General features: G+C 64.6%; 47 protein-coding genes and 5 pseudogenes (1 of these 52 cut by a window edge). 26 read left to right on the top strand and 26 right to left on the bottom strand.

Annotated elements, in window-relative coordinates; translation table 11 throughout:
• Nucleotides 1-38: 38 nt before the first annotated feature.
• Nucleotides 39-899, top strand: a pseudogene (locus J7024_RS13950) (2-dehydropantoate 2-reductase); the annotation flags it as partial.
• A 114-nt stretch (nucleotides 900-1,013) separates the two neighbouring features.
• On the top strand, nucleotides 1,014-1,637 hold the full coding sequence (locus tag J7024_RS13945; protein ID WP_124827389.1) for a class I SAM-dependent methyltransferase: 624 nt from the start codon (nucleotides 1,014-1,016) through the stop codon (nucleotides 1,635-1,637).
• Between the two features lie 15 nt (nucleotides 1,638-1,652).
• Here J7024_RS13945 and J7024_RS13940 read toward each other — a convergent pair whose 3' ends face one another.
• Nucleotides 1,653-2,927, bottom strand: a complete 1,275-nt coding sequence (locus J7024_RS13940; protein WP_124827388.1) for an EAL domain-containing protein — start codon at nucleotides 2,925-2,927, stop codon at nucleotides 1,653-1,655.
• A gap of 180 nt (nucleotides 2,928-3,107) precedes the next feature.
• A complete protein-coding gene (gene mdtD, locus J7024_RS13935) occupies nucleotides 3,108-4,544 on the bottom strand; it encodes a multidrug transporter subunit MdtD (RefSeq protein WP_124827386.1) in 1,437 nt (478 codons plus the stop codon).
• Between the two features lie 233 nt (nucleotides 4,545-4,777).
• Here mdtD and J7024_RS13930 point away from each other — a divergent pair, with 233 nt between their 5' ends.
• Complete coding sequence (locus tag J7024_RS13930; RefSeq protein WP_175751013.1) at nucleotides 4,778-5,101, top strand: DUF2917 domain-containing protein; 324 nt, start codon at nucleotides 4,778-4,780, stop codon at nucleotides 5,099-5,101.
• Here J7024_RS13930 and J7024_RS13925 read toward each other — a convergent pair.
• Nucleotides 5,074-6,306, bottom strand: coding sequence for a citrate/2-methylcitrate synthase (locus J7024_RS13925; protein WP_234745128.1), 1,233 nt, complete (start codon nucleotides 6,304-6,306; stop codon nucleotides 5,074-5,076). The two genes, J7024_RS13930 and J7024_RS13925, sit on opposite strands and share 28 nt — an antisense overlap.
• 139 nt (nucleotides 6,307-6,445) lie before the next feature.
• Between J7024_RS13925 and J7024_RS13920 the strand changes: the two genes are divergently transcribed.
• Nucleotides 6,446-7,837 carry a CoA transferase gene (locus J7024_RS13920; RefSeq protein WP_124827381.1) on the top strand — a complete coding sequence of 464 codons (1,392 nt, stop codon included), beginning with the start codon at nucleotides 6,446-6,448 and terminating at the stop codon, nucleotides 7,835-7,837.
• A gap of 30 nt (nucleotides 7,838-7,867) precedes the next feature.
• On the opposite strand, the gene J7024_RS13915 is transcribed toward J7024_RS13920, so the two are convergent.
• Nucleotides 7,868-8,614, bottom strand: coding sequence for a GntR family transcriptional regulator (locus J7024_RS13915; protein WP_124827380.1), 747 nt, complete (start codon nucleotides 8,612-8,614; stop codon nucleotides 7,868-7,870).
• A gap of 387 nt (nucleotides 8,615-9,001) precedes the next feature.
• Between J7024_RS13915 and J7024_RS13910 the strand changes: the two genes are divergently transcribed.
• Entirely contained in the window at nucleotides 9,002-9,847 is an 846-nt protein-coding gene (locus J7024_RS13910; RefSeq protein ID WP_124827378.1) for an aldo/keto reductase, read from the top strand.
• Nucleotides 9,848-9,864: 17 nt separating this feature from the next.
• Here J7024_RS13910 and J7024_RS13905 read toward each other — a convergent pair whose 3' ends face one another.
• The 5 genes from J7024_RS13905 to J7024_RS13885 all read right to left on the bottom strand — a co-directional run bounded on the left by J7024_RS13905 (nucleotide 9,865) and on the right by J7024_RS13885 (nucleotide 15,114).
• A complete protein-coding gene (locus J7024_RS13905) occupies nucleotides 9,865-10,875 on the bottom strand; it encodes a HoxN/HupN/NixA family nickel/cobalt transporter (RefSeq protein ID WP_175751015.1) in 1,011 nt (336 codons plus the stop codon).
• Between the two features lie 163 nt (nucleotides 10,876-11,038).
• Complete coding sequence (gene fusA, locus J7024_RS13900; protein ID WP_175796213.1) at nucleotides 11,039-13,150, bottom strand: elongation factor G; 2,112 nt, start codon at nucleotides 13,148-13,150, stop codon at nucleotides 11,039-11,041.
• A 218-nt stretch (nucleotides 13,151-13,368) separates the two neighbouring features.
• Entirely contained in the window at nucleotides 13,369-13,869 is a 501-nt protein-coding gene (locus tag J7024_RS13895; RefSeq protein WP_124827374.1) for a DUF192 domain-containing protein, read from the bottom strand.
• A 159-nt stretch (nucleotides 13,870-14,028) separates the two neighbouring features.
• Complete coding sequence (locus J7024_RS13890) at nucleotides 14,029-14,244, bottom strand: hypothetical protein (protein ID WP_096502357.1); 216 nt, start codon at nucleotides 14,242-14,244, stop codon at nucleotides 14,029-14,031.
• A gap of 291 nt (nucleotides 14,245-14,535) precedes the next feature.
• Complete coding sequence (locus J7024_RS13885) at nucleotides 14,536-15,114, bottom strand: pseudouridine synthase (RefSeq protein ID WP_124827371.1); 579 nt, start codon at nucleotides 15,112-15,114, stop codon at nucleotides 14,536-14,538.
• Nucleotides 15,115-15,392: 278 nt separating this feature from the next.
• Here J7024_RS13885 and icd point away from each other — a divergent pair, with 278 nt between their 5' ends.
• Together icd and J7024_RS13875 are read left to right on the top strand one after the other, a co-directional pair.
• Entirely contained in the window at nucleotides 15,393-16,649 is a 1,257-nt protein-coding gene (gene icd, locus J7024_RS13880) for an NADP-dependent isocitrate dehydrogenase (RefSeq protein ID WP_096502353.1), read from the top strand.
• Between the two features lie 281 nt (nucleotides 16,650-16,930).
• Entirely contained in the window at nucleotides 16,931-19,159 is a 2,229-nt protein-coding gene (locus J7024_RS13875) for an NADP-dependent isocitrate dehydrogenase (protein ID WP_124827369.1), read from the top strand.
• 129 nt (nucleotides 19,160-19,288) lie between these two features.
• Here the strand turns inward: J7024_RS13875 and J7024_RS13870 are convergent, their stop codons facing one another.
• Nucleotides 19,289-19,513, bottom strand: a complete 225-nt coding sequence (locus J7024_RS13870; RefSeq protein WP_043190017.1) for a hypothetical protein — start codon at nucleotides 19,511-19,513, stop codon at nucleotides 19,289-19,291.
• Nucleotides 19,514-20,180: 667 nt separating this feature from the next.
• Here J7024_RS13870 and J7024_RS13865 point away from each other — a divergent pair.
• A pseudogene (locus J7024_RS13865) lies at nucleotides 20,181-21,781 on the top strand (multicopper oxidase family protein).
• Nucleotides 21,782-21,961: 180 nt separating this feature from the next.
• Here J7024_RS13865 and J7024_RS13860 read toward each other — a convergent pair.
• Together J7024_RS13860 and J7024_RS13855 are read right to left on the bottom strand one after the other, a co-directional pair.
• Nucleotides 21,962-22,165, bottom strand: coding sequence for a cold-shock protein (locus tag J7024_RS13860; RefSeq protein WP_004196460.1), 204 nt, complete (start codon nucleotides 22,163-22,165; stop codon nucleotides 21,962-21,964).
• A gap of 56 nt (nucleotides 22,166-22,221) precedes the next feature.
• On the bottom strand, nucleotides 22,222-22,422 hold the full coding sequence (locus tag J7024_RS13855; RefSeq protein WP_175751016.1) for a hypothetical protein: 201 nt from the start codon (nucleotides 22,420-22,422) through the stop codon (nucleotides 22,222-22,224).
• 290 nt (nucleotides 22,423-22,712) lie between these two features.
• Here J7024_RS13855 and clpS point away from each other — a divergent pair, with 290 nt between their 5' ends.
• The 4 genes from clpS to J7024_RS13835 all read left to right on the top strand — a co-directional run bounded on the left by clpS (nucleotide 22,713) and on the right by J7024_RS13835 (nucleotide 27,714).
• Nucleotides 22,713-23,027: an ATP-dependent Clp protease adapter ClpS gene (gene clpS, locus J7024_RS13850; protein WP_006398529.1), complete on the top strand. Its 315-nt coding sequence runs from the start codon at nucleotides 22,713-22,715 to the stop codon at nucleotides 23,025-23,027.
• Nucleotides 23,024-25,324 carry an ATP-dependent Clp protease ATP-binding subunit ClpA gene (gene clpA / locus J7024_RS13845; RefSeq protein ID WP_124827365.1) on the top strand — a complete coding sequence of 767 codons (2,301 nt, stop codon included), beginning with the start codon at nucleotides 23,024-23,026 and terminating at the stop codon, nucleotides 25,322-25,324. The genes clpS and clpA overlap by 4 nt, the downstream gene beginning before the upstream one ends.
• Nucleotides 25,325-25,427: 103 nt before the next feature.
• Complete coding sequence (locus tag J7024_RS13840; RefSeq protein WP_175751017.1) at nucleotides 25,428-26,807, top strand: amino acid permease; 1,380 nt, start codon at nucleotides 25,428-25,430, stop codon at nucleotides 26,805-26,807.
• Nucleotides 26,808-26,943: 136 nt separating this feature from the next.
• Nucleotides 26,944-27,714: a COG4705 family protein gene (locus J7024_RS13835; RefSeq protein WP_175760861.1), complete on the top strand. Its 771-nt coding sequence runs from the start codon at nucleotides 26,944-26,946 to the stop codon at nucleotides 27,712-27,714.
• A gap of 48 nt (nucleotides 27,715-27,762) precedes the next feature.
• On the opposite strand, the pseudogene J7024_RS13830 reads toward J7024_RS13835, so the two are convergent.
• The 3 genes and pseudogenes from J7024_RS13830 to J7024_RS13820 form a co-directional block, all read right to left on the bottom strand.
• Nucleotides 27,763-28,041: pseudogene (locus J7024_RS13830) on the bottom strand (dUTP diphosphatase); the annotation flags it as partial.
• A 46-nt stretch (nucleotides 28,042-28,087) separates the two neighbouring features.
• Nucleotides 28,088-28,549 carry a dUTP diphosphatase gene (dut, locus tag J7024_RS13825; RefSeq protein ID WP_124512697.1) on the bottom strand — a complete coding sequence of 154 codons (462 nt, stop codon included), beginning with the start codon at nucleotides 28,547-28,549 and terminating at the stop codon, nucleotides 28,088-28,090.
• 175 nt (nucleotides 28,550-28,724) lie between these two features.
• Nucleotides 28,725-29,195, bottom strand: a complete 471-nt coding sequence (locus tag J7024_RS13820; RefSeq protein ID WP_234745127.1) for a hypothetical protein — start codon at nucleotides 29,193-29,195, stop codon at nucleotides 28,725-28,727.
• Nucleotides 29,196-29,361: 166 nt separating this feature from the next.
• Between J7024_RS13820 and J7024_RS13815 the strand changes: the two genes are divergently transcribed.
• Nucleotides 29,362-30,513 (top strand): hypothetical protein, encoded by a 1,152-nt coding sequence (locus J7024_RS13815; RefSeq protein WP_234745126.1) that lies wholly within the window; start codon nucleotides 29,362-29,364, stop codon nucleotides 30,511-30,513.
• 78 nt (nucleotides 30,514-30,591) lie between these two features.
• On the opposite strand, the pseudogene J7024_RS13810 reads toward J7024_RS13815, so the two are convergent.
• Both J7024_RS13810 and J7024_RS13805 read right to left on the bottom strand, forming a co-directional pair.
• Nucleotides 30,592-30,756 (bottom strand): annotated as a pseudogene (locus J7024_RS13810) (integrase core domain-containing protein); the annotation flags it as partial.
• Between the two features lie 226 nt (nucleotides 30,757-30,982).
• A complete protein-coding gene (locus J7024_RS13805) occupies nucleotides 30,983-32,041 on the bottom strand; it encodes a hypothetical protein (protein ID WP_234745125.1) in 1,059 nt (352 codons plus the stop codon).
• A gap of 44 nt (nucleotides 32,042-32,085) precedes the next feature.
• Between J7024_RS13805 and J7024_RS13800 the strand changes: the two genes are divergently transcribed.
• Together J7024_RS13800 and J7024_RS13795 are read left to right on the top strand one after the other, a co-directional pair.
• Nucleotides 32,086-32,775: a hypothetical protein gene (locus tag J7024_RS13800; protein ID WP_234745124.1), complete on the top strand. Its 690-nt coding sequence runs from the start codon at nucleotides 32,086-32,088 to the stop codon at nucleotides 32,773-32,775.
• A gap of 559 nt (nucleotides 32,776-33,334) precedes the next feature.
• Nucleotides 33,335-33,721: a helix-turn-helix domain-containing protein gene (locus tag J7024_RS13795; protein WP_327796260.1), complete on the top strand. Its 387-nt coding sequence runs from the start codon at nucleotides 33,335-33,337 to the stop codon at nucleotides 33,719-33,721.
• 610 nt (nucleotides 33,722-34,331) lie between these two features.
• Here J7024_RS13795 and J7024_RS13790 read toward each other — a convergent pair.
• The 5 genes and pseudogenes from J7024_RS13790 to J7024_RS13770 form a co-directional block, all read right to left on the bottom strand.
• Nucleotides 34,332-34,577: pseudogene (locus J7024_RS13790) on the bottom strand (dUTP diphosphatase); the annotation flags it as partial.
• A 55-nt stretch (nucleotides 34,578-34,632) separates the two neighbouring features.
• The gene (coaBC, locus tag J7024_RS13785) at nucleotides 34,633-35,844 is read right to left on the bottom strand and encodes a bifunctional phosphopantothenoylcysteine decarboxylase/phosphopantothenate--cysteine ligase CoaBC (protein WP_234745123.1); all 1,212 of its coding nucleotides are present in this window, start codon (nucleotides 35,842-35,844) and stop codon (nucleotides 34,633-34,635) included.
• 67 nt (nucleotides 35,845-35,911) lie between these two features.
• Nucleotides 35,912-36,412, bottom strand: a complete 501-nt coding sequence (gene lspA / locus J7024_RS13780; protein WP_124827358.1) for a signal peptidase II — start codon at nucleotides 36,410-36,412, stop codon at nucleotides 35,912-35,914.
• Nucleotides 36,413-36,415: 3 nt separating this feature from the next.
• Nucleotides 36,416-39,253: an isoleucine--tRNA ligase gene (gene ileS / locus J7024_RS13775; RefSeq protein ID WP_124827356.1), complete on the bottom strand. Its 2,838-nt coding sequence runs from the start codon at nucleotides 39,251-39,253 to the stop codon at nucleotides 36,416-36,418.
• Nucleotides 39,254-39,355: 102 nt separating this feature from the next.
• Nucleotides 39,356-40,348: a bifunctional riboflavin kinase/FAD synthetase gene (locus tag J7024_RS13770; RefSeq protein ID WP_124827354.1), complete on the bottom strand. Its 993-nt coding sequence runs from the start codon at nucleotides 40,346-40,348 to the stop codon at nucleotides 39,356-39,358.
• A gap of 122 nt (nucleotides 40,349-40,470) precedes the next feature.
• On the opposite strand from J7024_RS13770, the gene purN reads away from it, so the two are divergent.
• The 6 genes from purN (at nucleotide 40,471) to nadC (ending at nucleotide 47,533) form a co-directional block, all read left to right on the top strand.
• On the top strand, nucleotides 40,471-41,133 hold the full coding sequence (gene purN, locus J7024_RS13765) for a phosphoribosylglycinamide formyltransferase (RefSeq protein WP_175751018.1): 663 nt from the start codon (nucleotides 40,471-40,473) through the stop codon (nucleotides 41,131-41,133).
• Nucleotides 41,130-42,392: an RsmB/NOP family class I SAM-dependent RNA methyltransferase gene (locus J7024_RS13760; RefSeq protein ID WP_124827352.1), complete on the top strand. Its 1,263-nt coding sequence runs from the start codon at nucleotides 41,130-41,132 to the stop codon at nucleotides 42,390-42,392. The genes purN and J7024_RS13760 overlap by 4 nt, the downstream gene beginning before the upstream one ends.
• 18 nt (nucleotides 42,393-42,410) lie before the next feature.
• On the top strand, nucleotides 42,411-43,784 hold the full coding sequence (locus J7024_RS13755; protein ID WP_124827543.1) for a mechanosensitive ion channel family protein: 1,374 nt from the start codon (nucleotides 42,411-42,413) through the stop codon (nucleotides 43,782-43,784).
• Nucleotides 43,785-44,016: 232 nt separating this feature from the next.
• Entirely contained in the window at nucleotides 44,017-45,213 is a 1,197-nt protein-coding gene (locus tag J7024_RS13750) for a DesA family fatty acid desaturase (RefSeq protein WP_124827350.1), read from the top strand.
• Between the two features lie 305 nt (nucleotides 45,214-45,518).
• Nucleotides 45,519-46,655, top strand: a complete 1,137-nt coding sequence (gene nadA, locus J7024_RS13745) for a quinolinate synthase NadA (protein ID WP_096502508.1) — start codon at nucleotides 45,519-45,521, stop codon at nucleotides 46,653-46,655.
• Nucleotides 46,652-47,533, top strand: coding sequence for a carboxylating nicotinate-nucleotide diphosphorylase (gene nadC, locus J7024_RS13740; RefSeq protein ID WP_124827349.1), 882 nt, complete (start codon nucleotides 46,652-46,654; stop codon nucleotides 47,531-47,533). Before nadA ends, nadC begins: the two co-directional genes overlap by 4 nt.
• Before the next feature lie 94 nt (nucleotides 47,534-47,627).
• On the opposite strand, the gene nadB is transcribed toward nadC, so the two are convergent.
• The 4 genes from nadB to radC all read right to left on the bottom strand — a co-directional run bounded on the left by nadB (nucleotide 47,628) and on the right by radC (nucleotide 50,808).
• On the bottom strand, nucleotides 47,628-49,214 hold the full coding sequence (nadB, locus tag J7024_RS13735) for an L-aspartate oxidase (RefSeq protein ID WP_234745122.1): 1,587 nt from the start codon (nucleotides 49,212-49,214) through the stop codon (nucleotides 47,628-47,630).
• 160 nt (nucleotides 49,215-49,374) lie between these two features.
• Entirely contained in the window at nucleotides 49,375-49,542 is a 168-nt protein-coding gene (rpmG, locus tag J7024_RS13730; protein WP_006478046.1) for a 50S ribosomal protein L33, read from the bottom strand.
• 17 nt (nucleotides 49,543-49,559) lie between these two features.
• A complete protein-coding gene (gene rpmB / locus J7024_RS13725; protein WP_004186391.1) occupies nucleotides 49,560-49,793 on the bottom strand; it encodes a 50S ribosomal protein L28 in 234 nt (77 codons plus the stop codon).
• Nucleotides 49,794-50,031: 238 nt separating this feature from the next.
• Nucleotides 50,032-50,808, bottom strand: coding sequence for a RadC family protein (gene radC, locus J7024_RS13720; RefSeq protein WP_124827345.1), 777 nt, complete (start codon nucleotides 50,806-50,808; stop codon nucleotides 50,032-50,034).
• A gap of 136 nt (nucleotides 50,809-50,944) precedes the next feature.
• Here radC and J7024_RS13715 point away from each other — a divergent pair, with 136 nt between their 5' ends.
• From J7024_RS13715 to J7024_RS13695, 5 genes are all read left to right on the top strand, one after another.
• Nucleotides 50,945-51,400: an FKBP-type peptidyl-prolyl cis-trans isomerase gene (locus tag J7024_RS13715; protein WP_014896285.1), complete on the top strand. Its 456-nt coding sequence runs from the start codon at nucleotides 50,945-50,947 to the stop codon at nucleotides 51,398-51,400.
• A gap of 2 nt (nucleotides 51,401-51,402) precedes the next feature.
• Nucleotides 51,403-52,383, top strand: coding sequence for a 4-hydroxy-3-methylbut-2-enyl diphosphate reductase (gene ispH, locus J7024_RS13710; protein ID WP_124827542.1), 981 nt, complete (start codon nucleotides 51,403-51,405; stop codon nucleotides 52,381-52,383).
• A gap of 271 nt (nucleotides 52,384-52,654) precedes the next feature.
• Nucleotides 52,655-53,488: a branched-chain amino acid ABC transporter gene (locus tag J7024_RS13705; RefSeq protein ID WP_124827541.1), complete on the top strand. Its 834-nt coding sequence runs from the start codon at nucleotides 52,655-52,657 to the stop codon at nucleotides 53,486-53,488.
• A 211-nt stretch (nucleotides 53,489-53,699) separates the two neighbouring features.
• On the top strand, nucleotides 53,700-54,650 hold the full coding sequence (locus J7024_RS13700) for a branched-chain amino acid ABC transporter permease (RefSeq protein WP_124827344.1): 951 nt from the start codon (nucleotides 53,700-53,702) through the stop codon (nucleotides 54,648-54,650).
• A 19-nt stretch (nucleotides 54,651-54,669) separates the two neighbouring features.
• Nucleotides 54,670-54,707: the beginning of an ABC transporter permease subunit gene (locus J7024_RS13695; RefSeq protein ID WP_124827343.1), read on the top strand. 1,132 nt of this gene lie beyond the right edge of the window; only the first 38 of its 1,170 coding nucleotides appear in the window; the start codon lies at nucleotides 54,670-54,672; its stop codon lies beyond the right edge, outside the window.

Here is a 54,707-nt window from a genome sequence, read left to right as displayed (position 1 = left end):
ACCGGCGCGGCTAGCGCGGGCGGCTTGTGGCGGGGGACATCGCGTTTTCGACGGATCCGGCCGTGGCGGCGGCGGCGCGGCTCGTGCTGGTCGCGGTGAAGTCGGCCGTGACGCAGGAGGCGGCGGCGCAACTGGCCGGCGTGCTGCGGCCCGGCACGGTCGTGATCAGTTTCCAGAATGGCCTGCACAACGCCGACGTGCTGCGCGACGCGCTGCCGCAAGCGACCGTGCTGACCGGCATGGTGCCGTTCAACGTGATCGAGCGCGGGCCGGGCGCGTTCCACCAGGGCTCGGCCGGCGTGCTCGCGGCCGATGCGTCGCCCGCGCTGCAGCCGTTCGCCGACGCATTTGCCCGAGCCGGACTGCCGCTCGCGCTGCACCGCGACATGCGCGCGGTGCAATGGGCTAAGCTGCTGCTGAACCTGAACAATGCCGTCAATGCGCTGGCGAACCTGCCACTGCACGACGAACTCTCGCAGCGCGCGTACCGGCGCTGCCTGGCGCTTGCGCAGCGCGAAGCCCTGCACTGGCTCGCGCACGCCGCGATCCGGCCGGCACGGCTGACGCCGTTGCCGAGCGCATGGCTTCCCGCGGTGCTGGGGCTGCCCGATCCCGTGTTTCGTGCGCTCTGTGGCCGGATGCTCGCGATCGATCCGCTCGCGCGCTCGTCGATGTCCGACGATCTCGCCGCGCGCCGCGCCACCGAAGTCGAGTGGATCAACGGCGAGATCGTACGGCTGGCCGCGCGCTTCGGCGCGCAGGCGCCCGTCAATGCGCGGCTGTGCGCGCTCGTTCACGCCGCCGAAGCGGCGGCAGCGCGCCCGGCCTGGCATGGCGAAGCGCTGTGGGCGGAGCTGTCCGCGCATGCGCCGCACATGAGCACGAGGCGGGCGGCGTAACGGCGAGGGCGCGTTCCCGGAAGGCCTGCGCCCGCGCGCCACGCCACGCACGATGCACAACGGCTAAGATGCGGAGTGCGTCACCAGACCGGACGCGTACGCGGAGCAATCACCATGGTGGATCGCCCGACTCTCGATGCCTACGAAGCCCATGCCGCGCAATATGCGCAGGACTGGCTCGACCAGGCCGCGCCCGACGACATGTACGCGCTGCTCGAGCAGCATTTCTCGCCGGGGCTGACCGCGGACGTCGGCTGCGGCGCCGGGCGCGACACGGCGTGGCTCGCTTCGTGCGGATTCGACGTGCGTGGCTACGATGCGAGCGCCGCGCTGCTCGACGAGGCGCGCCGGCGCCATCCCGACCTGACATTCGAGCTGGCCGCGCTGCCGGCGCTGGCCGGCGTGCCGTCCGGCGTGTTTCGCAACGTGCTGTGCGAAACGGTCGTGATGCACCTCGAACAGGCGGATGCGGCCGCTGCCGCTGCACGGCTGGCCGCGCTGCTGGTGCCCGGCGGCACGCTGTATCTCAGCTGGCGGGTGGCCGGAAACGGCGCGTTGCGCGACGAGCGCGGCCGTCTGTACACGCCGCTCGATTCGGCACGGATGCATGCGGCGCTCGGCGCCGGCATGCAGGTGATCGACGAGCACGAGGTGGTCAATGCGTCGTCCGGCAAGCGCGTGCACCGGCTGATCGCGCGCAAGGCCGACGCAGGCCCCGCTGCCGGTGGCGCCGCATGAGCGCGGCGCCCACCCTCATTCGCGGTTGAGCGCCGCTTCCCAGTTGATGTCGACACAGAGCACCTGCATGCCGGTCGCGGCCGGTGCGGTGACCGAGCCGGTCACGCACAGGTGCGCCTCGTTGATCGACAGATACGGCGGCGTCACGTGCACGCGGCCCGGCGCGCGCATCGCGTGGATGAAGTACGGCCGGCGCTCCCAGCTCGCGCCTTCGGAATGCAACAGCGGCCGGAACCGTTTGGCCCGCTGCGAGACGCTGCCGCGCGCGAGCACGTTGTCGCCGATCTGGCGGCCGGACGCGTCGAGCAGGAAGCAGCGCGCGGTTTCCGGCAGCCCGAGCACCGCCGCGGCCGCATCGAGCAGCGGCTCGCCTGCGGCGAGCTTGCGGCTCGCTTCCTCCAGCGCGGCGATGTACGGCGCCAGGCGTGCCGCCTGCGTGCGCTCGCGCTGCGCGACGCGCAGCCGCAACGCGGCCGACAGCGTATCCATGCAGCCGGCCGCGGCCTGCGGCTGTACCGGGTCGACGCTCGGCCCGGCGAAGTACTGCCCTTGCACGAAATCCACGTCGCATTCGAGCGCGATCAACGCGTCGCGCTCGGTCGCGAGGCCGCCCATCAGCACGAGCTGGCCGGATTCGTGCAGCAGCGACACGAGCCCGGGCAGTACGCGCTCGAGGTGCGAGTGCTCGCTCGCCTGTGCGAGGATCCCGCGGTCGAGCGAGACGATGTCGGGATGCAGATGCCACACGCGGTCGATGTTCGAATGCTTCGCGCCGAAGCCGCCGAGCGCGATCAGGAAGCCGGCCTTGCGCAGCCCGTCGACGATCGCCGCATAGCGCGGCGTCTCGCCGCCCGCCTGTTCGGGCACTTCGAGCACCACGCGGTGCGGCGGCAGGCCGAGCGCCTTCAGGTTCGCGAGCAGCGCGTCGCCGTAGATCGTGTCCATCAGCGCGGCCGGATGCAGGCTCAGGAAGAGCCATTCGTCATGGCTGTCGAACGCGTGGAAATTGCCCAGATGCAGCGATTCGGCGAGCCGGCCGAGCTCCAGCAGGTCGCCGCGCCGCGCCGCCTGCGTGAAGACCTCGTGCGATGCGACCTGGCGGCTTTCCTCGTCGTGCGCGCGCAGCGATGCGTGATAGCCGATCGCGCGGCGGTGCGACACCGAGAAAACGGGCTGAAACACGCTGAACACGGTGTACGCGCCGTACAGCACGGTGCGCCGCTTGCCGTCGTCGCCGGCGACGGGGCGGGGCGGCTGGAAGCCGGGGGGATCGATGTCGATCATGCTCATGATGTCGGCCGAAAGAAGACTGCCAGTTTACCTACAGAATAGGGCAGCAAGAAGCATGCGCGGCATCGGGCTCCGTGCGGCGGCCCGTCGCGGCGGCTGGCTGCGGTGCGCGGCGGGCGCGCCGCACCGTCGTGGTGCGTGGCGCGCCGGCGTGGCGTCTGCCGTGGTGCGCGCCGCGCGTCATGCGCGTTCGGACGGGTCGGTCTTGTACGCGCGGCCGCGGATTTCCGGCGCGAGCTGCGCGAAGATCCACGCGGACGCGGCCGTGATGATCCCGACGCAGATGAACGTCGCATGGAACGCGGGCAGCGTGTTGCTCGGCGTCACCGTGCGCAGCATGCCGGTGAAGGTCGCGAGCAGCGCGCCCGCGACCGTGACGCCGAGGCTCATCGACAGCATCTGCACGAGCGAGAACAGGCTGTTGCCGCTGCTTGCGCCGCCGGTGCCGAGATCCTTCAGCGTCAGCGTGTTCATCGCGGTGAACTGCATCGAGTTGAAACCGCCGAACAGCGCGAGATGGACGACCTTCACCCATACCGGCACCGTGTCGCGCATCAGCGCGAAGCTCGCCATCATCGCGCCGACCATGATCGTGTTCGCGAGCAGCACCTTGCGGTAGCCGTGCTTCGTGATCAGCCGCGTGATGAGCCGCTTCGAGAACATCCCGGCGGCCGCGACCGGCAGCATCATCAGCCCGGCCTCGAATGCCGAATAGCCGAGGCTCACCTGCAGCAGCAGCGGAATCAGGTACGGCATCGCGCCGCTGCCGATCCGCGCGAACAGGTTGCCGAGCAGCCCGACGCTGAACGTATGGATCTTGAACAACTCGAGCGAGAAGATCGGCTGCGGCGCGCGCACCGCGTACAGCCCGTATGCGACGAAGCACGCGAGGCTCAGGATCAGCAGCACCAGCACGGCCGCGTGCTGCATCCCGAGGTCGGCGAGGCCGTCGAGCGACAGCGAGATCGCGACCATCCCGATCGTCAGCAGCAGATAGCCCTTCAGGTCGAAGCGGCCGACGGCCGGGTTGCGAGAATCGGGCATCGAGTAGAAGGTCGCGATGCAGCCGGCGACCCCGACCGGCACGTTGATCAGGAAGATCCAGTGCCACGACGCGATCTTCACGAGCCAGCCGCCGAGCGTCGGCCCGATCAGCGGGCCGATCAGCCCGGGAATCGCGACGAACGACAGCGCGGGCAGGTAGCGTTCGGCCGGGAAGGTGCGCAGCACCGCGAGCCGTCCGACCGGCAGCAGCATCGCACCGCCGACACCCTGCACGACGCGGAACACGACGAGCTGCTGCAGCGTATGCGCGTTCGCGCACAGCAGCGAACCGAGCGAGAACACCAGGATCGCGCTGAAGAACACGCGCCGCGTGCCGAACGTGTCCGCGAGCCAGCCCGAGACTGGGATCATCACCGCCATCGTCAGCGAGTACGCGATCACGACCGACTGCATCCGCAGCGGCGATTCACCGAGACTCACTGCCATCGACGGCAGCGCCGTGTTGACGATCGTCGCATCGAGCGTCTGCATGAAGAAGCCCGTCGCAACGAGCCAGAGCATCACGGTGAGGTTCTTTTCGCCGGGAGCGGCGGCGGGCGGGCGTTGGAACATGGGGACGGACCGGTGGCGCGGGACAGCAGACATTGTAGGCAAAGCCGCCGTGGCACGCAGGATCGGCCCCCATCGAGGGGCGCGCCCAATCGCCTGGCTGCGGCTTCGGCCGGATACCGATTCACCGACAGACCAGTACAGTTCAGTCGAAACTGTTTGCAGGCGTACCTGTCCGTGTGCTGCCGCCGTCCGAAATACTGGCGTCATCGAACCCACGCGATCCGGAGGCGGCCATGCGCGAACTGCGACTCTACGAGATGGACGGCAACGAGCCGGCCGGGCGGTGGCGCATCGTCGATCGCACCGCGCTGGTGGTCGCGGACGGCGACCTGTGGGTGACGGTCGAAGGTCGCCTCGACGATCACTGGCTGCACGCCGGTGAATCGCTGGCACTGCTGCCCGGCATGCGCGTGTGGATCAGTGCGGCGGCGGGCGGCGCGGTGTTCTCGTTCGGCCCGCAGCCGGCGCCGGCCGTGCAGGTCGCGCCTGGATGGCGGCGCACGTTCGCCGCCTGGCGCGGCGGCCGCGCTCAGGCGGGCGCGTCGCTGCCGACGTAGCGCGCACGGGGCCGGATCAGCTTGCCGTCCGCATACTGTTCGAGCGCGTGCGCGATCCAGCCCGCGGTGCGGCCGGCCGCGAACAGCGTGAAGGCGGCGCCGCCCGGCAGTGCGAGCGTGCGCTCCAGGACCGCGAGCGCGAAATCGATCGCCGGCCGCCAGCCGGTCGCCGCTTCGACACGCGCGGCGAGCGCACGGGCCGCGCGCAACGCCGGCCGCTCGGGCAACACGGCATGCAGTGCGTCGAGCAACGCGCGCGCACGCGGATCGCCGTCGGGATAGAGCGGATGTGCGAAACCGGACAGCATCGTGCGCAAGCCGTCCGCGCGCTCGTCGTGTGCGAGACGCAGCGCAAGGTAGCGGTCGAGATCGGCGGCGCGCGCTGCTTCGTCGAGCAGTGCGCCCGCACGGAACGTCTCGCCGCCGTGGCGCGGGCCGGACAGCGCGGCGAGCCCGCCCGCGATCGCGCCGAACAGGTGCGTGCCGGTGGACGCGATGCACCGTACCGCGAAGGTCGATGGGTTCAGCTCGTGATCGGCGCACAGCACGAGCGCGCGGCGCAGCAGGTCGGCTTCGTCGCGCCGCCGGATGCGCCATGCGTTCGCGAGTTGTCGATGCACGGGTGTGTCGTCCGGCGCGATGCCGGCCAGCGCGGCCGTCGCGATGCGCAGCAGCAGCGAGGCCGCTTCGATCTGCGCGTCGCGCCCCTGCGCCCACAGGCGCGGCAGCGATGCGGCCGCGGCCGGAAGCAGCACGAGCGTGCGCTCGAGCGGTGCGAGATGCGCCCAGCGGCGTGCCCATCCGTCCCATTGCACGGTATCGAAACCGGCCGCCGCCAGCGATGCGGCTGCGAGGCGCGCCGGCGGGCAATCCCATAATCTCGCGGCCGTTTCCTCGAGCGTCGCGTCGCGGGCGAGCGCGATCGCATCGGCGCCGCGATAGCGCAGGCAGCCGTCGGCGATCTGCGTGATCCGCGATTCGAGCACCGGTACACCCCAGTCGAGCGAGCGTTCGGCCACGCCGCCCGCGCGCTTCGCATCGGCGCGGCGGCGCGCGAGCAGGCGCACTTCGTCGGCGTCGTAGAGGCGGCGCTTGCTCGCGCCGTCGGGCAGCGAGCGCAGCAGGCCGCGGCTCACATACGCATAGAGGGTGCTCACGCTGACACCGAGGATGCCGGCCGCTTCGGGCGCGCTGAGGGACGTCATGCCGATCGCTCCTGTCGGGGCGCATGAAGCGCGGCCCGGTTACAACTATTCGTTATGCATTGATTTGCGCTATCAAGATTGATCGCACCTGCTGCGAATTCTAGACTCGATTCCGTCTCCTCAATCGCCCGCTTACACCATGACACCCGAACTCGCATTGATCCATCTGTGGCAACTCGCGCACGGCGAGCCTGGCGCCCTTGCCCGCGCGACCGTGACAGGGCAGGACCCGACGTTGCCGTCGACGTTCCAGGTCGGCACGCTGGCCGCATCGACGATCGCGGCAGTCGGGCTCGCGGCGGCCGAATGCCACCGGCTGCGCACGGGTGTCGCACAGCGCGTCGACGTGTCGGTGCGCGATGCGCTCGTCGCGTTTCGCAGCGAACGCTATCTGCGCGTGGACGATGGCCCGGCGCCGGATCCGCGTCATCCGGTGACGGGTTTCTACGACACGCGCGACGGTCGCTGGATCCAGCTGCACGCGAACTTTCCGCATCATCTGCACGGGATTCTCGACGTGCTCGGCTGTGGCCCGCAGCGCGACGATGTCGCCGCGGCGATCCGCACGTGGGACGGCGCGACGCTCGATACCGCGCTGGCCGAGGCCGGCCTCTGCGCGGCATTGATCAGAACACCTGGGGAATGGGCGGCGCACGACCAGGCGCGCGCGATCGCATCGCTGCCGCTGTTCGAGATCGAACGGATCGGCGATGCGCCCGTCGAGGCGATCGGTCGCGGCGAGCCCGATCAACCGCTTGCGGGCGTACGCGTGCTCGATCTCACGCGCATCATCGCGGGGCCGGTCGCGGGCCGCACGCTCGCGTCGCACGGCGCACAGACGTTGCTCGTCAACGGCCCGCACCTGCCGAACATCGCATCGCTCGTGATCGACAACGGGCGCGGCAAGCGCTCGACGTGGATCGATCTGCGCGAGACGGCGGGCGTCGCCGCGCTGCGCGATCTCGCACGCGACGCCGATGTATTCCTGCAAGCCTATCGCCCGGGAGCGCTCGCGGCGCGCGGGTTCTCGCCGCAGGCGCTGGCCGAGTTGAGGCCCGGCATCGTCTGCGTATCGGTGTCGGCGTACGGCCATGCGGGGCCGTGGTCGAAGCGGCGCGGCTTCGACAGCCTCGTGCAGTCGGCGAGCGGCATCGCATGGCAGGAGCAGCACGCCGCGCACGAGAACGGGCCGCGCCACCTGCCGTGCCAGGCGCTCGATCATGCGACGGGTTATCTCGCGGCGTTCGGCGCGATGATCGCGCTCGCGCGCCGTGCGACGGAAGGAGGAAGCTGGCACGTGCGGCTGTCGCTCGCGCAGACGGGGCGCTGGCTGCAATCGCTCGGCATGGTGCCGGACGGCCTGCGCGCGCCGGACCTGACGCTCGACGACGTACGCGACCGGCTCGACCGGACGGCGTCGCCGTTCGGCACGCTCGATGCCGTGCGTCCTGCCGAGCACCTGTCGGCGACGCCGCCGCGATTTGCGCGGCCGCCGGTGCCGCTCGGCACGGACGAAGCACGCTGGCTGTGAGCGCCGGCGATACAGCCGGCGCGACGGTCGTTACTTGCGCAGTTCGACGACGAAGTCGTAGTAGTCGTTGCGGCAGTAGGTATCGGTCAGCTCGATCGCGCGCTGATCGGCCGTATAGCCGATCCGCGTGATCAGCAGTAGCGCGTCGTGCGGCGCGATGCCCATCTGCCGTGCGATATCGTCGGTCGCGTTGACGGCGCGAAAGTGCTGCAGCGCGCGCACGATCGGCGTGCCGCGTGCTTCGAGATAGCTGTACAGCGAACCGCCGATCGCCTGCGGATCGGGAATCAGCGTGGCGGGGAACGTGGAGTTCTCGACGGCCATCACGATGCCGTCGGCCAGGCGCAGACGCTTGAGCCGCGTGACCGACGCGGCCGGCGACAAGCCGAGCTGGATGACTTCGTCGCGGTTGGCCGGCTGGATTTCGCGCTCGAGCCATTGCGAGCTCGGCTTGAAGCCGCGGCGCTCGAGCATTTCGCTGAAGCTCGACAGCCGCGACAGCGGATCCTCGTAGCGAGGCTGGATGAAGTTGCCCGCGCCCTGCGTGCGGCGGATCAGCCCCTGCTCGACGAGCAGCGCGATCGCCTTGCGCGCGGTGATGCGCGATACGCCGAGCGCTTCGGACAGTACGCGTTCGGACGGCAGCGCTTCGCCGGCTGCCCAGCGATTGTCGTGGATCGCGTCGCCGAGCTTGCGGGTGAGCTGCAGGTAGAGCGGCGTGTCGTTGTCGGGGTCGGGGCGCAGGTCCTGCCAGCGGTCGTCCGTGGGTGCCTTCATGGGATGCGTATCGATCAGGTTGCCGGCCATTCTAAGTCATCATGCTGCGCCGTTAATAGCCGGTTTTTGCCGTGTAACAGGTGGGTCGCGCGCCGATTGACTACACTAGGGTTCTGTTTATCCACGTAACGCGCATGCATTGTCACGAGAACGGCCGGTCGCCGCGTTGCGCGCGTAGCAGGTTGTCGTGGCAACGCCGGATTCAACAGCCATCCACGGCAATGCCCGAAATCGCCGCGCACGGCGGCGCGGTGCGTCGCCGGTCCCGTTCGACGGCGAGCGATTTCGCGCATTCGTCCGCGCGTTACATCAGATCAGTAGAGAGAACCTGGCGTCGTATTGGATGCTTCGGCCGCGATGCGGCCACGAACCCGCAACGAGGAGCGCATGACAGACACGACCGCCACGGTCGTCTTGCCGGACGGCGAGACGATCCCGAAGCTTGGCCTGGGCACCTGGGAAATGGGCGAGCGGCCGGGCCGCCGCGCGGACGAGATCGCCGCATTGCGCGCAGGTATCGATCTCGGGATGACGCTGGTCGACACCGCCGAGATGTATGGCGAAGGCGCGACCGAGGAACTCGTCGGCGAAGCGTTGAGCGGCCTGCGCGACGACGTATTTCTCGTCAGCAAGGTGTACCCGCATCATGCGAGCCGGCGCGGTGTCGTCGCCGCGTGCGACGCGAGCCTGAAGCGCCTGCGTACCGATCGCCTCGACCTGTATCTGTTGCACTGGCGCGGCTCGGTGCCGCTCGAGGAGACGGTCGAAGGTTTCGAGGCGCTGCGGCGCGCGGGCAAGATCCGCCACTGGGGCGTGAGCAACTTCGATACGTCCGACATGGCCGAACTCGTCGACGAGGCAGGCGGCGGCGCATGCGCGGCCAACCAGATCCTCTACAACATCGCGCGGCGCGGCCCGGAATTCGACCTGCTGCCATGGCTCGCCGAGCATCGGGTGCCGGCGATGGCCTACAGCCCGGTCGATCACGGGCGGCTGCCGAAGCACTCGCCGCTCGACGAGATCGCGCGGCAGCGCGGCGTGTCGGTGATGCGCGTCGCACTCGCGTGGGTGCTCGCGCGGCCGGGCGTGTTCGCGATCCCGAAGGCGTCGCGGATCGAACACGTGCGCGATAACCGTGCGGCGCTCGATCTCGTGCTGAGCGACGACGAACGTGCACAGCTCGACGCGTATTTCCGTCCGCCGCGCAGCAAGCGCGCGCTCGAAATGCTCTGAACGATGCGACGCGCCGGTCAGCGTGCCGGCGCGTCGGCCGCGCGCTGCCAGCGATGGAACAGGATCGACGCGATCCAGCAGACGAGAAACAGCGCGACGATGCCGTAGCCGATCGTGCCGAAGCGCTCGGCGAGCGCGTCGAGCGCATCGCGCACGGGGCCGGTCAGCGACAGCTTGTCGGCGAGCAGGCCGGCGGCCTCGATCCCGCCGATCGCCAGCGCGACGATGGCCGACACCAGCGTGATGCTCGCGTTGTAGAGCAGCTTGCGATGAGGGTCGTCCATCGCCCATCCGTATGCATGAATCATCAGCACGTTGTCGGTCGAATCGATCAGCGTCATGCCGGCCGTAAACAACGCGGGAAACAGCATGACCGCGTAGATCGGCAGCCCCTGGCTCGCTTGCGCGGCAGCGATCGCGAGCAGGCCGATTTCGGTGGCGGTATCGAAGCCGAGCCCGAACAGCACGCCGACCGGGTACATGTGCCAGCTCTGCGACACGAAGCGAAACAGCGGCCGCAGCAGCCGCGACACGAGGCCGGCCGGGCGATGTACGTGCGCGGCATCGTGCGCATGCTTCGGCGTGCCGCGATAGCGCCGCCACACGTCGCGCAGAATCAGCAGGTTCAGGCACGCGAGCAGCAGCAGGAACGTTGCCGACACCGCCGTGCCGATCGTGCCGCCGATGTCGCGGAACGCGTCGAACCGGTCGCGCAGCGCGAACGCGGTCGCCGCGACGCCGAGCGTTGCGGCGATCACGATCGTCGAATGGCCGAGCGAGAAGAACAGGCCGACGGTCACCGGCCGCTGGCCGTCTTGCATCAGCTTGCGCGTCGCGACGTCGATCGCCGCGATGTGATCGGCGTCCACCGCGTGACGCAGCCCGAGGCCGTATGCGATCGCCGCGGTGCCGAGCAGCAGCGGATGGTCGTGCAGCACCGCGAGCGCCCATAGCCACACGGCGACGTTCGCGGCGATCAGGCCGGCATACAGCATCAGCAGGCGGCGCAGGGCAGGGGTCGGGGGCATCGGGACGGTTCCATCGGACGAGTCGCGATGCATTGTGGCATGCGAAAAAAATGCATGGCGTGCCGACTGAGCCCGATGTCGGCGGCGTGCGTCGATTCGTTCGGCAGACGAAAAAAAGCCCGTCCGGTTCCGGACGGGCTTCGATGTGCCGCGGTAGCGGCGCTTACTTCACTTTCGCGTTGATCACGCCTTCCGACACGTTCGCCGGTGTTTCCGCGTAGTGCTTGAACTCCATCGTGTACGTCGCGCGACCCTGCGTGGCCGAGCGCAGCGACGTCGAATAGCCGAACATCTCGGCGAGCGGCACTTCGGCGCGCACGAGCTTGCCGCCGCCGCCCGCGATGTCCTCCATCCCCTGCACGATGCCGCGCCGGCTCGACAGGTCGCCCATCACGTTGCCCATGAAATCCTCCGGCGTTTCGACTTCGACCGCCATCATCGGCTCGAGCAGCACCGGTTTCGCGCGGCGCATCGCTTCCTTGAACGCCATCGAGCCGGCCATCCGGAACGCGTTTTCGTTCGAGTCGACGTCGTGGTACGAACCGAACGTCAGGTGCACCTTCACGTCGACGACCGGGTAGCCCGCGAGCACGCCGCTCTTCAGCGTTTCGGTGATGCCCTTGTCGACGGCCGGGATGAATTCGCGCGGAATCACGCCGCCCTTGATCTCGTCGAGGAACTCGTAGCCTTTGCCGGGGTTCGGCTCCAGCGTGATCACGGCATGCCCGTACTGGCCGCGCCCGCCCGACTGCTTGACGAACTTGCCTTCGACGTCGGACGCCGTCGTGCGCACCGTTTCGCGATACGCGACCTGCGGCTTGCCGACCGTCGCCTCGACGCCGAACTCGCGCTTCATCCGGTCGACCAGGATTTCGAGGTGCAGCTCGCCCATCCCCGAAATGATCGTCTGGCCGGATTCCTCGTCGGTCTGCACGCGGAACGACGGATCTTCCTGCGCGAGGCGGTTCAGCGCAAGGCCCATCTTTTCCTGGTCGGCCTTCGTCTTCGGCTCGACCGCCTGCGAGATCACCGGCTCGGGGAATTCCATCTTCTCGAGGATGATCGGCTTGGTCGGATCGCACAGCGTGTCGCCCGTCGTCGCCTCCTTCAGACCCACCGCCGCCGCGATGTCGCCCGCGCGCACTTCCTTGATTTCCTTGCGCTCGTTCGCGTGCATCTGCAGGATCCGGCCGAGCCGTTCCTTCTTGTCCTTCGTCGCGTTCAGCACCGTGTCGCCGGATTCGACGACGCCCGAATACACGCGGAAGAAGATCAACTGGCCGACGAACGGGTCGGTCATGATCTTGAAAGCGAGCGCGGAGAACGGCTCGTCGTCGCTCGGATGACGTTCCGCCGGCTTCTCCGGATCCGCGAAGTCGTGGCCGAGAATCGCCGGCACGTCGACCGGCGACGGCAGGTAGTCGATCACTGCGTCGAGCATCGCCTGCACGCCCTTGTTCTTGAACGCGCTGCCGCACAGCATCGGCACGATCTCGTTGGCGATCGTGCGCTGGCGCAGCGCGGCCTTGATCTCGTCCTCGGTCAGCGATTCATGGTCGTGCAGATACTTCTCGAGCAGTTCCTCGCTGGCTTCGGCCGCGGCCTCGACCATCTTCCCGCGCCATTCGTTCGCAAGCTCGACGAGGTTCGCGGGGATGTCTTCGTACGTGAACTTCACGCCCTGGCTTTCGTCGTCCCAGACGATCGCCTTCATTTTCACGAGATCGACGACGCCCTGGAAATGATCCTCCGCGCCGATCGGAATCTGGATCGGCACCGCGACGCCCTTCAGGCGCTCGCCGATCTGGCGCTGCACGCGGAAGAAGTCTGCGCCCACGCGGTCCATCTTGTTGACGAACGCGATGCGCGGCACCTTGTACTTGTTCGCCTGGCGCCACACGGTCTCGGACTGCGGCTGTACGCCGCCGACCGAGTCGTAGACCATGCACGCGCCGTCGAGCACGCGCATCGAGCGCTCGACCTCGATCGTGAAGTCGACGTGCCCGGGGGTATCGATGATGTTGATGCGGTGTTCCGGATAGTTGCCGGCCATGCCCTTCCAGAAGGCCGTGGTCGCGGCCGACGTGATCGTGATGCCGCGTTCCTGCTCCTGCTCCATCCAGTCCATCGTGGCCGCGCCGTCGTGCACTTCGCCGATCTTGTGGCTCACACCGGTGTAAAACAGGATGCGCTCGGTCGTCGTGGTTTTGCCGGCATCGATGTGAGCGCTGATCCCGATGTTGCGATAGCGCTCGATGGGGGTTTTGCGGGGCACGTGAACCTCCTGGTGGTTCGGATCGTAAGCGGGCCGACTGCGCCGGCCCGGACTTGAAACAAGCGAGATTTAAAGGATAGCGCTTGTGCGTGGCTTTTGCAGATGCGGGCGGCGTTTGCCGGATCAAGGCGGGAGCAGCCGCCGGCAGGCGAAAAAAAACCGGCGCGCAACGGGCGGCCGGCTTCGGTCGACGCGCGGCGGTGCCGCCGCGAAGGCCGTTACTGGGACTTCGGCAGGCCGTCGAGCTTCATGCCCGGCTTGATGCCTTTCGCCGCGAACCAGCCCTTGCTCATTTCGAGCGCATAGACGCCGTTGTTGCGCGGGCAGTGGTTGTCGGTCGTCTCGGCCTGCATTTCGTCGATGTCGGTGATCGTGCCGTCCGCGCGGACGAACGCGATCGACAACGGGATCAGCGTGTTCTTCATCCAGAAGCAGTGCACGGCGTTTTCGTTGAACACGAACAGCATGCCTTCGTTCGGTGCGAGCTGCGACCGGTACATCAGCCCCTGTTCGCGATCGGCGTCGTTCGCGGCGACGGCCGCGTCGATCACGTACATGCCGGCGCGCAGTTTCACGCGCGGGAATTCGCTCGGCTGCTTGGCGCCGGGCGGCATTTGCGCGCTGGCGGTCTGCATACCGAGTGCAAGCACGGCGAGCGCGGCGGGAAACACGGCGGCGCGCGCAAGGCGGCCGAGCGACGAGCGCAGGGAGAATCGCACAGCAGGGCTCCTATCGGGAAAACGAGACCCGCATGGTACGCGAAGCGCGCAAGCGGGCACAAAAAGAAAAAGGCAGATCGCCTTGCGGTGATCTGCCTTTCAACGCCGTAAGAACGGCAAGACTGCGTGTTCTTGACTGCGTTATTACAGCAAGCTTGCTTAGTTCGAAGCAGCTGCCGGTGCTGCTGCGTCGCTTGCTGCAGCCTTCTTCGCTGCCTTGTGGTGTGCCTTCTTGTGAGCGTGCTTCTTGGCAGCGTGCTTTGCCGGTGCCGAAGCAGCTTCAGCAGCAGCCGGAGCAGCTTCCGGAGCCGATGCTTGTGCGAAAGCAGCCGTTGCGAAGAGGCCAGCGACCAGAGCGGCGATCAGTTTGTTCATGTTGTGTTCCTCAGCTTTAGTTAATTAACCAAATGACCCGGCAATAGGAGTCATGTCGTCTAACGGTGCCATCCACCTTTCGGTTGACAGACGCTTCGAGAAATTTCTCTTTGCGCTGCGGGCGCCGAATCGTATTCGAAGAAAGCGTCGCTTTCGTGACGCAAACGCGCAAATACCCGTTCGGCTGCCAATGCCGGATAGCTAAGGGTGGCATCTGCGTGGTTTAACGCACGATCTTCGCAGGCGGTTGACGAAAAAGATGACGAAAAAAATCGAAAGTTGCCGGCGCGGTCACGAACCGTGCGCGAAACCGTCCCACGGTGCCCGTGACGGCAGTGCGATTGTTTCGCCCGGTGCAATGCCCAGCGTGAATATGTCGAGTGCGCCGATGCCGACGCGCACGAGACGCAACGTCGGGAAGCCGATCGCGGCTGTCATCCGGCGTACCTGCCGGTTCTTGCCTTCAGTGATCGCGAGCTCGATCCAGGTGGTCGGGATCGCGGCGCGGTAGCGGATCGGCGGATTGCGCGGCCACAGTGCATCGGGCGGCTCGATGAATTCGGCGCGGCACGGGCGTGTCACGTAGTCGCCGAGATCGACGCCGCGCGCCAGCGCCTTCAGGTCGGCCGGCCCCGGTGCGCCGTCCACCTGCGCCCAGTATCGCTTGACGAGCTTGTGGCGGGGCTCCGCGATGCGCGCTTGCAATGCGCCGTCGTCGGTAAGCAGCAGCAGGCCCTCGCTGTCCGCATCGAGCCGGCCGGCCGGGTAGACGCCGGGCGTTTTTACCCAGTCGCCGAGCGACGGCCGCGTCTCGTGCGCGGAAAACTGGCAAATCGTGCCGAACGGCTTGTTGAGGGCGATCAGGGTCATGGCGAGGCGGCGTGCCCGGTGTGCCGCAAGGGGAAGCGGGGCGGGCGGTCTATGGCAAATGGCGGAATCTTAATGCATAATACGGAACGGCAAGTCCTCTGTCTTATATAAGACATAAGGGGAAGACTTGATACGCAGCGCCGCGCTTCGCGCCGCCGGCCCCGGTTGGGGCGCTAGAATAGCGGCTCGCTGTTGCCGTCGCGGGGTGGCAAGGCCGCCTCGCCGCGTGCGCAGTTTCGACCAGCATCACCTGCTCAGCCACGTCACTGGAGTCGATCATGCCGTATCAGCACATCAAGGTACCGGAGGGCGGTGACAAGATCACCGTCAACAAGGACTTTACGCTCAACGTTTCCGATCAGCCGATCATTCCCTATATCGAAGGCGACGGCACCGGCTTCGATATCACGCCGGTCATGATCAAGGTCGTCGACGCGGCGGTCGCGCACGCGTACAAGGGCAAGCGCAAGATCCACTGGATGGAGATCTTCGCGGGCGAGAAGGCGACGAAGGTGTACGGCCCGGACGTGTGGCTGCCGGACGAAACGCTGCAGGTGCTGAAGGAATACGTGGTGTCGATCAAGGGGCCGCTCACGACCCCGGTTGGCGGCGGGATCCGTTCGCTGAACGTCGCGCTGCGCCAGGAACTCGACCTGTACGTGTGCCTGCGCCCGGTCCAGTATTTCAAGGGCGTGCCGTCGCCGGTGCGCGAGCCGCAAAAGATCGACATGGTGATCTTCCGCGAGAACTCGGAAGACATCTACGCGGGCATCGAATGGGCCGCGGGGTCCGAGCAGGCGAAGAAGGTCATCAAGTTCCTGCAGGACGAGATGGGCGTGAAGAAGATCCGCTTCCCGGAAACCTCGGGGATCGGCGTGAAGCCCGTGTCGACCGAAGGCACCGAGCGCCTCGTGCGCAAGGCGATCCAGTACGCGATCGACAACGATCGCAAGTCGGTCACGCTGGTGCACAAGGGCAACATCATGAAGTTCACGGAAGGCCTGTTCCGTGACGCCGGCTATGCGCTCGCGCAGAAGGAGTTCGGCGGCGAACTGATCGATGGCGGCCCGTGGATGCGCGTGAAGAACCCGAAGACGGGCAACGAGATCGTCATCAAGGATTCGATCGCCGACGCGTTCCTGCAGCAGATCCTGCTGCGCCCGGCCGAATACGACGTGATCGCGACGCTGAACCTGAACGGCGACTACATCTCCGACGCACTGGCCGCGCAGGTCGGCGGCATCGGGATCGCGCCGGGCGCGAACCTGTCGGATTCGGTCGCGATGTTCGAGGCGACCCACGGCACGGCGCCGAAGTACGCGGGCAAGGATTACGTGAACCCCGGTTCGGAAATCCTGTCGGCGGAAATGATGCTGCGCCACCTCGGCTGGACGGAAGCAGCCGACACGATCATCGCCGCAATGGAGAAATCCATCCTGCAGAAGCGCGTCACGTACGACTTCGCGCGTCTGATGGAAGGCGCGACGCAGGTGTCGTGCTCCGGCTTCGGCGAAGTGCTGATCGAGAACATGTAAGACCCCTTCCGGGGTGGGCCGGCCGATGGCCGGCCGCCCCGGCGCTGACTGCCGGCGCCGGAGCGTTTCATGGATGGCAGGTTTGTTGGCAGGGCGGTCCGGCATACGGGCCGCGGCGTCGCGATGCGGCCCGCATGCCCTGCAAGGTAGAACATGACGGCCCTCGCAACACCACCGCCCGGCTGAGCCGGCGCGCCCCTTTCGCGGCCCACCCGGTCGCTACCCGCCGGTTACGCCGGCGCTCCCCAGTCCCACAATCACGTAGCAATGCTTTGACCACCATGTCCACTTCGCCCAAGATCATCTACACCCTCACCGACGAAGCGCCCGCGCTCGCGACCTATTCGCTGCTGCCGATCGTCAAGGCCTTCACGCGCTCGTCCGGCGTTGCCGTCGAAACGCGCGACATCTCGCTTGCCGGCCGTATCATCGCGGCGTTCGCCGACGTCCTGCCGCCGGAGCAGAAGGGTTCCGACGATCTGGCCGAACTGGGCCAGCTCACGCTGAAGCCTGAAGCGAACATCATCAAGCTGCCGAACATCAGCGCATCGGTGCCGCAGCTCAAGGCCGCGATCGCCGAACTGCAGGCGCAGGGCTACTCGCTGCCGGCGTATCCGGAAGATCCGTCGACCGACGAAGAGAAGGCCGTCAAGGCACGTTACGACAAGATCAAGGGCAGCGCGGTGAACCCGGTGCTGCGCGAAGGCAACTCCGACCGCCGCGCGCCGCTGTCGGTCAAGAACTACGCACGCAAGCACCCGCACAAGATGGGCGCATGGAAGTCGACGTCGAAGGCACACGTCGCGCACATGAGCGAAGGCGACTTCTACGGCAGCGAAAAGTCGGCGCTGATCGCCGATGCCGGCAGCGTGAAGATCGAACTCACGACGGCCGACGGCGTGAAGAAGGTGCTGAAGGAAAAGACGGCCGTGAAGGCCGGCGAAATCATCGACGCATCGGTGATGAGCCGCAAGGCGCTGCGCAGCTTCATCGAAGCGCAGATCGCCGACGCGAAGGCGCAGGACGTGCTGTTCTCGGTGCACCTGAAGGCGACCATGATGAAGGTCTCGGACCCGATCCTGTTCGGTCACTTCGTGTCGGTGTTCTACCGCGACGCGCTCGCGAAGCACGCGGACGTGCTGGCGCAGGCCGGCTTCAACCCGAACAACGGTATCGGCGACCTGTACGCACGCCTGAAGGAACTGCCGGCCGACACGCGCGAAGCGATCGAAGCCGACATCAAGGCCGAATACGCGCTGCGCCCGAGTCTCGCGATGGTCAACTCGGACAAGGGCATCACCAACCTGCACGTGCCGAGCGACGTGATCGTCGACGCATCGATGCCGGCGATGATCCGCGAGTCGGGCTGCATGTGGGGCCCGGACGGCGAACTGTACGACGCGAAGGCCGTGATTCCGGACCGTTGCTACGCGGGCGTCTACCAGGCCGTGATCGAAGACTGCAAGCAGCACGGCGCGTTCGATCCGGTTACGATGGGCAGCGTGCCGAACGTCGGCCTGATGGCGCAGGCGGCTGAAGAATACGGTTCGCACGACAAGACGTTCCTGATCCCGGCCGACGGCGTCGTGCGCGTTACCGACGAAGCAGGCAACGTGCTGCTCGAGCACGCGGTCGAGTCCGGCGACATCTGGCGCATGTGCCAGACGAAGGACGCCCCGGTGCAGGACTGGGTCAAGCTCGCGGTGAACCGCGCACGCGCGACCGGCGCGCCGGCCGTGTTCTGGCTCGATCCGGCGCGTGCGCACGACGCGCAGGTCATCGCGAAGGTCGAACGCTACCTGAAGGATCACGATACAAACGGCCTCGACATCCGCATCATGACGCCGGTCGACGCGACGCGTTTCTCGCTCGAGCGCATCCGCGCGGGCAAGGACACGATCTCGGTCACGGGTAACGTGCTGCGCGACTACCTGACCGACCTGTTCCCGATCATGGAACTCGGCACCAGCGCAAAGATGCTGTCGATCGTGCCGCTGATGGCCGGCGGCGGGATGTTCGAAACGGGAGCGGGCGGTTCGGCGCCGAAGCACGTGCAGCAGTTCGTCGAGGAAGGCTTCCTGCGCTGGGATTCGCTCGGCGAATTCCTCGCGCTCGCCGCGTCGCTCGAACACCTCGGCCACGCTTACCAGAACCCGAAGGCGCTCGTGCTCGCGAAGACGCTCGACCAGGCGACCGGCAAGTTCCTGGACGAGAACAAGTCGCCGGCACGCAAGGTCGGCGGTCTCGACAACCGCGGCAGCCATTTCTACCTGTGCCTGTACTGGGCGCAGGCGCTGGCCGAGCAGACCGAAGATGCGGCGCTGAAGGCGCAGTTCGAAGGCGTCGCCAAGTCGCTGTCCGACAGCGAAGCGCGCATTCTGGAAGAACTGTCGGCCGCGCAGGGCACGGCACAGGCGATCGGCGGCTACTACCGTCCGAACGTCGAACTGACGAGCCGGGCGATGCGCCCGAGCGCTACGCTGAACGGCATCGTCGACGCCGTCGCCTGACGCCGGCCGCGCAATCGCGCACGCCACGGCAACGGCGACAGCCGACACGGCGGGTCTCGCGGCCCGCCGCCCCGCCGAACATGAAAACGCCCCGGTCGCCCGGGGCGTTTTTCGTTGCGGGCGCGTCATTCAGACGTGCACGATTTCCCATTCGGCGATTTCGTGCGGCACTTCCAGCGTGGCCGTGTCCAGTTCGGACGGCTGTTCGCAGTCGCCGCGAGAGATGTGGTCGGCCGCCACTTCCGGGCACGAGAACGCGCCGAGCAGTGCGTTGCCGAACGTCGCTTCCCAGCCGCCGTTACCCGGCAGGATGTAGAACGACCCGAGCGCTGAACCAAAGCGAAATCCCTTCATTTCCGTTCTCCCTTTCTGATCACAAGCGATTCTGTTGTGCCGCCCGCCGGCTCATCCGGCTATGGCCCGACTGGCTGCTTGCGCCGGGTTCCGTATCGAACGTGGTGGCGAAGCGTCAGTGCATGGAACAAAGTCTACGTCCGCGACCGTATCCGATGGTGCGCGTAGAGCGCTTTCTCGAAACAAAAATTATTGTTTAAAAACAGTGTGTTATTTATGTGATTTTGTATTGCGGAACGATTTTTGGCATCGCGAAACGGCAAATTTGTGCCTCGCACCACGAATTTTTATAAGGCAGAGACTTGTTCCGCATCGTGAAAAATCGAGGGGATTCGCGAATCGATCGGATGCAGCGTGCAGATCACGGGGCGAGCAATGAGGGCTGACAGGCCCGGGTAAGCGAGCGGAAAGGCTGGCAGCGGTGGTTGCTGACGGGTTCGGCGCGCATCGATACGGCGCGTGCCAATAGTGGCGCGCGCGGGTGCTCGATGGTGTCGCGCACCCGCGCCCGATTCGTCCGACGAGCCTGCGTGCTGCGGCGTATCGCCGCTCGTCCGGTGTCGCGGCGTTTCGCTCGGGGGCTGCGGCTATGATGACGCGGGCATCAGGCTTCGCGTCGCGGCGGCCGCGCGACGCAGCACCAACAACGAATAACGAGGAACGATTGATGATACGGAGAACTTTCCTGTCGCACGCCATCGGCATCGCGGCCGCATCGCTGTTCACGCGCACCGCGTGGGCGCAGCATGCCGGTCACGCGGGCATGGCCGGCATGGCTCAGATGGACGACATGCCCGGGATGTCGGGGATGGAGGGTCGCACGCAGCACGGCAAGCCGGCGCCGGCCGCGCTCGCGGCGCCCGACGCGCTGCCGGCCGGCGCGCCGCTCGCATCGTTGCGCACGCTCGCGAACGAAAGCCGCGAAGCCGGCACGTTTCGCGCGCGACGCTGGTCGCTCAGCCGGTCGCGCGTCCGATGCTGCGCGGCGCGCGGCCGACGACGTTCTGGCAGTTCGGCACGGGCACGCAAGGGCCGGTCGTCGGCCCGCTGATCGACGTGCGCGAAGGCGACACCGTCGAAATCCGTTTCGTGAACAAACTGCCGCAGCCGTCGACCATCCACTGGCACGGGCTGCCTGTGCCGCCCGATCAGGACGGCAATCCGTCCGATCCCGTGGTGCCGGGCGCATCGCGCGTGTACCGCTTCACGCTGCCGAAGGGCAGCGCGGGCACGTACTGGTACCACCCGCATCCGCACATGATGACGGCCGAGCAGGTGTTCCGCGGGCTGGCCGGTCCGTTCATCGTGCGCGCTGCCGACGATCCGCTCTCAGGCTGGCCCGAGCGCAACCTGTTCGTGTCCGACCTGAAGCTCGCCCGTGACGGCACGATCCCGCCGAACGACATGATGGACTGGATGAACGGCCGCGAAGGCCAGTTCGCGCTGGTCAACGGCGCGCGCCGACCGCGGATCGACGTGGCCGGCGACGAGCGCTGGCGTGTGTGGAATGCCTGCAGTGCGCGTTATCTGCGTGTGGCATTCGACGACGGCCGCACGTTCGGGCATGCGGGCACCGACGGCGGGTTGTTCGATGCGCCGCGCCACGTCACGTCGCTGCTGCTCGCGCCCGGCGAGCGCGCGGAACTGCTGGTGCGCGCCGGCGACCGTGCGTCGCGCGCGGTGCTGCAGGCGGCCGAATACGACCGGCGCAAGATGGCGATGTCGCACGACGACGGCCACGGCAGCCTGCCGCCCGATCCGGCGCTGGCACTCGCCGACGTCACGTTCGCGCCGGCGGCCGCCCGTGCGCTGCCCGCGACGCTGCGCGCGGTACCGGCACCGCGCGAGCCGGTCGCGCGCAAGACGGTCGAGTTCGGCGAAGAGATGGATATGGACGCGATGATGAACGGCCCGGCGCACGGCCGTCCGGCGGGCATGCGCTTCATGATCAACGGTGCGACCTACGCGCCGCATCGCGCGACGCTGACGAGCCGCCGCGGCGACATCGAGCGCTGGGACATCCGCAACGCGACCGACATGGACCACCCGTTCCATTTGCATGGCACGCAATTCCAGGTGATAGAGCGTGCATCGGATGGCGCTCGCACGAGCGAGCCGTTCCGCGCTTGGCGCGATACCGTGAACGTGCGCAGCGGCGAAACCGTGACGATACTCGTGTCGCAAGACATGCCCGGCGAGCGCATGTTCCACTGCCACATTCTCGAACACGAGGATCTCGGCATGATGGGCACGCTGAAGGTCGTGTAACGAAACGTCGAATTTGTTTCACGCGAATGACAGGCATTTGGTTTGCGCGTGCGACGAGACAATATGCGTTCAATTATCGGGATTGAACGAAAAGGCCGGCCAATCGAATTAACGAATGGCCGGCCTGAAAAAAAGAAACCCGGCGCAATGCCGGGTTTCTTCGTCCGATATCCGGTGCCTTTATGCGGCCTGGATGTTCGACGCTTGCTTGCCCTTCGGGCCTTGAACGACCTCGAAGCTCACCTTCTGGCCTTCCTTCAGGGTCTTGAAGCCCTGCATGTTGATGGCCGAGAAGTGCGCAAACAGATCCTCACCGCCCTCGTCGGGAGTGATGAAACCGAAGCCCTTCGCGTCGTTGAACCATTTAACGATACCAGTTGCCATTTCCTACTTCCCCTGTCACACAGTCGCTGCTACTTACCACGAGCACGCTCGAAAAGCTAAACGACCGGAAAATGCAGCCGTTCCCCCCTCACAAGCTCACCTTCGGCCTCTTTCATTTCACGAACTGGCGAATTGAAAAAAGTGCCAGCTTGATTGTTGGCGCTCTTTATTTGAGTGTCAAGAGGAATTTTTAGACGGTTAGAGGGACGTTGTAAAGAACCCATTTTCAGGGTTTTTCCGGCTTTGCTTTGCAGCATGCCGCCAAGCGCGCGGTCTTGAAAAGTCGCATAATCGGCTCATATACCAGGCTCGAGTGACACGCGATCGAGTCGTCCCGGCTTGTGGGATACTGGACGCGGATGCGACGGTCCGGTGCGGTCTCCCCCTGACGGTTCGTGTTCCGCGCCATGCGTGAAAGCCGGCACCGCAGCCGGCTTTCGTATGGCACGAAGACGATTGCGTGTCGTCGGGAACCAGGGAGGGCGCCGGCCGGTCGGTCGGGTAATGGCAGGATTGCGGGCCTGTCCGAGTTGTTTAGAATGGGTGTATGGCGATTATCCCGGACAAGCAGGACAGCACCGTCCTGGAACGCAAGCAGCAGAAGCTCAAGCCGCCTTCGATGTACAAGGTGGTGCTGCTGAACGACGACTTCACGCCGATGGAGTTCGTCGTGATGGTCGTACAGGAGTATTTCAAGAAGGATCGCGAGACGGCCACGCAGATCATGCTGAAGGTCCATCGTGAAGGGCGAGGGGTATGTGGGGTCTATACGCGGGACATCGCGTCGACCAAGGTTGAGCAAGTCGTTACCCATGCGCGGCAGGCCGGGCATCCGCTGCAGTGCGTGATGGAGGAAGCATGATTGCCCAGGAATTGGAAGTCAGCCTGCACATGGCGTTCATGGAAGCACGCCAGGCGCGCCATGAGTTCATTACGGTCGAGCATCTGCTGCTGGCCCTGCTGGATAATCCGACGGCGGCCGAGGTGTTGCGCGCGTGCGCGGCAAACATCGAGGACTTACGTCAGAACCTGCGCAATTTCATCCACGACAACACGCCGACCGTCCCGGGCACCGACGATGTCGATACCCAGCCGACGCTCGGATTCCAGCGCGTGATTCAGCGCGCGATCATGCACGTCCAGTCGACGTCGAACGGCAAGAAGGAAGTCACCGGCGCGAACGTGCTGGTGGCGATCTTCGGCGAGAAGGATTCGCACGCGGTCTATTACCTGCAGCAGCAGGGCGTGACGCGCCTGGACGTCGTGAACTTCATTTCGCACGGTATCGCGAAGACGAACGGCGGCGAAGCCGCGAAGTCGACCGATGCGAGCGCGGAAAGCGAAGACGCGAGTGCGCAGAAGGAAACCCCGCTCGCGCAGTTCACGCAGAACCTGAACCAGATGGCGAAGGACGGCCGCATCGATCCGCTGATCGGTCGCGAGCCCGAGGTCGAGCGCGTCGTGCAGGTGCTGTGCCGTCGCCGCAAGAACAATCCGCTGCTCGTCGGCGAAGCCGGCGTCGGCAAGACCGCGATCGCCGAAGGGCTCGCCTATCGCATCACGCGAGGCGAAGTGCCGGACATCCTCGCGAACGCGCAGGTGTATTCGCTCGACATGGGCGCGCTGCTCGCGGGCACCAAGTATCGCGGCGACTTCGAGCAGCGTCTGAAGACGGTGCTGAAGGAGCTGAAGGAGCGTCCGCACGCGATCCTGTTCATCGACGAGATCCATACGCTGATCGGCGCGGGCGCCGCATCGGGCGGCACGCTCGACGCGTCGAACCTGCTGAAGCCGGCGCTGTCGTCGGGCACGCTCAAGTGCATCGGCGCGACCACCTTCACCGAATATCGCGGCATCTTCGAGAAGGACGCGGCGCTGTCGCGGCGCTTCCAGAAGGTCGACGTGACGGAGCCGACCGTCGAGCAGACGGTTGCGATCCTGCGCGGGCTGAAGTCGCGCTTCGAGGAGCACCACGGCGTCAAGTATTCGTCGGGCGCACTGTCGGCCGCGGCCGAGCTGTCGGCACGCTTCATTACCGACCGTCACCTGCCGGACAAGGCGATCGACGTGATCGACGAAGCGGGCGCCGCGCAGCGCATCCTGCCGAAGTCGAAGCAGAAGAAGACGATCGGCAAGAGCGAGATCGAGGAAATCATCTCGAAGATCGCACGCGTGCCGGCGCAGAGCGTGTCGCAGGACGATCGCAGCAAGCTGCAGACGCTCGATCGCGACCTGAAGAGCGTCGTGTTTGGCCAGGATCCGGCGATCGACGCGCTTGCGGCATCGATCAAGATGGCGCGCGCGGGCCTCGGCAAGATGGACAAGCCGATCGGTGCGTTCCTGTTCTCCGGCCCGACGGGCGTCGGCAAAACCGAAGTGGCGCGCCAGCTCGCGTTCACGCTCGGCATCGAGCTGATCCGCTTCGACATGTCGGAATACATGGAGCGTCACGCGGTGAGCCGGCTGATCGGCGCGCCGCCGGGCTACGTCGGGTTCGACCAGGGCGGCCTGCTGACGGAAGCCGTCACGAAGAAGCCGCATTGCGTGCTGTTGCTCGACGAAATCGAGAAGGCGCATCCGGACATCTTCAACGTGCTGCTGCAGGTGATGGACCACGGCACGCTGACGGACAACAACGGCCGCAAGGCGGATTTCCGCAACGTCATCATCATCATGACGACGAATGCGGGCGCCGAGTCGATGCAGAAGGCGACGATCGGCTTCACGACGCGCCGCGAAACGGGCGACGAGATGACCGACATCAAGCGTCTGTTCACGCCGGAGTTCCGCAACCGCCTGGATTCGATCATCAGCTTCCGCTCGCTCGATGAGGAAATCATCATGCGCGTGGTCGACAAGTTCCTGATCCAGCTCGAGGAACAGCTGCACGAGAAGAAGGTCGACGCGCTCTTTACCGATGCGTTGCGCAAGCATCTCGCGAAGCACGGCTTCGACCCGCTGATGGGCGCGCGGCCGATGCAGCGGCTGATCCAGGACACGATCCGTCGCGCGCTGGCCGACGAGCTGCTGTTCGGCAAGCTCGTCAACGGCGGCCACGTGACGGTCGATGTCGACGAAAGCGACAAGGTGCAGTTGTCGTTCGACAAGCTGGCGAATCCGCCGCACAAGCCGAACGAAGAGACGGTCGAAGTCGAGTAAGCGATAATTCGTTGTTCATGCGAACGGCGCGGGAAGTTCTCCGCGCCGTTTCGTTTTATCTGGCGCCGGTGGCGCCGTGGTGGTGCAGGGGAGTGGTAACGCAGTGACACAACAACAACGGTCGTTCGACAACATCGTCGCGCGCGAACAGGGGTTGCGCCATGCGCTGACGTCCGGGCAGATGGCGATGATCGCGATCGGCGGAGCGATCGGCACGGGGCTGTTCCTCGGCAGCGGCTTCGCGATCGGGCTTGCCGGCCCGAGTGTGCTCGTTTCGTATGCGATCGGCGCGCTGATCGCGCTGCTGCTGATGGGCGCGCTCGCGGAAATGACGGTCGCGCATCCGACGGCCGGCTCGTTCGGCGCATATGCGGAGCACTACGTCGGCCCGCTCGCGGGCTTTCTCGTGCGCTATGCATACTGGTTCGCGGTCGTGTTCGCGATCGGCACCGAAATCAGTGCGATCGCCGTATTCATGAAGTACTGGTTTCCGGCCGTGCCCGGTTGGTACTGGGTGATCGGCTTCTCCGCGCTGCTGATCGCGGTGAACCTCGCGAGCGTCACGCTGTACGGTTCGGTCGAATATGCATTCTCGCTGCTGAAGATCGCGGCGATCATCGTGTTCATCGTGCTAGGCGCATATCTCGTGTGGTCGGCGCCGGTGGCGTCGGGCATCGGTTTCGCGAACTACACCGCGCACGGCGGCTTCATGCCGAAAGGGCCGTGGGGAACGTGGGTCGCGGTGATCGTCGCGATCTTCAGCTACATGAGCATCGAGGCGGTCGCGATCGCGGCCGGCGAGGCGCGCGATCCGCAGCACGCGGTCACGCGCGCCTTCCGCTCGACGGTGTTCCGGCTCGTGCTGTTCTATCTGCTGACGCTGTCGCTGATGCTCGCGATCGTGCCGTGGACGCAGGCCGGCACCGACGAAAGCCCGTTCGTGAAGGTGATGGCCGCGACGCACGTGCCGTATGCGGCAGGGGTGATCAACTTCGTGCTGCTGATCGCGGCGCTGTCGGCGATGAACAGCCAGCTCTACGTGACGACGCGAATGATGTTCAGCCTGTCGCGCGCGCAGCTCGCGCCGGCGGTGTTCGGCCGGCTCGGCACGAACGGCGTGCCGCGTGCGGCGCTGTGGATCTCGACGAGCGGCGTCGCGGTCGCGGCGGTGCTCGTCGCGCTGTCGCCCGACACTGCGTTTACCGTGATGATGGCGATCGCGATGTTCGGCGCGCTGTTCACGTGGCTGATGATTTTCGTCACGCATCTGCGCTTTCGCGCGCAGTATCGCGGCCCGGCGCTCGCGTTCCGGATGTGGGGGCATCCGTTCGGCAGCCTGCTCGGCGCGGGGCTCGTCGCATCGATCCTGTTCACCACCGCGTTCACGCGCGAATTCCGGATGACGATGGTGGTCGGCGTCGTGTTCGTCGTGCTGTTGACGCTCGCATACGCGCTGCACTACCGGCACCGCCACGCGCGCTGATGCGTACACCTTCGACGCTGCAGACTGCGCGGCGAGGCAGCTAAGGTTCCGTTAAGCCGGCAGCCGCTACATTCGAATCTGTCCGCGATGCGCGCCGGCCTGTGCCGGCGCGCCGCTTTCCTGCCAAGGGGTTCGAATGAACAAACTTCCCGAAATCACGCTCGCGTTCTGGATCATGAAGATCTGCGCGACGACGCTCGGCGAAACCGGTGGCGACCTGCTGTCGATGACGCTGAACGTCGGCTACGCGGCGAGTTCGGTCCTGCTGTTCGGTTTCTTTCTCGTCGCGCTCGGCGCGCAACTCAGGGCGACCGGCTATCGCCCGGCGATCTACTGGGCCGTGATCGTCGCGACCAGCACGGCCGGCACGACGATGTCCGATTTCATGGACCGTACGCTCGGCTTCGGTTACGCGGCCGGATCGTCGATCCTCGTCGCGATCCTGCTGGCGATCTTCGCGGTGTGGCGCCTGAGCGGCGAATCGCTGTCGGTCGACCTGATCCGCACGCGCAAGGTCGAACTGCTGTACTGGATCGCGATCCTGTTCTCGAACACGCTCGGCACCGCGCTCGGCGATTTCCTTGCGGACAGCTCGGGCCTCGGCTTCGGCGGCGGCGCGCTGCTGATCGGCGGGCTGCTCGCGGCGATCATGCTCGCGCACTATTTCACGCGCATGTCCGGCGTGCTGCTGTTCTGGGCCGCGTTCGTGCTCACGCGTCCGTTCGGCGCGACGGTCGGCGACCTGCTGACGAAACCGGTCGCGAAAGGCGGACTCGCGCTCGGGACGGTCGGCTCGTCGGCGGTGCTGCTCGGCGTGCTGGTCGCGATGGTGATCTACGCGAGCATCGCGCAGGCGCGGCGACGCGAACTGGTACCCGCACGGATCGCGCAGACGGCAGACCGGTGAGGGCAAACGCAAAAGGGGCCGTGGCCCCTTTTTTATTGCGCCGCTCGTTCACTGACGGCCGGTGCTGCCGAAACCGCCTTCGCCGCGATCGCTTTGGTCGAAGTCGTCGACGATGTTGAACTGCGCCTGCACGACCGGCACGATCACGAGCTGCGCGAGCCGTTCGAACGGGTTCAGCACGAATTCGGTCTGGCCGCGGTTCCACGTCGAGATCATCAACTGGCCCTGGTAGTCGGAATCGATCAGGCCGATGGCTATGCGCACCCTAGTGTGTCTCAATCCGCTGGAACCCCGACGCACTGGGGCTCTCAGGCCGGGCTCCCTCAGGAAGTGTCTCACTTTCCACCCCTGAGGCGCCCCGGCGGGCTCAGCGTCAGGCCTTGCCGGTGCTTCCGAATCCGCCCGTTCCGCGTTCCGTCTCGGTCGAGAACTGGTCAACAAAGCTAAGTCCCACCTGAATCACCGGTTGGAACATCAACTGAGCGATTCGGTCACCAGGCTGCACCGTGTAGTCTTCGGTTCCTGCGTTTGCGAGGATGACGCCAATCTCGCCGTGGTAGTCGGCATCTATTACACCTATCCCTTGCGCGACGTGGACGTGATGCTTAAGCGAAAGTCCCGACCGAGAGGCGACGATTGCAACGAGCCCGGGGTCCATCATGTTGATGGCCAGCCCAGTCTTTATGAGTTCTTTGTCGCCCGCCTTGATGGTCAGTGGGGCCTCAATGCAAGCGCGGAGGTCCATTGCTGCTGAACCGTCCGTCGCATACGACGGAACGGGTATTTTGTCGCCAAGCAGTTTGCTGACGATGCGCGCTTCAATTCTTCGATGCATGTATCTACCTGAGGGGACAGAGCACATAAGGAAAGGTGAGGGACATAGCGTATTGGGCCCTCGTGAGGCGGGATTTTACCAACTTTGATATGGCTACCCGCCTGCTGGCAACAGCTCTGGCTGCTTGTAACACGTATAGCGTCAAACGAGCAGCCCGTCACACGGAGCTCCATGTTCAATACGTGTCTTCATCTGAACTGCTGTCGGGTCGGCGGGGTGGCAGCATCTGGATGACGGTGGACTGAGACTGCTTACCGCGCAAATTCCTGTTCTCCGTCTCCACTACCTCAATCTTCCGCTTCAGCACAAAAATCATGTTGGCGCTCAGCTTCTGTAGTTCGTCGGCCTGCTGCCTCACGTTTTTCAGTTCCTGGCGAAGACGTTTGATTTCGTCTCTCGCCTGGAGGAACGCCTCGTGAGGGGTTTGTGGCGGCTCGACTGCTTTGCTTGACCCGTGCGTGCACAAGTCGTCGTACTTGGTCTTCAAATCGGTATGTTCGGCGAAGCATCGATAAACCGTGGCTCGACCAACACGCGCCTCTTTGGCGATGTTCACTACGGTAACTTTCCCATCGCTGTGCCTTGTCATGCCGCTCTTGTGGCGGTCGAGGGCCTCATCAATGGCGTCATAGTTAGATTCCCTCACCGCCTGCCTCCTTGACGATTTTCTCGATTTTGTCGGCTTCATTGGACAACAGTTGCTTTGTAATCACTGATGTCTTCGGGTGTCGGATTGCATCTTTCACCTGTGCCAGTTGCGCCGTCCACAATGGGAGGTGCTTTTTAGTAACGCAAGCGTTCCCGATGAAATCATGGGGCCGTTGATGGATGCAAGTCTGGCCTATGTTCTTGAGCATAGCAGTACCATCCTAGGTGCATGGCAAGAGCTTCAAGCTGACTGGGATGCGAATATTGCTGATACCGACCTTTCGGACAGTGGTAAGGAGAAGCGCCTCACGAAGAAGATGAGGAAGATTTTGGCACGACGTCCTTCTGTTTGGCGGAAAGAAGAGTGGACTGGCAGGCGAGATTTATACGTTGAGCTACATCGCCTTCGTGTTGCATGTATCTTGGTTATTCTTGCCTACTCAGGTGTTCGTGCTTCTGAGCTATTCTCAATCGAGGAAGATTGCTGCGTTGTCGACGAAGCTTCGGACGGGAGACGACTCGTCTACCTGAATACAGTCCTGCGAAAACATCGGCGACGCGGCTCCAAAGATACATGGGTCATTATTGATGATGTCATAACCGCAATTGACATCCTCCAACAACTGACCAAACATGCGCGCAAGGCCCTTGGGACAAAGCGTTTGCTTCTGGGCGGCACTGGCAACCATTTCTTTGCTGTCCAATTGACGGGTGACGATGCCCGAGCGACTGAACTTACTTCAAACACGGTTTTGGAGAGCATCGAGCAGTACCGCTTGCACATAAACGAAAAAACCAAATTCGCCCCTATTCCAAACTGGACCGATGAAGACGGGATTGAGAAGCCTTGGCTTTTCAACACGAGGCAGTTTCGCCGAACACTCGCGCGTTTTATAGCCCGACAAAAGTATGGAATCATTGCCGGAATGCGCCAATACAAGCACGCGCAGGTTGCAATTTTCGAAGGCTACGGGAGCGTCGATACCGAGTTTTTGAATATGGTACGTGACGAAGGGGGCCTCGGCTATTTCGATTTTATGGATGAGTTCGCAATCTCACTTTCGTCGGGTGCCGTCGCAGGAAAGGCTGCATCAGAAATTAAACGCGCCTTTGAAGCCGAGTTCAAAGGTAGAGCGGAAGACTATCCTCCATCGACCATTGCTAAATGGCTTGCGAGCTCGGATAAGACGCTCTATATCGCAACGCTAAATCTCTGTTACTTTGACCCCAAGGCTGCCCGCTGCCTCAGAAATTCACAAGTTAAAGACGCGCCTATTCTGAATAGATGCGAACCAGGCAACTGCGATAAGCCATGAGAGAAGTCCTAGACATCGCTTTTCGCAACTCGGCGCTGCTGTACGTACCGGTGACCTGCGGCGGAATTTTGTAGCCAGTCAGGCAGTGAGTCTCGCGTCGATATTATCGGAATCCAGCCAGGCTCGACGGACCGTGGCCGGAGGTTGGTAGCGATGAGCGCTGTGGGGCCGGCGCTCGTTATAGAACTGCCGCCAGCGCTCGATGAGCACCTTGGCCTCGGCGCGGCTGCGGAAGCCAACTCGGCGCCGGCCAACGCGAATCCGGACGGAAATCCAGGCATGAGGGAGAAATCACACGATTTATACTTTGGACCAAGCCCGGGGAGGTCAAGATACTCTGACATTCTCCATTCAGGATTTTCAAACACCGATGTACTTGATACTTTGGTTTTGGGAGGGTAAATCATGCTCGGCGCTAGTGAAAGAGGCCCCGTATCCAGCTTTACACGTCTAGCAAACATTGTATTGATTACATTGACTTAAAATGAATGGGAACATAAAAATCGCCATTGGCCGCATAGCGCTCGGCTTCTTTAATCACTGAGGCTTGGAAGACCGGCAGAATCTCGCGGCAGATAATATCCAAGGCATCGCCGAACTTAGCGATGAACGCATCGGCATCCTTCTGCTGCTCGCCAATGAGGAAGTCTCGAAAAGCAATCAGCCTCGGAAGAATGTGGCGCGTTACGACAGCGTTACTGCAAACCAAGCAGCCCCACGGTTCATCGCAAGGTGTGTCAGGCTCGCCGCCTGGTTTGTTCAGGAAGTCGCGGCACGCGGCGATAAAGACGTCCTGCTTGCCGTTGAGAATCTGACGGGCCTTGGTCTTGGGTAAGTCCAAAACCTTCGCGGCCGCCTCGACGTCGTCCGTCGGAAGCACTTTCGGCCAGCTGACCGCTCTGAGTGCATTGATTCCGTCGGTGACAGCCAAATCGTGGATGATTTTGGTGCTATCGTTATCCAAGTAGTGTTTTACTGTCGTCTCGGCAAGAGTATGGGCTGCTTGCCTCATGGTCTTCTTATAGTTCCCGTCTTTCCGATAGTTGGCACTGAGCTTCGACACGCGCAAAGACCGGGCACTCATTTTGAGCTTCTTGCCGTGCTGGTTTTTCAGTCCATGTTTTTCAGTCCACCCGCGGGGGCGATTCATCATCGATTTTACGTAACAGGCATCTATAGGCTTTACCGGATTTGTCCTGTTCGGGCCGGGTGTCAAACAGAGAAAAAGCCGATTCTTGTCTGAAGGATTGGCAAACTTCACGAGTGGTTTGGTTAGGCGCAGGAGCGTCTTGATGATTGCCACTGCGGAATTCGGACCATCGTCGTATAGGGTGAGCTCTAATTTTTTCTTCTTGCTGCGTCCTTTCTCGTAGTCAAGACGGTAGCCACGCTCTAGTGGCACTAGACAACCACCCCAAATTGCAAGGACCGGGTGCCGTCCTTGATTTAACGAATTATAGGCATGCCGCTTTTGCTCGGGATTTGGTTGCATCTCTATACAAACGAGTTGAAGTTGCAAATATTTCAATTCACAGAAGCCTTGGCGCCTATTTCGCTTGCGTTCGCGACATAATGGAATACGTCGATTCGGAGAAACTTCCGAAGTCTTTCCGGATGGTAAATATAGACGCCGATTTCCTTCGGGAATTCAAGGTATACCTCGTCGAGAGTACGTTAACTCGCAAATCAGAACGACGTCGTCGCCGATATGGCGACCTTATGCGCATCCTTGAGGCCGGCAAGAAGTTAGGGCTGTGGAGCAGCGACTTTACTCCCCCGAGGAACTTCGAATGTGTCGACGACGGCGACAAGACGCAGCCGTACATGGCATCTGAGTTGATTGACATTGAGAAGCTTTGTCGCGACCAGATTAACGAACTCTGTACACGAATCGAACTGGGGAGAGAATTAGTAGCACAAGGTGTCGACCCCCGAGGACGTCAAATGCCACGGACGTATGTGAACGGCCGGCAGGTTGCTGTTCCTGTCAACTTACGACCATGGAACCAGTTACCCAACTTGCTTTGGTACGTCAAATACGTTCTTCGCGGGCGCTATCTGACTCACGAACGGCTAGCCAATGGTCATACCTCGTTCCAGCAAGCCGGAAACGGAGGCCCCAATGGTGAAAAGATATATACCAAGGCTGTTATCTATGGCTATTTTTATCCACTAAACGTGGACATGATTCCGTTTTTGAATCTTCTGGAAAAGAAGCTCGGCATTAACGAAGCGTCGCTCGTAGGTTTGAAGCGAGATTGACCACTCCGACACTGTTGGCGTCAAACCAGAGGTCCCACACATCCGCGACGTCCCAATAGGACCCGGGCCTGCCAATCAGTCGATAGGTGCGACCATCGCTTGTTTCCGCATACATCGTGTCACGATTAAACGCGCCGAGCGCCGAGCTCACGCATCCCATTCCGAGGGAGTCGTAGCCCACTACATGCATCAAGCCGTCTGACGTCTCGTAGATTTTCCAACGAGACAGATACACGTTGGGCTCTGGCTCCGAGCTTACGGCGGGAGCTCCCCAGATAGGCATGGTTTCTCCGGATACGAAGAGGATGGGTTGGCGAGACGTTGAGGGCAGTGCGCCTTCTGCCATCTCGCGAACAGTTGTTCTGCATGCTCGCGTTTCTACGCTATACGCGGCACAAACTTGACAGCGCCTGCAGTAGACCGTGCAGTCTTCCGGAATCGACGCTTCGAAGCGACTAACTACTTTTGCGCCACGCTCGGCTGCTAAGTGTAGAGGATGTATTATGAATAGTAAACTATGTAGAATTATATGCTGTAGATATTTACTCTTCACTGCCTGATGCTCCTGCCTCATATGGCAGAGAACATCAACGAGCGTCGCGACGAACTTCGTACGCGTATCTCAACCAACATTAAAATCCTTCGCGGTAAGCTCGGCATGTCCCAGGAAGCTCTGGCGGACCGTGCTGGCCTTCATCGGACTCACATCAGCCAACTTGAACGCGGAACGTTGAATTTGGGATTGGATACGCTCATCGTTGTAGCCGCAGCTCTCGGCGTCGAAGAGGTCGAACTCCTTGCAGTGCCCACTGAAGTCCCTGAACCCGTACAGAGAGGCCCACGAAAGCGAATTCCAGTGTCGGTAAGCCACGTACAGCACCAGGCCGGCGGCTCCGAGAAGGACCGGAACAGGAAAGGAGACGCTAAAGGCGGGCGTCGCGATTAAGCGACGAAACGAGAATGAGAAAGATAAGGAAACCGACGCGGACCCTCATCTCTGCTGCTAATCCGGAATGAACGAAAGCAGATTCGCGGCGCATATTCGCCGGCAACAGGCGCGGTAGCAGTAGCGGTGGGGACGGAGTCTTACGTACCTAGAGATGCGGTCCCCCGTGCCTTCGACCTACATTGCGATGAATAAGCGCGAACTTCGGGAAGATTTGAGTTCCCGGCTTCGCAGAGCGACCGCTTTGTGTTCGAACCGGCGGTCCACATTGGCCTCTGCCACGTCCCCGTGTGCACAACTTCGCTGCCCACACCACAGGGGTGTGGACAGCCGCCCGAATGGCGGTTCCGAAGTTGCATACACTCGAAGTCTGACGCGCCGGCGTTGCCGGCTTGCCCAAATTTAATATGGAATGAAAATGCTCAAGCGCGCCGTGAGAATGGGCTGCAGGCTTTGGGAGGGGGAGGGCAGGACAAGCCGAAACGCTTTCGACTATTGAGACAACTGAGACAGTTTCTGTTGTTGCGTTTCTAAACTGGAAAAACTGGAGATTTTGCTCAAAACAGGCCGTATTGAGACGTTTGACACACCTTTTTTAGTTGCGCATAACGACGAGGTTGCCGAGCACGATTCCGTGCTTGTGACCGAGGCCCGAGCGCGGCAGGATCAGCGCCGCATAGCCGGGATCCGCGAGATGGATCGCGAGGCCGGTCGGCACCAGCGTCGTTTCGCCCGGCTTCAGCGTGACGGGCGCGTCGAGGCACGCACGCAGGTCGAGCCCTGCGCTGCCGGTGGTGGCGTACGCGGGCAGGTAGTCGCGCATGCGCGCGTCGAGAATCTTCAGGTCGAGTTTCATGCGGTCGTCGAATCGGTCGGGAAGGGCGCGGCGGCGTGTGCTGCCGCGCAAGGGATCAGATCAGGCAGTTGTCGGGCAGGCGCTTAGCGATTTCGGCCACGAGCGTGTGCGCGAGTTCGTCCTTCGGCGCACGCGGCAGGCGCGTGAGGCCACCCGCTTCGAACAGCACGACTTCGTTGTCGTCGCGGCCGAACGTCAGTGGGCCGAGGTTGCCGACCAGCAGCGGGACGTTCTTGCGCTTGCGCTTCTCGTCGCCGTGCACGTCGAGGTCGCCGCTTTCGGCCGCGAAGCCGACACAGAACGGCGGATCGGACAGTGCCGCGACCGACGCGAGGATGTCGGGGTTCTCGACGAACGTGAGCGCGGGCATCTTGCGGTCGGCCGTCTTCTTCATCTTGTGCTCGGCGGGCTTGGCGACGCGCCAGTCGGCGACCGCAGCCACCGCGATGAAGATGTCGGCATCGTTTACGGCATGCATGACGGCATCGTACATCTGCTGCGCGGTCTGCACGTCCTGGCGGTAGACGCCCCACGGCGTGTCGAGCGCGACCGGCCCGGCGACGAGGTGTACGTCGGCGCCGGCCTGTTGCGCGGCACGCGCGAGCGCGAAGCCCATCTTGCCGCTCGAGCGGTTGGTGAGGCCGCGTACCGGATCGAGCGGCTCGAACGTCGGGCCGGCGGTGATCAGCACGCGGCGGTGCGAGAGCACCTTCGGCGCGAAGTGCGCGACGATCGCTTCATAGATCGCTTCGGGCTCGAGCATGCGGCCGTCGCCGACTTCGCCGCATGCCTGCGCGCCCGAATCGGGGCCGAGCACCGACACGCCGTCAGCTCGCAACTGCGCGGCATTGCGTTGCGTGGCCGGGTTCTGCCACATCTGACGGTTCATCGCGGGTACGACGAGCAGCGGACAGTCTCGCGCGACGCACAGCGTCGACAGCAGGTCGTCAGCGAACCCGTGCGCGAGCTTCGCGAGGAAGTCGGTCGATGCGGGCGCGATCACGATCGCGTCGGCTTCGCGCGACAGGTCGATGTGCGCCATGTTGTTGTCGATGCGCGCGTCCCACTGGCTCGTGTACACGGGCCGGCCGGACAGCGCCTGCATCGTGACGGGCGTGATGAACTGGGTCGCGGCTTCCGTCATCGCGACCTGCACGGTCGCGCCTGCCTTCACGAGCAGCCGGGTGAGCTCGGCGATCTTGTAGCAGGCGATGCCGCCCGTCAGGCCGAGAACGAGGTGCTTTCCAGCGAGTTCTGCGTGTGCCAACTCAGGCCTCCAAGGATCAAACGGAACGGCCGGCGCGAAGCCGGCCGTCGACACGGAGTATGCGCGCTCAGCGCGTGCCGCGCACGCGACGCAACTCGTCGTAGATCAGCAGCACTGCGCCGACCGTGATCGCGGAGTCGGCGAGATTGAACGCCGGGAAGTGCCACGCACCGAGGTGGAAGTCGAGAAAGTCGATCACGTGGCCGTAGATGAGCCGGTCGATCACGTTGCCGAGTGCGCCGCCGAGGATCAACGCGAGCGACAGGCTGAACAGCCGCTGCTGGCCGTGGCGGCGCAGCAGGAAGCAGATCACGAGCGTCGCGCCGATGCCGAGCGCGGTGAACGCCCAGCGCTGCCAGCCGCTCGCGGTCGACAGGAAGCCGAACGCGGCGCCGCGGTTGTACACCAGCACGAGGTTGAAGAACGACGTCAGCACGTGCTGTGCGCCGTACGCGAACGTTTTCAGGATCGAGATCTTCGACAGCTGGTCGAACAGGATCACGATCAGCGAAATGCCGAGCCAGGGCGCGAGCGCGCCGCTGGCCGGTTTCGACACGGTTTTTGCCATGGTTTAAGCAGCGCTCCGGATTTCGCCGTTTTCAAACAGGTTCGAGAAGCAGCGGCCGCACAGCGTCGGATGGTCGGCGTGCGCGCCGACGTCTTCGCGGTAGTGCCAGCAGCGTTCGCATTTCTGGTACGTCGAAGCCGCCACGTCGACGCTTTCCTGCGCTTCGTCGTCGACCTTCACGACCGTCGCCGCCGACGTAATCAGCACGAACTTCAGGTCGTCGCCGAGGCTCGTGAGCGCGTCGTAGCGCGCGCCGCTCGCATGCACGGCCACTTCGGCCTGCAGCGACGAACCGATGCGGTTCGCGGTGCGTGCTTCCTCGAGCGCCTTCGTCACGTTGCCGCGCACGTCGCGCAGCAGCGCCCACTTCTCGATCAGCCCGGCCGAGCCGGCGACTTCCGGATACGCGTAGTACGTTTCCGTGAACACGGTGTCGCTCGCCGGCTGGAACACCTTCCACGCTTCTTCCGCGGTGAACGACAGGAACGGCGCGAGCACGCGCAGCAGGCCGTGCGTCAGGTGGTACAGCGCGGTCTGCGCGGAGCGGCGCGCACGCGAATCGGGCGCGCTCGTGTACAGGCGGTCCTTCAGCACGTCGAGGTAGAAGCCGCCGAGGTCTTCCGAGCAGTACGTCTGCAGCTTCGCGACGATCGGGTGGAATTCGTACTTCTCGTAGTGGCCGAGCAGTTCCGTCTGGAGTTGCGCGGAGAATGCGACCGCATAACGGTCGATCTCGAGCCATTCTTCCACCGGCACCGCGTGCTGCGCGAAGTCGAAGTCCGACAGGTTCGCGAGCAGGAAGCGCAGCGTGTTGCGGATGCGGCGATAGCCTTCCGTCACGCGCTTCAGGATTTCCTCGGAGATTGCGAGTTCGCCCGAGTAGTCGGTCGATGCGATCCACAGGCGGATGATTTCCGCGCCGAGACGGTTCGAGACCTCATGCGGGTCGATGCCGTTGCCGAGCGACTTGCTCATCTTGCGGCCTTCGCCGTCGACGGTGAAGCCGTGCGTGAGCAGACCCTTGTACGGCGCGCGGCCGTCGATCATCGATGCGGTCAGGAGCGACGAGTGGAACCAGCCGCGGTGCTGGTCGGAGCCTTCGAGGTACAGGTCGGCCGGGAACTGCAGCTGATCCTTGTGCGAGCCGCGCAGCACGTGCCAGTGCGTCGTGCCCGAGTCGAACCACACGTCGAGCGTGTCGCGGTTCTTCTCGTACAGGTTCGCGTCGTCGCCGATCAGCTCGCGCGGATCGAGCGACTGCCACGCCTCGATGCCCGACTGCTCGACGCGCTTGGCGATTTCCTCGAGCAACTCCAGCGTGCGCGGGTGCAGCTCGCCGGTTTCCTTGTGCACGAAGAACGCCATCGGCACGCCCCACTGGCGCTGGCGCGACAGCGTCCAGTCGGGACGGTTCGCGATCATGCTGAACAGGCGCTGCTTGCCCCACGACGGGTAGAACGCGGTCGCGTCGATACCTTCGAGCGCCGTTTCGCGCAGCGTCTTGCCGCCGTCGCGCGGCGTCACGTCCATGCCGGCGAACCACTGCGACGTCGCGCGGTAGATGATCGGCGTCTTGTGGCGCCAGCAGTGCATGTAGCTGTGCGTGTACTTCTCGCTGCGCAGCAGCGAGCCGGCCGCGTTCAGCGCCTCGACGATCTTCGGATTCGCGTCCCAGATCGACAGGCCGCCGAACAGCGGCAGCGATTCGATGTAGCGGCCGTCACCCATCACCGGGTTGATGAAGTCCGAATCGGTCATCCCGTGAGCCTTGCACGACATGAAGTCTTCGATACCGTAGGCGGGCGACGAGTGCACGACGCCGGTGCCGGTGTCGGTCGTCACGTAGTCGCCGAGGTAGACGGGCGCGGTGCGCTTGTAGCCGGGGTGGGCCGACGCGAGCGGGTGGTGGAAGCGCAGGTTCGCGAGCTTCACGCCCGGCGCGGTCGCGACGACGCGGCCGGTCAGCTTGAAGTCGGTCATGCACGCTTCGACGCGTTCTTCCGCGATGATCAGCAGCCCGCGCTCGGTGTCGACCAGCGCGTAGACGATTTCCGGATGGAGGTTCAGCGCCTGGTTGGCGGGAATCGTCCACGGCGTGGTGGTCCAGATCACGATGCCGCCCTCGGCGCGCGGCAGTGCCGGCAGGCCGAATGCGTGCGCGGTCTTTTCCGGTTCCGCGAACGCGAACATCACGTCGATCGTCGGGTCGGTGCGGTCCTTGTACTCGACTTCCGCCTCGGCGAGCGCCGAGCCGCAGTCGAAGCACCAGTTCACCGGCTTCAGTCCGCGATACACATAGCCCTTCTCGATGATCTTGCCGAGCGCGCGGATTTCTTCCGCCTCGTTGACGAAGTTCATCGTCTTGTACGGGTTCGCCCAGTCGCCGAGCACGCCGAGGCGCTTGAAGCCGACCTTCTGCTTTTCAATCTGCTCGGTCGCATACGCGCGCGCCTTGCTCATGACTTCGGCCGCCGGCAGCGACTTGCCGAACTGCTTCTCGATCTGGATCTCGATCGGCATCCCGTGGCAATCCCAGCCCGGCACGTAAGGCGCGTCGAAGCCGGCCATGTTGCGCGACTTGACGACGATGTCCTTCAGGATCTTGTTGACCGCGTGACCGAGGTGGATGTCGCCGTTCGCATACGGGGGGCCGTCGTGCAGGATGAACTTCGGCCGGCCCTTGCTGGCCGCGCGGATTTTCTCGTAGATGCCGCGCTCTTCCCACTCCTTGACCCACTGCGGCTCGCGCTTGGGCAGGTCGCCGCGCATCGGGAACGGCGTATCGAGCAGGTTGACCGGATACTTGGCCTGCGGTTTCGAATCGGCTTTCTTGTTGCTCATGATGGGATCGCTATCAAATCGGGGGACGCTCGTGCGTCGTGAATCGGGGATGCGCGCGGGTCGGCGGCGCGAGGAAGGCGGCGCGGGGCGCCGCCGGCCGGATCAGCTAATTCGGTCGGTCGCCGACGTCGAGAAGCCGGTTGCACTGCTGCCCGGCGCGCGGTCGCGCTCGATGAAGTACGCGCGCGCATTGGCGACGTCCAGCGCGATCGCGCGCGACAGCGCCTCGAGATCGTCGAACTTCGCCTCGTCGCGCAGTTTCTTCAGGAACTCGACGCGGATCAGCTTGCCGTACGCGTCGCCGTGCCAGTCGAGCAGGTGGACTTCGAGCAGCACGCGGCCGGAATCGTCGACGGTCGGACGCAGCCCGAGGCTCGCGACGCCCGGCAGCGGGGTGGGGCCGAGGCCGTGCACCTGCACGACGAAGATGCCCGCGAGCGCCGGCCGCTTGTGCGCGATCGGCAGGTTCAGCGTCGGGAAGCCGAGGTCGCGGCCGAGCTTGAGCCCGTGCGCGACGTGGCCGCTGATCGCATAGCCGTGGCCGAGCGCCAGCGCGGCCGCGTCGAGATCGCCCGCGCCGAGCGCGGCCCGCACGCCCGAGCTGGAGATGCGCGTGCCGTCGCTGCCGGCGACCGTGCCCATCTGCTCGACCTCGAAGCCGTACTGCTCGCCGGCCGCCTTCAGCGTGTCGAAGGTGCCCGCGCGCTTCGCGCCGTAGCAGAAATCGTCGCCGACCATCATCCAGCGCGCGTGCAGCCCGCCGACCAGCGTGCGTTCGACGAACGTCTGCGGCGACTGGCTCGCGAACGTATGGTTGAAGTGTTCGACGACAACGCGGTCGACGCCGTGATCGCGCAGCGCCTCCAGCTTGTCGCGCAGCATCGCGATGCGCGGCGGCGCGCCGGCCGGATTGAAGAATTCGCGCGGGTGCGGCTCGAACGTCATCACGCACACGGGCAGGCCGCGCGCGTCCGCTGCTGCGCGCACGCGCGCGAGCAGGGCCTGGTGGCCGCGATGGACACCGTCGAAGTTGCCGATCGTCAGCGCGCAAGGCGCGCGGCTTTCGGCGTTGGGCAGGCCGCGGAAGACTTTCACGATAGCGGATGCAGCGTCGGGGAATGGGCGGTGGGATGCCGCAAAGCAAAAGATTATAAACGTTCGGGCGGCCCGGCGGCCGAGAAGGGGGGAAACGCGAGGGCGAATGGTAAAATTCGCGGATGAAAAAACTCGTGATCCTGATTTCCGGTCGCGGCAGCAACATGGAGGCCATCGTCCGCGCGTGCGCGCAGGAACGCTGGCCGGCCGAGATTGCCGCCGTGATCGCCAACCGGCCCGATGCGGCCGGCCTGGCTTTTGCCGCGTCGCACGGGGTGGCGACCGCGGTGGTCGACCATCGGTCGTTCGACGGCCGCGACAGCTTCGATGCGGCGCTCGCCGCCGAAATCGACCGTTTCGCACCCGATCTCGTCGTACTCGCCGGCTTCATGCGTATCCTGACGCCCGATTTCGTCAGACGATACGAGGGCCGGCTGCTGAACATCCATCCGTCGCTGCTGCCGAGCTTCAAGGGCATCCACACGCACCAGCAGGCGCTGGATGCCGGCGTCGCGCTGCACGGCGCGAGCGTGCATTTCGTCATTCCCGAACTCGACAGCGGCGCGATCGTCGCGCAGGGCGCGGTGCCCGTGCGCACGGGCGACGACGCGGCCGCGCTCGCGCAGCGTGTGCTGACGGTCGAGCACGTGCTGTATCCGCGTGCGGTGCGCTGGTTCGTCGAGGGGCGCCTGCGCCTCGAGAGCGGGCGGGCAGTCGTGGCGCCGGAAGAGGCGCGCTGGATTTTCGCGGATCAACCGCATACCGAAACGAGCGAGGGCGTATGAAGCTGCACGGATTCCTGATTGGCCAGACCGAGACCTTGCTGGCCGAGGTGCTGAAATTCGCCGGCCCAGCCGACGCGACGACGAGCCGGTTTTTCCGTGCGCACCCGAAGCTCGGCCACGCCGAGCGCGGCGTGATCGCCGAGGCGGTGTTCGCGGTACTGCGCCGCAAGATGGAGTTCTCGCACCTCGCCGAGAGCGGCACGGGCAGCCCCGCGCGGCGCCTCACGCTGCTCGGCCTGATGCAGACGCTCGGCCGCAACGCGCTGAAGCCGTTCGTATCCGACACCGAGGCCGCATGGCTCGAGCACGTGTCGAAGATCGATCCGGCGAGCCTGCCGGTGCGCGTGCGCACGAACTTGCCGGACTGGATCTACCAGGCGCTGTCGGCCCGCTTCGACGCCGAGGAACTCGGGCAACTCGCCGCCGCGCTGAATTACCCCGCGCCGCTCGACCTGCGCGCCAATGCGCAGAAGGCGACGCGCGATCAGGTGATCGACGCGCTGCGCGCGAACGGCATCGACGCCGGTGCGACGCCTTTCGCGCCATACGGCGTGCGGGTCGTCGGCAAGCCGGCGCTCACGCGCCTGAAGCTGTTCGAGGAAGGCCAGATCGAGGTGCAGGACGAAGGCAGTCAGCTGCTGTGCTCGCTCGTCGCGCCGCGTCGCGGCGAGATGGTCGTCGATTTCTGCGCGGGCGCTGGCGGCAAGACGCTCGCGCTCGGCGCGATGATGCGCTCGACCGGTCGCCTGTACGCGTTCGACGTGTCGGAAAAGCGCCTCACGAAGCTGAAGCCGCGCCTTGCGCGCAGCGGCCTGTCGAACGTGAATCCGGTGCTGATCGACAGCGAGCACGATGCGAAAATCAAGCGGCTCGCCGGCAAGATCGACCGCGTGCTGGTCGACGCGCCGTGCAGCGGCCTCGGCACGCTGCGCCGCAATCCCGACCTCAAGTGGCGCCAGACGCGCACGTCGATCGAAGAGCTCGCGCCGAAGCAGGCGTCGATCCTCGCGAGCGCGGCGCGTCTCGTGAAGAAGGGCGGCCGTCTCGTCTACGCGACCTGCAGCGTGCTCGACGCGGAGAACGAAGCCATCGTCGAGCAGTTCCTGGCCGACCATCCGGAGTTCGTGCTGGTCCCGGCGCAGAAGGTGCTGGCCGACCAGCGCATCGAAATCGAGACCGGCGACTACCTGTCGCTGTGGCCGCACCGCCACGCCACCGACGGCTTCTTCGCCGCGGTGCTGGAACGGCGCCCGCAGTAACGGCAGCGCGCACGGATGATGCAGAATCGTCTGCTGTCGCACCGGCTCGCGTCGGTCATCCGCGACTTCAACCAGCCGGTGATGATCTGGCAGGCGGCGATCCTGGTTGGCGCGCTGTGTTTCGCATGGGGGGCCGCGCGCTTCGTGCACGGGCGCATCGACGCGCGCCGGCGGGCTGCCGGCCGCGTGCCCGGCGCCGGCGCGCAGAGCCTGAAGCGTGCGCTGTTCCCGCTGTTCGGCGGGCTGTTCGTGCTGGCGGCCCAGCTTGCGTTCGACCCGTTCATGTCGACGTCGCTGCTGTCGCTCGCGCTCGTGCCGCTGTTCGGCATCGGGTTCATCTACGTGCTGTTCTTCTTCGCGCGGCGCGTGTTCGCGCGCGACGGCCACACGCATGCGTGGTTGTCGGTCGTCGAGAAGATCGTGTCGGTGATCGTGTGGGCGGCGATGGTGTTCACCGTGCTCGGGATCCAGTCCGATGTGATCGCATGGCTCGACAGCGTGCAGTTTCGCGTCGCCAATGCGCACCTCACGCTGCTGTCGGTGATTTCCGGCGCGCTTTGGGTGTGCGTGACGCTGATGGTCGCCATGTGGCTCGGCTCGGTGCTCGAGGAGCGCTTGGCGCGCTCGAGCACGCTGGATGCGAACCTGAAGGTCGTGCTGTCGCGGGTCGGCCGCGCGCTGCTGGTGTTCGCGGCGATCCTCATCGGGCTGTCGCTCGTCGGCATCGACGTGACGGTGCTCGGCGTGTTCGGCGGCGCGCTTGGCGTCGGCCTCGGTTTCGGGCTGCAGAAGATCGCGAGCAACTACGTATCGGGCTTCATCATCCTGCTCGACCGCTCGCTGCGGCTCGGCGACGCCATCAGCGTCGGCGGGCTGCAGGGCGTCGTCACGCAGATCCGCACGCGCTACACGGTCGTGCGCGGCCTCGACGGCAACGAGACGTTGATCCCGAACGAGAAGCTGATCACCGACGTCGTGCAGAACCAGTCGTCGTACCTGACGCGCGGTTACGCGAAGGTCGCCGTGCAGGTCGCCTATACGAGTGATGTCGAGCAGGCGCTGTCGGTGCTCGCGGAGGCCGCGAAGGGCGTGCCGCGCGTGCTCGCCGAGCCGGCGCCGGCGCCGTACCTGGTCAGCTTCGGCGCGGACGGGATCGACCTGGAGCTCGGTTTCTGGATCGAGGATGCGGCGAAGGGCACGTCGGGTGTGCGTTCGAGCGTGAACCGCAACATCTGGCGGTTGTTCGGCGAACATGGGATCTCGATTCCGTTCCCGCAGCGCGAAGTGCGCGTCGTCGGCCTCCCGGAGGGGGTTGCCGCGACCGGCGCGATGGCCGAGAGCGAGCCGGTGGCCGGCAGCGGCTCGGCCGACGGACAGGCATCGGCCGCTTAGGCGCGCCGCACCGGCGCGAACGGGCCGAATCGGGTCCGTCGGGCGGCCAGAACCGGAGCGCGGGGCCTTCCGGGTCCGTCGATGGACTGTCCGTGTTGCTTCATGACAAGAAAATATTCATTTTTTACAAAGACTTGGAACGGTTGAAGTAAAATTCCGGTCTACACGCGGTATGCTTTCATTTTTATGACGTCGGCCCGCGCCAGCGTCGCTCTCACCACAGGTAACTGCCTTGTTGAATTCCCTGCTCGATTTTCTTTCCCACGGGCTTCTGCGTTTTTCGTGGTGGCAGGTCGCGTTGTTCGCGCTCGCCGTCACGCACGTCACGATCATCGGCGTGACGGTCTACCTGCATCGCTGCCAGGCGCACCGCGCGCTGGAGCTGCACCCGATCGCGAGCCACTTCTTCCGCGTGTGGCTGTGGATGACGACCGGCATGCTGACGGGCCAGTGGGCCGCGATCCATCGCAAGCACCATGCGAAGTGCGAGACCGAGGAAGATCCGCACAGCCCGCAGACGCGCGGCATCTGGAAGGTGTTCCTCGAAGGCGCCGAGCTGTATCGCGCGGAAGCGAAGAACGAAGAAACGATGCGCAAGTTCAGCCACGGCACGCCGAACGACTGGATCGAGCGCAATCTGTACTCGAAGTACCCGATCCTCGGCGTGAGCCTGATGATGGTGATCGACGTCGCGCTGTTCGGCGTGCTCGGCCTGACCGTGTGGGCCGTGCAGATGGTCTGGATTCCGTTCTGGGCGGCGGGTGTCGTCAACGGTTTCGGCCACTTCTGGGGCTACCGCAACTTCAACTCGGCCGATGCCAGCACGAACTTGTTCCCGTGGGGCATCGTGATCGGCGGCGAAGAACTGCATAACAACCACCACACGTTCGCGACGTCGGCGAAGCTGTCGAACAAGTGGTACGAATTCGACATCGGCTGGATGTACATCCGCATCATGTCGGCATTCGGCCTCGCGAAAGTGAAGAAGGTCGCGCCTACGCCGCGCCTGAACAAGCCGAAGACGGTGCTCGACCAGGAAACGCTGCAGGCCGTGCTGTCGAACCGCTACGAAGTGATGGCGCGCTACGGCAAGGCCGTGAAGCGTGCCTACCGTCAGGAGCTCGCGCACCTGAAGGAGCTTGGTTCGAGCGAGAAGTACCAACTGATGCGCGGCGCGCGCAAGTGGTTCCACAAGGATGCCGACGGCCTTGACGAGCCGCAGAAGAAGCTGCTGCCGGAGATCTTCGCGAACAGCCAGAAGCTGCATACGTACTTCCAGCTGCGCCAGGATCTGGCCGCGATCTGGGATCGCTCGACCGCGTCGCGCGAACAGCTGCTCGCGCAATTGCAGGATTGGTGTCATCGCGCGGAACAAAGCGGTATCAAGTCGCTGCAGGAATTCGCGACACGCCTGCGTCGCTACGCCTGATTCGAAATCGATTAGAATCTCAGGACGTCACAAACCCCGCGTTGGCGGGGTTTTTTCTTTTGGGCGGCCGGTTTTTACAGGACGACCGGACGTGCCGGAATTCGTATGAGGATCGGGGCAGCGCCGACGTGGCTCCCCGGGGGCGAGCGCAGGATAGGGCCGAAGCAGGCGCCAAAGGGCTAACTCGGGTCGACCGCGAAGCATGGGACCGGAGTAAGCGCTAAAGGGCTAACTCGGGTCGACCGCGAAGCATGGGACCGGAGTAAGCGCTAAAGCGCTAACTCCGGTCGACAGGAGATATGGAGATGCAATCGACGATCAAATCCGTCGAGTATGACCGGCCGGTCTCGGCAGGGACCGTCTGTGGCGTCGGGCAAGCATGGGCCAAGGTGCCCGATGCACCGTCCGCGGAAGAGCGCGCCGCACTGAAGGCGCGCATCAAGGCGCTGCTCGTGCGTGAAAAAGCCGTGCTGGTCGCCCATTACTACGTCGATGCCGAATTACAGGAACTGGCCGACGAAACCGGCGGCTGTGTCGCCGATTCGCTCGAAATGGCCCGCTTCGGCCGCGATCACGATGCGCAGACGCTCGTCGTCGCCGGCGTGCGCTTCATGGGCGAAACCTCGAAGATCCTGAGCCCGGGCAAACGCGTGCTGATGCCCGATCTCGATGCGACCTGCTCGCTCGACCTCGGTTGCCCGGTCGACGAATTTTCCGCGTTCTGCGATGCGCATCCCGACCGCACCGTCGTCGTCTATGCGAACACCAGCGCCGCGGTGAAGGCGCGCGCCGACTGGATGGTCACGTCGTCGATCGGCCTCGAGATCGTCGCCGACCTGCATGCGCGCGGCGAGAAGATCATCTGGGCTCCCGACCGCCATCTCGGCAGCTACATTCAGAAGAAAACCGGCGCGGACATGCTGCTGTGGCAGGGTTCGTGCCTCGTGCACGACGAATTCAAGGGCATCGAGCTCGACCTGCTGCGCGCCGAATATCCGGATGCGAAGGTGCTGGTTCACCCCGAGTCGCCGGAAAACGTCGTCGCGCAGGCGGACGTCGTCGGCTCGACGACGCAACTGATCGACGCAGCCGTGAAGTTCGACGCGAAGCACTTCATCGTCGCGACCGATCTCGGCATCCTGCACAAGATGCAGCTCGCGGCGCCCGGCAAGACCTTCATCGCCGCGCCGACGGCCGGTAACAGCGCGACCTGCAAGAGCTGCGCGCATTGCCCGTGGATGGCGATGAACGGCCTCGCCAATCTCGCCGACGTGCTCGAGCGCGGTCACAACGAGATCTTCGTCGATCCCGCGATCGGCGAACGCGCGCGTCTGCCGATCGACCGGATGCTCGATTTCGCAGCCGCGCACAAGAAACGCGTGCAGGCGAGCGGCGATCTGCAGCGCGACCAGCAACTGTTTGCGAACGTGGGGGCGGCATGACGACAGCAGTCTCCCCGCTGTTCGACAGCGTTCGTGCGCAATACGGCGCGGCATTCGACGAAGCGATCGCGCGCAACGTCGCCGATGCGATCGCGGAAGACGTCGGCACTGGCGACCAGACCGGGCGGCTCGTGCCGGCCGGCGAGCGTCGCCGTGCGCGCATCATCGTGCGCGAAGAAGCAGTGTTGTGCGGCGTGCCGTGGTTCGAGGCCGTCATCGCACGGATCGATCCGTCGATCGTCGTGCAATGGCGCTATCGCGAAGGCGACCGGATGTCGCCGGATTCGACCGTCTGTGAACTCGAAGGGCTGGCGCGCGCACTGCTGACGGCCGAGCGCAACGGGCTGAACTTCCTGCAACTGCTGTCGGGCGTGGCGAGCGCGACGCGCCGTTACGTCGACCGTGTCGAAGGTACGCGCGCGAAGATTCTCGATACGCGCAAGACGCTGCCGGGCCTGCGGCTCGCGCAGAAGTACGCGGTGCGGGTCGGCGGCGGCGAGAACCAGCGTCTCGCGCTGTACGACGGCATTCTGATCAAGGAAAACCACATCGCGGCAGCGGGCGGCGTCGGCGAGGCACTCGACGCGGCGTTCGCACTCGAGTCGGGCGTGCCCGTGCAGGTCGAAGTCGAGACGCTCGCGCAGCTCGACACGGCGCTCGCACACGGTGCGCAGTCGGTGCTGATCGACAACTTCACGCTCGACATGATGCGCGAAGCGGTGCGCGTGGCGGCGGGCAAGGCCGTGCTCGAAGTATCGGGCGGCGTCAATTTCGATACGGTGCGCGCGTTCGCGGAGACGGGTGTCGACCGCATCTCTATCGGCGCGCTGACGAAGGACGTGCGCGCAACCGACTACTCGATGCGGATCGTCAACTGATCGCAAGTCGTGCCGTCTGACGAAAAAAGCCGCTGGCGCGAAACGCCAGCGGCTTTTTTTCCGGGTGCGGCAGCCGGAAGAAGGGTGTACCCGCTCAGCGTCGCGCGCGCGGCGTGAGCACGCTCGGCAGGGCCTTCGGCAGCGTATGCGGCCAGTCGCGGCTGTAGTGCAGCCCGCGGCTCTCGCGGCGCGAGTACGCGCTCTTCACGATCAGCGTCGCGACGTCGACGAGATTGCGCAGCTCGAGCAGGTCGCGCGTCACGCGGAAGTTCGCGTAGTACTCGTGGATTTCGTCGCGCAAAAGCGACAGTCGGTGCTTCGCGCGTTCGAGGCGCTTGTCGGTGCGCACGATGCCGACGTAGTTCCACATCAGGCGGCGCAGTTCGTCCCAGTTGTGTGCGACGACGACTTCCTCATCCGCATCCGACACGCGGCTTTCGTCCCAGGCGGGCAGCGTGGCCGGCGTGTCGGCATCGTAGCCGGCCGCCTCGATCGCTTCGGCCGCCGCGCGGCCGATCACGAGGCATTCGAGCAGCGAGTTGCTCGCGAGTCGGTTCGCGCCGTGCAGCCCCGTGTATGACGTCTCGCCGACCGCATGCAGGCCCGCGAGATCGGTGCGCCCCGCGAGATCGGTGACGACGCCGCCGCACGTGTAGTGTGCGGCCGGCACCACGGGAATCGGCTGCTTCGCGATGTCGATGCCGAATTCGAGGCAGCGCGCGTGGATCGTCGGGAAATGTTCGCGCAGGAACGCTTCCGGCTGATGGCTGATGTCGAGATACACGCAGTCGATCCCGCGCTTCTTGATTTCGAAGTCGATCGCGCGCGCGACGATGTCGCGCGGCGCGAGTTCGGCGCGCGGATCGTGCGCCGGCATGAAGCGCGTGCCGTCGGGCAGCTTCAGCAGGCCGCCTTCGCCGCGCACGGCCTCCGAAATCAGGAACGACTTCGCGTACGGGTGGAACAGGCAGGTCGGGTGGAACTGGATGAATTCCATGTTCGACACGCGGCAACCCGCACGCCACGCCATGGCTATGCCGTCGCCAGTCGCGGTGTCGGGGTTGGTGGTGTACAGGTAGACCTTGCCTGCGCCGCCGGTCGCGAGCACCGTGTGCGGCGCCTCGATCGTGATCGTGCGGTCGTTGTCGACGTCGAGCGCATACAAGCCGTGACAGCGGCGCCCGGGCAGGCCGAGCCGGTCCGACGTGATCAGGTCGATCGCGTGGTGGTTTTCGAAGAAGGTGATGTTCGGATGCTGGCGCGCGCGCTCGGACAGCGTCGCGAGCACCGCATGGCCGGTTGCGTCGGCCGCGTGAATGATCCGGCGGTGACTGTGGCCGCCTTCGCGGGTCAGATGGAAGCCGAGCTCGGCCGCATCGTCCTTCGTGAACGGCACGCCCTGCGAGATCAGCCATTCGATCGCTTCGCGGCCGTGTTCGACGATATAGCGCGTCGCGCCTTCGTCGCAGAGTCCTCCACCGGCGACCAGCGTGTCGTCGACGTGGTTCTCGATGCTGTCCGCGGAGTCGAGGACGGCTGCGATGCCACCCTGCGCGTTATCGCTCGCGCCCTCCATCATCGAACGTTTCGCGATCAGCGCGACACGTCGCGTGCTGGCCAGGTTGAGTGCGACCGACAGCCCTGCCAGGCCGCTGCCGACGATCGCCACGTCGAATTTCATGCTGCATCTCCATCGTTACGCTTTAGATTTTGTGCGTTCCGTCGGCCGTGGCCGCGGAAAGGGGAGAGCATACCGCGTCGGGCTCATGCGTGCGCGCAAAACAAAAAGCCCCGCATGTGCGGGGCTTTTTGGTCGCCGTCAGGCTGGCAGAAACCGGAGATTACTTGATCTTGGTTTCTTTGTATTCCACATGCTTGCGGACGACGGGATCGAACTTCTTGATCGCCATCTTTTCCGGCATGTTGCGCTTGTTCTTCGTGGTCGTGTAGAAGTGACCCGTACCAGCGGTCGACTCGAGCTTGATCTTGTCGCGTGCGCCTTTTGCCATGATTGTGCTCCTTGGGCTTAGGCTTCGCCGCGTGCGCGCAGGTCAGCGAGCACGGAATCGATGCCGTTCTTGTCGATCAGACGCAGGCCGGCGTTGGAAACGCGCAGGCGCACCCAGCGGTTTTCGCTTTCAACCCAGAACCGGCGGTTTTGCAGGTTCGGGAGGAAGCGGCGCTTCGTCTTGTTGTTTGCGTGGGAAACGTTGTTGCCGCTCATCGGCGCTTTCCCAGTTACTTGGCATACGCGTGCCATGAGAGCACTCCTAATACGCTAAATTCGGGGTTCGATCGCCGATGAAGGTTCCATCGTACCGCCACGTGATCCATGGCTGCACTCAGAACGCCGAAGCCCTTACAGACAAGGCCCTTCGATGGCTAGAACTGGTTGGAAAAAAGACAGACGGCGATTCTAGCAGAAAAAGTTCAGAGAAATCAAACCCAATTTCGCATCGCCGTTGCGGCGGCCCCGGGGCGGGTCGCCGGGCCACAGTCTACAGCCAACCGGCGCGTGCGAACGAAAATGTATCGGCCGCGCCGACGACGACATGATCGAGCAGCTTCGCGTCGACGAGCTGGAGCGCTTCGTGCAGGGCGCGCGTGAGCCGGCGATCCTCCGCGCTCGGCTGCACTGCGCCGGACGGATGGTTGTGCGCGACGATCAGCGCGGCGGCATTCAGCGTCAGCGTGCGGCGTACGATCTCGCGCGGATAGACGGCCATCCGCGTCAGCGATCCGCGCGCGCTTTCTTCCACGTCGATGAGGCCGTGTCGGGCATCCAGGTACAGCGTGACGAATACTTCGTACGGACGTGTGCCGATCTTCAGTCGCAGATAGTCCTCGACCGCGCCGGGCGAATCGATCTGCACCCGCACGCGCGCCTTTTCGGCCAGCGCGCGCCGCGCGATTTCGGTCACGGCGATCAGCAGCGCCGAGCGCGCGGCGCCGATACCGGGGTGCGTGGCGAACACGTCGGGCTCCGCGTCGAGCATGTCGCGCAGCGAGTTGCCGAACCGCGCGAGCAGTGCGCTCGCGCTGTCGAACACGTTGAGGCCGCCGCCGCCGGTGCCGAGCAGCAACGCGATCAGCTCCGCGTCGGTCAGCGCGGCCGGCCCGCGTTCCAGCAGCCGCTCGCGCGGCAGATTCGGTTTCCAGTTGCGCGGGCGGCGCTTGCGCGGCCGGGCAGGGGCCGCGCGGCGGGCCGCAGCGGCCGGGGGATCGGCGGTATCGCGACATTCGGTCGCCGCGACGGCGAGGCGGGATGACAGCATGCTTGAACTCCATTGGCGGCGGGGCGTGCGCGCGACCTCGTCGCACTTTCAGCCTTGCGCGCTCAGGTGACTTACAATATTGGCTTTGCGCCGGGCCTTTCGGCCCATTTCGGGCGCCGACGAACACGAGTAATTCATGAGCCTCATCGATCTATCCGAAGTGAAGCCCGGTTCCCATGTCACGCTGCATTACCGGCTTGCACTGGCCGACGGCGCCGATATCGTCAACACGTTCTCCGACAAGCCCGCCACGCTGCTGCTCGGCGCGGGGCAACTGGCGCCGTCGCTGGAACAGATTCTGATCGGGCTCCGGGTCGGCGACCATTCGACTTTTCAGCTAACGCCCGAACAAGGGTTCGGTCCCCGCAATCCCGACATGCTCCAGCGCGTGACGCTGTCGACGCTGCGCGAGAACGGGATGGTCGGCGACGATTTCACGCCCGGCGAGCTGATCGAGTTCAACGCGCCGGACGGCGGTCGCTATGCAGGTGTGCTGAAGGAAGTCAGCGAAACCTCGGCGCTGTTCGACTTCAATCATCCGCTCGCGGGCCAGGCGCTCACGTTCGAAGTGAAAATCATCGGAATCCTGTAATCATGAGCACCACCGATACGCTGTCCGGACAGACCGTCGCCGCCGACGCCGAAATCCTGCTGGCCCAACCGCGCGGTTTCTGCGCGGGGGTGGACCGAGCGATCGAGATCGTCGAGCGCGCGATCGCGATGCACGGTGCCCCGATCTACGTCCGTCACGAGATCGTCCACAACAAGTACGTGGTCGAGGATCTGAAGAAGAAGGGCGCCATCTTCGTCGAGGAACTCGAGGAAGTGCCGGCCGGCAACACCGTGATCTTCAGTGCGCACGGCGTGTCGAAGGCCGTACGCGACGAGGCCGACGTGCGCGGGCTGCGCATTTACGATGCAACCTGCCCGCTCGTCACGAAGGTGCACGTCGAAGTGGCGAAGATGCGCCAGGACGGCGTCGATATCGTGATGATCGGACACAAGGGGCACCCGGAAGTCGAGGGCACGATGGGGCAGGTCGAACGCGGCATGCATCTGGTCGAAAGCGTCGAGGACGTGCAGAAACTGCAGCTCGCCGACCCGGAACGCATCGCACTCGTCACGCAGACGACGCTGTCCGTCGACGATGCGGCGGAGATCATCGGCGCGCTGAAGGCGAAGTATCCGAAGATCCGCGAGCCGAAGAAGCAGGACATCTGCTATGCCACCCAGAACCGTCAGGACGCGGTGAAGTTCATGGCGCCGCAGTGCGACGTCGTGATCGTCGTCGGCAGCCCGAACAGCTCGAATTCGAGCCGCCTGCGCGAAGTGGCCGAAAAGCGCGGCGTGGCGGCATACATGGTCGACGCACCCGACCAGATCGATCCGGCATGGGTTGTCGGCAAGCGCCGCATCGGCGTGACGGCCGGCGCATCGGCGCCCGAAGTGCTCGCCCAGGCCGTGATCGCGCGACTGCGCGAACTCGGCGTGCGCAATGTCCGCGCACTCGACGGGATCGAGGAAAACGTGTCGTTTCCGCTGCCCCGCGGGTTGAACCTGCCGCCTGCCGCCTGATTGCCGCATCGCACCCGAGATACACCCGAAGCGCGCCTCACGGCGCGCTTTTTTTTGCACCGCATAATTCACATCGCAACCATTATTCACATTAATAGTGCAACCCGGTTGCTATGGCGCCGCTTAACCGTCTCTCAAAATTGGTTGCAATGCAGGAAAACCCCATCGAATCAGGATTATTGGCGTCCTATAAATGGAGTTACAATGCGCCCGTTTTCAAGCCGGAATGGCTTTGAAATCGGGTTTTGGCAAGGCGCGGGAGACCTACTCGATGCATGTGAAGTTGGCTTACGCCATGTCCGTCGCCGCACCGGTTGCAATGCTTGCCGGTTGCAGCAAAAAGAGCGACGACGGGGCGGGCAGGGAGGCTGCGGCACTCGCAGAACCGGCGGCCAGCGACGTGCGCGCTGCCACGACCGCTGGTGCGGTGCCGTTGGCGTGCCGCATTGCGCAATCGGACAGGAACAAGGATAACGGGGCACGTTTGGCGATCGAGGAATTCAACGCGCAAGGCCCGAAGTTCGGCATGCAGGCAGCCCGGCACGCAGTACCCGCCGACGCCGCGGCCAACCGGGCAACGGGCACGCGAGTGGCCCGACAACGCGCTGCCGGCCGCGATGCGGCCGCAGCGGGGCGCGTCGATCGACGGACGCCCTGGTTTCGGGGCAACGCAGGCAACGTGCAGATGTCGCTGATCCCCTTTCATTTCGATTCGACGAAACAGCATGTCGCCGCGCCCCGTCGCGTTGCGGCAGGCGCGCTGTTTCATTCGACGGATTCCGACGGACTCCTGACGAAAGTCGGGTGTCGTCTTCGCGATGCCGGTGACGGCGTCGCGCGGGCGGCGGACGGCGCGCTTGCGAAGCAGGCGACGGCGTCCGGCATCGGAGCGCAAACCCTTGGCGGCAATGGCATGTGCGCCGCCAAGGTGGTCGAGCCCGCGCACGACGCGGCGCAGAACCTGATCTGTCCGGTTGCGGGTTTCATCGCGGCCCGGACGGAAAAAGGCACGGACTTCGGGAAACCGGACGACGGCTGTTTCGGCACGCAGCTCTACGACTTCAAGGAGGCCAAGTACACCGTCCTCGATGTCGTGACGATTTAGCGACGGGACTCATGATGGCACCGGAACAGTGCGGTGCCGTTTTTGTATCCGCTCCGGCGGCAGGTCCGGCTGTACAGGCCGGGCGGCGCGCGCCGGGACGATCCACCCTTACCGGTATCGACTAGTACCCGCAGTGTCGCCGAGAAGGCGCGATTCCTCGCTTACCCGCGGGGCGCAACGTCCTCCGGCAGCACGGGCCAAGGAGCTTTAAATGGATATCTTCGTCCAGCAGGTTCTCAACGGGCTGGTGCTCGGCAGTGTCTACGCCATCATCGCGTTGGGCTACACGATGGTGTACGGCATTCTCGGCATCATCAACTTCGCGCACGGCGACGTGCTGATGATCGGTGCGATGGTCGCGCTCTCCGCGATCACCGTGCTGCAGAACCACTTCCCCGCACTCGGCAACGTCGCGACGCTGACGATCGGTCTTGGCATCGCCGCGGTCGTCTGTGCATTCGTCGGCTTCGCGATCGAGCGGGTCGCATACCGGCCGCTGCGCCGCGCGCCGCGCCTCGCACCGCTGATCACCGCGATCGGCGTGTCGATCCTGCTGCAGACGGCTGCGATGATCATCTGGTCGCGCAACCCGCTGCCGTTCCCGCAACTGCTGCCGACCGATCCGATCAACGTGATCAAGGCCACCGACACGACGCCGGGCGCCGTGATCTCGGTGACCGAAATCGTGATCATCGCGGTGGCGTTCATCGTGATGGCAGGCCTCCTGCTGCTCGTGCACAAGACCAAGCTCGGTCGTGCGATGCGTGCGATCGCGGAAAGCCCGAACACCGCGAGCCTGATGGGCGTGAACCCGAATTTCGTGATTTCGGCGACGTTCATGATCGGCTCCGCGCTCGCCGCGCTGGCCGGCGTGATGATCGCGTCCGAATACGGCAACGTGCACTTCTACATGGGCTTCATCCCCGGCATGAAGGCGTTCACGGCCGCGGTGCTCGGCGGGATCGGCAACCTTGGCGGCGCTATGGTCGGCGGCGTGCTGCTCGGCCTGATCGAGCAGCTCGGCGCGGGCTACATCGGCAACCTCACGGGCGGCGTATTCGGCAGTAACTACCAGGACGTGTTTGCATTCATCGTGCTGATCATCGTGCTGGTGTTCCGTCCGTCGGGCCTGCTGGGCGAACGTGTCGCGGATCGCGCGTAACGGAAGGGGAGCAAACAACATGACATCCATTCAACCGATCGAATCGTCGACGTCGCT

The organism is Burkholderia sp. WTPI3 (assembly GCF_021483755.1).
Classification (GTDB): domain Bacteria; phylum Pseudomonadota; class Gammaproteobacteria; order Burkholderiales; family Burkholderiaceae; genus Burkholderia.
This window is presented reverse-complemented; position numbering and strand designations above follow the sequence as displayed.

What these genes read in the sequence shown, in the direction of transcription:
- J7024_RS13875 (WP_124827369.1), top strand. Translation starts at nt 16,931, where the DNA reads ATGTCCACTTCGCCCAAGATCATCTACACCCTCACCGACGAAGCGCCC.
- radC (WP_124827345.1), bottom strand. Translation starts at nt 50,808, where the DNA reads ATGCTGTCATCCCGCCTCGCCGTCGCGGCGACCGAATGTCGCGATACC.
- rpmB (WP_004186391.1), bottom strand. Translation starts at nt 49,793, where the DNA reads ATGGCACGCGTATGCCAAGTAACTGGGAAAGCGCCGATGAGCGGCAAC.
- J7024_RS13795 (WP_327796260.1), top strand. Translation starts at nt 33,335, where the DNA reads ATGCTCCTGCCTCATATGGCAGAGAACATCAACGAGCGTCGCGACGAA.
- J7024_RS13945 (WP_124827389.1), top strand. Translation starts at nt 1,014, where the DNA reads ATGGTGGATCGCCCGACTCTCGATGCCTACGAAGCCCATGCCGCGCAA.
- J7024_RS13760 (WP_124827352.1), top strand. Translation starts at nt 41,130, where the DNA reads ATGAAGCTGCACGGATTCCTGATTGGCCAGACCGAGACCTTGCTGGCC.
- lspA (WP_124827358.1), bottom strand. Translation starts at nt 36,412, where the DNA reads ATGGCAAAAACCGTGTCGAAACCGGCCAGCGGCGCGCTCGCGCCCTGG.
- J7024_RS13715 (WP_014896285.1), top strand. Translation starts at nt 50,945, where the DNA reads ATGAGCCTCATCGATCTATCCGAAGTGAAGCCCGGTTCCCATGTCACG.
- clpA (WP_124827365.1), top strand. Translation starts at nt 23,024, where the DNA reads ATGATTGCCCAGGAATTGGAAGTCAGCCTGCACATGGCGTTCATGGAA.
- J7024_RS13700 (WP_124827344.1), top strand. Translation starts at nt 53,700, where the DNA reads ATGGATATCTTCGTCCAGCAGGTTCTCAACGGGCTGGTGCTCGGCAGT.
- J7024_RS13870 (WP_043190017.1), bottom strand. Translation starts at nt 19,513, where the DNA reads ATGAAGGGATTTCGCTTTGGTTCAGCGCTCGGGTCGTTCTACATCCTG.
- icd (WP_096502353.1), top strand. Translation starts at nt 15,393, where the DNA reads ATGCCGTATCAGCACATCAAGGTACCGGAGGGCGGTGACAAGATCACC.
- J7024_RS13925 (WP_234745128.1), bottom strand. Translation starts at nt 6,306, where the DNA reads ATGACGTCCCTCAGCGCGCCCGAAGCGGCCGGCATCCTCGGTGTCAGC.
- mdtD (WP_124827386.1), bottom strand. Translation starts at nt 4,544, where the DNA reads ATGTTCCAACGCCCGCCCGCCGCCGCTCCCGGCGAAAAGAACCTCACC.
- J7024_RS13855 (WP_175751016.1), bottom strand. Translation starts at nt 22,422, where the DNA reads ATGCTGCAAAGCAAAGCCGGAAAAACCCTGAAAATGGGTTCTTTACAA.
- ileS (WP_124827356.1), bottom strand. Translation starts at nt 39,253, where the DNA reads ATGAGCAACAAGAAAGCCGATTCGAAACCGCAGGCCAAGTATCCGGTC.
- clpS (WP_006398529.1), top strand. Translation starts at nt 22,713, where the DNA reads ATGGCGATTATCCCGGACAAGCAGGACAGCACCGTCCTGGAACGCAAG.
- J7024_RS13920 (WP_124827381.1), top strand. Translation starts at nt 6,446, where the DNA reads ATGACACCCGAACTCGCATTGATCCATCTGTGGCAACTCGCGCACGGC.
- nadC (WP_124827349.1), top strand. Translation starts at nt 46,652, where the DNA reads ATGACGACAGCAGTCTCCCCGCTGTTCGACAGCGTTCGTGCGCAATAC.
- J7024_RS13755 (WP_124827543.1), top strand. Translation starts at nt 42,411, where the DNA reads ATGCAGAATCGTCTGCTGTCGCACCGGCTCGCGTCGGTCATCCGCGAC.
- J7024_RS13930 (WP_175751013.1), top strand. Translation starts at nt 4,778, where the DNA reads ATGCGCGAACTGCGACTCTACGAGATGGACGGCAACGAGCCGGCCGGG.
- J7024_RS13815 (WP_234745126.1), top strand. Translation starts at nt 29,362, where the DNA reads ATGGGGCCGTTGATGGATGCAAGTCTGGCCTATGTTCTTGAGCATAGC.
- J7024_RS13860 (WP_004196460.1), bottom strand. Translation starts at nt 22,165, where the DNA reads ATGGCAACTGGTATCGTTAAATGGTTCAACGACGCGAAGGGCTTCGGT.
- ispH (WP_124827542.1), top strand. Translation starts at nt 51,403, where the DNA reads ATGAGCACCACCGATACGCTGTCCGGACAGACCGTCGCCGCCGACGCC.
- J7024_RS13885 (WP_124827371.1), bottom strand. Translation starts at nt 15,114, where the DNA reads ATGACCCTGATCGCCCTCAACAAGCCGTTCGGCACGATTTGCCAGTTT.
- J7024_RS13910 (WP_124827378.1), top strand. Translation starts at nt 9,002, where the DNA reads ATGACAGACACGACCGCCACGGTCGTCTTGCCGGACGGCGAGACGATC.
- J7024_RS13835 (WP_175760861.1), top strand. Translation starts at nt 26,944, where the DNA reads ATGAACAAACTTCCCGAAATCACGCTCGCGTTCTGGATCATGAAGATC.
- purN (WP_175751018.1), top strand. Translation starts at nt 40,471, where the DNA reads ATGAAAAAACTCGTGATCCTGATTTCCGGTCGCGGCAGCAACATGGAG.
- J7024_RS13915 (WP_124827380.1), bottom strand. Translation starts at nt 8,614, where the DNA reads ATGAAGGCACCCACGGACGACCGCTGGCAGGACCTGCGCCCCGACCCC.
- dut (WP_124512697.1), bottom strand. Translation starts at nt 28,549, where the DNA reads ATGCATCGAAGAATTGAAGCGCGCATCGTCAGCAAACTGCTTGGCGAC.
- J7024_RS13940 (WP_124827388.1), bottom strand. Translation starts at nt 2,927, where the DNA reads ATGAGCATGATCGACATCGATCCCCCCGGCTTCCAGCCGCCCCGCCCC.
- rpmG (WP_006478046.1), bottom strand. Translation starts at nt 49,542, where the DNA reads ATGGCAAAAGGCGCACGCGACAAGATCAAGCTCGAGTCGACCGCTGGT.
- J7024_RS13905 (WP_175751015.1), bottom strand. Translation starts at nt 10,875, where the DNA reads ATGCCCCCGACCCCTGCCCTGCGCCGCCTGCTGATGCTGTATGCCGGC.
- J7024_RS13890 (WP_096502357.1), bottom strand. Translation starts at nt 14,244, where the DNA reads ATGAACAAACTGATCGCCGCTCTGGTCGCTGGCCTCTTCGCAACGGCT.
- J7024_RS13705 (WP_124827541.1), top strand. Translation starts at nt 52,655, where the DNA reads ATGCATGTGAAGTTGGCTTACGCCATGTCCGTCGCCGCACCGGTTGCA.
- J7024_RS13800 (WP_234745124.1), top strand. Translation starts at nt 32,086, where the DNA reads ATGGAATACGTCGATTCGGAGAAACTTCCGAAGTCTTTCCGGATGGTA.
- nadA (WP_096502508.1), top strand. Translation starts at nt 45,519, where the DNA reads ATGCAATCGACGATCAAATCCGTCGAGTATGACCGGCCGGTCTCGGCA.
- nadB (WP_234745122.1), bottom strand. Translation starts at nt 49,214, where the DNA reads ATGAAATTCGACGTGGCGATCGTCGGCAGCGGCCTGGCAGGGCTGTCG.